Raw genomic sequence first — 48635 nt, 5'->3', positions numbered from 1 at the left:
AAAAAAAGTCTGATACTTGAGTATCAGACTGTCTAAATTCAACTGGCGGAACAAGAGGGATTTGAACCCTCGCGGCTATTACACCCTACACGCTTTCCAAGCGTGCCTCTTCAGCCTCTTGAGTATTGTTCCGTGTGAAGGACTTAATTTTTAAGTCCTTTAATATATGTATTTATAAGTGCTTCAACTTCGTAAGGGTAATCTAGTAATAATGCTTTTTCGGCAATTTCTTCTAGTGCCTTATAAGTTGTTTTAGAAATCAAGTATTTGTTTTCTAAAATTAAGTTTGCATGCATGCTTAAATGTTTGATACCTAAGCCAATAAGTAGTAAACTTTGAGCTTTATGGCCAGCCATTTCACCGCACACGCTAACTATTATACCATGCTTATTAGCCTTGTCAATCATAGATTTAATGGTGGACAATAAAATTGGATTATATGGTTGATAAAGATATGCTACACGTTCATTCATTCTATCTGCTGCAAACATGTATTGAATCAGATCATTGGTTCCAATACTGATGAAGTCAATATGTGGTAAAAACTTTTCTATACCAAGTGCAGCGGATGGTACTTCAACCATCATACCAATTTTTGGATAATTTACTTCATGTCCTTCAATCTTTAATGCTTGATAGGTTTCATCTAGTATCTTCTTCGCATCCATGAGTTCTTTTAAAGTAGAAATCATTGGAAACATGACTTTAATATTTTGATGTTTATTAGCACGTAAGATAGCACGAAGTTGAGTTTTAAATAATGATGGATAACTTAGGCTATATCTGATTGCTCTATTACCTAAAAATGGGTTTAATTCTTTACGCATATTGAGGTAACTTAAGTTTTTATCGCCACCAATATCAAGCGTTCTAATAGTGACTTCATTAGTTTCAAATGATGTTGCTACCTTTTCATAGAAGATAAATAGTTCATCTTCGGTTGGAAAATCATCAGATTCTAAATACTGGTTTTCTGTACGTAATAAACCAATACCTGAAGCATTAGCATCTAGTGCTTCTTGAATGTCTAGATCAACACCAATGTTTGCAGCTAAATGGACTTCATGATGGTCTATGGTTGCTGTTTTAAGGTCTTTTATTGTTTCATACGTTGATTGTAATTTAAGTGCTTCTTGCTGTTTAGTTTGGTATGTTTTGATGGTATCTTCACTAGGTTCTAATAAAATATCCCCTGTGTGTCCATCAATGATTGCAAGTGTGTCGTGATGTATTTTACTTACATCAACACCAGTAATTGCAGGAATACCTAAATTTCTAGCAAGAATTGCTGAGTGACTTGTTTTAGATCCTTTTTCAATGACAATACCTTTAATAAAAGTTGTGTCTAAATTGATTGTTTCTGAAGGGACTAAATCAGTTGCTACAAGTATCACATCTTCATTAAATACATAAAGACTATGCGTTTTTCCACTTAAAATATGTAATACTCTGTTTGAAATATCTTCTAAATCAGAGATACGTTCCTTAATGTATGGATTATCACTTAACTCAAACAAATCAATCATTTCACTCATGGTTTGCTTAAATGCGTAGGCAGCATCTAGATTAAAGTCATTTATTTTAACATGCGCATTTTTTATCATTTCAGGGTCTTTAATCATCATTTGCTGTGCTCTAAAGATTTGGGCATGTTCATCCCCAATTCTTTCTTCAGCTTGTTTGGTTAGATTTTCAAGTTCCTTATCTGCCTTATAAAGTGCATCCCCTAAGCGTTTGATTTCAAACGCTTTGTCGGTTGCATACTTATTCATTGCAAACATGTTATTTAGTTTGAATTGATGTACCTTAGCAATTGCTATACCACTGGATACACCATTACCTTTAAGTTTTGTCATTAGGGTTAAATAACCTCTCTTTTAAATGCCTCTACAATTGCAAAATCGTTATCTTTAACTATCGCTAGTGATGTTGTTACATAGTTTACAATATTACTTACTCTTTGAGGTGGAACTGCGATAAATAATTGAATACTTAATGAGTTATAGAACTTCATCATCGCATCAATTCTAGACTCATCCATGTTGTTAAATGCTTCGTCAAATAATACCATACAACCAGCATCAATACGTTTGTTCTTACTTAATAGTTGTTGGAAACTTGCTGCAATAACAATATAGAATGGTACTTGGGTCTCACCACCGGATTTTTCTTTACTTACCTTACTAAAGTATGATTTGTTACCATTTTCGTTTGTGACTTCAATATCATAACTCATGTAATAACGGTAATCTAAAAATTGTAATGCAAATTTATCATTTTCAGGATCAAATGAAGCAATCTTATTAAATAACTCCATTAATATAATTTCTTTACGTTTAGATAGGTTTTCTGTAAATAAGGTATGTTTAGCTACCGCATCAGAGTCCATAATGATATCATAGTAAGTTCTAAACTCTGGATTCTCTGATGGTTTTGTAACAAGTTCATAACTGTCCGTACCAAAGTGCTTTCCAGTTAAGGCTTGGTTAAGTTCTGCAATTTGAATTTGAGCGGCTTCAATCGATGCTCTTAGTTTACCTACAAATTCTTCTCTAAATCCGGTTTCAGAAGCTTTTCTTAAGTCAATTGCTTCTTGTTCATACTTCATTAAATTATTGTCTTTAATTAAGACAAACTCTTTTTCAAATTCAATGAGCTCTGATAGATCTGGTGCAGCACCAAAGTGATAGTTTGTAATATATGCACGCATTAAGTTTACAACATCAGCTTCTGCACGTGCATTTTGAGATTTAATTTGAATTGTAGATTGCGCTAAATCTCTAGAAATCAAGTCATAATTTGACTGATATCTCACTTTTAATGCATTAAACTGGTTATATGCTATCGGTAAAAGTGTTGGATATTTTTGATTCCACTCTTTTTGTTCCTTTAGATAATTGGATAATGCATCACGTGATTCTTCAATTTGTTCAAGAATACGTGTTTTTTCACTACGTAAATCAGCCATTTGATCAGCTAACTTTTCAAAATCCAGACGTAGTTGACGTTTCTTGTTACGCTCTTCATCAAGTTGTGACTCTAATTCAGCAATCTTAGGATTACTTGATAAATTCGCTACTTTTTGTTCTAGTTCAATGTATTCTTTTCTTGTTTGTTTAATATTATCAAAGTATCTAATTTGATTTGAAGATACAATATGAGTCAGTTTAGATTGTTGTAATAATCTCAAGGACATTTGATTTTTTTCAAGTAAATTAGATACACGTTTAAGTTCACTTGTCAGTTCACCTACTAACTTTGTATCCATCTCTACTTGAAGATGTGTAGATGAATTACCAATGTAAGGTACTTGATATTGACTTGGATTGATTTGTCTTGCTGTGTGGTTAGCATAAGTCATTGCAGACTTAGTAATTGATCTTTGATGATTTTTTAAATCACTTAAATTATCAACTGTGACAACATAACCCATGGTCATGTTGACATAGTTTCTAGCATAAGGATGATCTGTTGTTACTTTAGCAGCAAGTGAATTTGGTAAATGTGTTGTGTATTCACCAATTTTAGATGTATTGACTAACCCTACACCGTAAATAGATAATTCATTTTTAACACGGTCATAGACTTCAAGTGCATCATTAAAGTATAGTGGATCAATAATCAAGTCAAAACGTCTTGTATTTAGGTAACCTTCTAATGCATCACGCCATGCTTCATCTTTAACTTCAATTAAATCTGAAAAAGCACGCACACGTACATCTTTTTTATAATAGTTTGATAGTTCTGTATTAATAGCATCCATTAATGATTGAACATTTCTAGGATATGTTTTAACATTTCTCTTTAATGCATTTAACCTGTTTTCAGCAATTCTTAATTCATTTAAGATATTACCTCTTTCTTTTTCAAGTTCAGATTTTTCTACACTTAAAGCATTTAAATAACCACTAGCTGCAGATTGTGCACCTTCAATGTAGCTGCTTAATTCTAAGATGTTTGAGTTTTCTTCGTGACTAGAATAATATTTTAAGAATGCAGAGATATGTGTATTTGGATTTAAATTCACAAAGTCTCTATATAGATCAAGTTCTCTATTTAAGGTTGATTTTAAATCACTTACGATTTCTTTTTGTTCATTATACTGGTTACCTTTGGTATGTAACTGTTCTTTTAGGTTTGAAAGGGTACGCGTGATATCATCATTTTGACGTGATGTTTCAAGTTCTAAAATCGTTTCATCATTCGATGTTATTTGTCTATCTAAATCATCTTTTTGACGTTTAAGTACTTCATACTTAGCATTGACTTTATCAAGTAGATTTTCTGAATGGCTTAAAAAGGTCTCTCTTTTTTCAATGAATGCCATTTGATCAATTAACTCATTGGTCGTAATTTGATCTAGGTTTTGATTAAGAGACTCGCCCAAAGTAATAATTTTTTCTAATTTTTCTAATTTTTCTTTATCTAAACGAATTTGACCTTCAACACGTTTAAGTTGGGTCACGTTATTTTTTAGACTTTGAATATCAATTGGTTCATCATCTAATAAAAACTCAAAAACAAATGACTGTAAGTCGATTGGTCTAAAAGCAAGAGCTTTAGGTAATATTTTTGAGTACTTTTTAGCATCAATACCAAAGTATTTAGCAAGAGCATCACGGTATTGGCGTTGTGAGTCAAACGGCATAAAATCAATGGATAATGTTTTTAAATATGCCTTCATGGAGCGGTAATCTCTTGGCGTATTTTTATCCATAAAAATACCATCATGAATATTTAGGTTTTCTAGTAAATAAAATCTTTCTTTTAAGTTACCCATTTTAGGTAACTCTAGGACTGCACCAATAATACCAAATTCATCACTTTGTTCATCATAAAACTCTAGTGCAACATGCGTAATGACATCGCCTGAACGGATGAATTCTTTATTTTCAGCACCAATACGACCACGAACGTAACCTTCAAGGGTACGTTTGGCATCATCAGTTGCTGCAATATTAAATTTAGCACCAGATCTTCCACCGACTAATAGATATTGTAGGGCGTCAAGTAGTGTTGATTTACCAGCACCATTTTCACCAGAGATTAATGTATTACCATCTATTTTAATGGTTTGGTCTGTAAATAAATGCCAGTTAATAAGTTTAATCTTCGTCAATTTCTTCATTTACATTACCCCCTTTAACATAGTCATCTATGTGATCTAATAATTCTTTAATACTGTCTGTTCTAATAACATATAAAATTGTTGGATATATTTTAATTCTAGCATCGTCATTTAATTTACTATCCATATAATCAATGATGTTGTAACCTTTTAATAATTGAAGACTAGGTTTCAATGTCTCCTTAGTCATACGTTTATTATCTAGATAACCTACTTTAGTGAGTTCATCATGAACCTCACTTAAGTATATTTCAACGTTTTCATCCAGTGTGATTACATCCATCTTGGATTGATATAACATTCTAATAATAAGTAATAAAATACTTTCAGCTTTTCTAAGTCTTAAGTGATTGAAGTTTGATATATTTTTGATATATAAAACTTCTTCATGGCGCTCAATAATGAGTTCAAAATCTGATAAACAAAAATAGGCTTCAAATATTTCCTTATACGCTAATACAAAACGGTAATCATTTGCATCAGCAATCTTTTTTCTAGTGATGAAGTTCACTTGAAGTAATTTGTTTACAATTCTAGAAAAAACAGTTTTTTCTGCTTCTTTTAATACTACAAACTCTTCACTTAGTTTTTTTATTGCTTGGTTTTTGTTCATCATAAGCTTTTTCCTTTAACAAAGATTTCAAAATCAGTAAATTTAATATGTCCAATTCTCGTATCATAATTTAATAATCTAACATCGTAAACCATACCTGTTGATTTACTAAATAAGAAGATTAAGATCAGTTTAACAAAATCATCATTTGATTCTAATTCGATATGACTTGCTAATATCTTTGGTGCATCACCTAGTAGGTAAGTGACATAGTTGTTAATTTCTTTTTTAGAAAACAAGTTTGCCTTAAGTAAGCTTGCCATCTTACGTTCCTTAACCTCATCAGAGATATCTTGGTTATAGTCAATTTCCTCTGCAACGGCATCAACTCTTGGCCTTCTAACTGTTTGAAGCGAGTTTTCATCTAAGTTTCTAGCTCTAAAAAGGTTAAATATTTGACTGTAATCTACCTTTTTATCACTTAAAATGATTTTAAATAAACGATTCATTAAGCCTTCTAAATCTTCAGATGTATTAGTTAAAAACATAATTTTAGATGCAGCAGCATTGATATATAATTCGTTTTTATTATCAATACCTTCGATTAAATACTCAATGGCATCTATAGAATCTTTTATATAACGAATACGCTCTTCTACATAGTTATAAGCATCATTATATTGAAGTGCTTTTCTTTTAGTAAGTGCTTGTTCAGCCATGGTTTCCATATAACCTTCATTTTGGTAAATATAGGATATATTTTCTAAAATACTACGTTTATATCTTGGTAGTGAATCTGTGGTCTTTAAATGGTAGTATGCACTATCAAAGAAGTTTGTTTTATAGTCTATAAGAAGTTTTTCTAAAACTTTTTGTAAATCATCTTTTCTATCCTTTTTAACTAAATCAAAGTAGAAACGATAGATGTTTGCTTTTAATGTTTTTAGTTTTCTTAAGACATCTTCAATTTTTTGATATGCTTGTTCTACAATGGTTAAACCATCAATAATATCAAAAGATGACAAAAGAGAGTACACGGTGTAGATTTCACCGGTATACTCGTTTTCTTCACCCGTTTGAATTCTTTTTAGTAAATCAATGATTTTTATGGAGTAATCAAATAAATTTAATGACGTTTTATAATCCCCTAGTTCTTCCTCACCTAACCAACCATTTTGCTTCAATATATTAATGACAGAAACAGACTTTTGACGTGAAGTTGTGACTTCACTATCCCCCATCTGAAACTCTTCTTTAAGTTCATCAAAATAGTCAACTAGCTTATCAATCACATAGCCTCGTTCACCTTGAAACGCATTTTCAATTGAGTTGGTGGCATCATATATGATAAACAGACAGTCTACATATATATGTTTGTTTGGAGAAGATAAGACATTAAATAGTGTATCTGGGATGTTATCAAATAGATGCAAGACTAAATCCTCCTATTGCCTTTTCTAACTTATTGTATCATTTTTTAACGATTATTTCACTAATACTATACTTTATTACTTAGAATATTTATAGATAGTCTATATTTATAATATAGAACCATTAAGGTGTTAAAAGGGTGTTATTGCAATATGACTTATTTTTAAATGGTTTTTGTATCTATATATATAAAAAATAGCACGAATGTGCTATTTAGTTTAATGTTTTGATAACTACTTTTCTACCTTTGTAATTCACTTCTTTATTTGCATTAAGACGTCTTACAGAATCTTTTCTAAGACCAAATACTGTTTCATTTTTATTATGTCTAATGTCTCCAATATTTTTAGAGAAGATGCCATATTCTTTTTCCATGAATTTAAATAGTGTAGGAGGTGTTAAACCATCTGCTTTACCAATATTTAGGGTGAAGTCAACATATTGACCGCTACCACGTGCTGGTGAACCATCTCTTGATGATCTTGAATCTCTTCTACCTTTATCATTTCCTCTTTCACCTTGACTTCTTCTTGGTGCTTTTTCAGGAATGATTTCAATTGTTTCATAAGTTTTCTTAGAAGGTAGCATGCTGTCTAGTAAGTAATTTAATAATTGATCCTTAGAACCTTCATCCACTAATAATTCTTTAATAGCTTCTAAATGGTTTGGATATTCATTTGCTAGTTCAGTTTTAATTTTATGTTTGAATGTTTTAAGTTGTTCTTTGTAAACATCATCAGCAGTTGGTACTTCTAAGCGTTTAATATCAGCTTTAGTGTAGTGAGCTAACATATCTAACATACGACGTTTAAGTGGTGTAACAAATGTGAATGCTTTACCTTTTTTACCGGCACGACCTGTACGGCCAATACGGTGAACATAGATTTCATCTTGTTGAGGTAAATCATAGTTTACAATAACTTCAACATCATCAACGTCTAACCCTCTAGCTGCAACGTCTGTTGCTACTAAGATAGATAGTTGTTTACTTCTAAAACGGTTCATAACGTATGTACGTTGTGATTGTTTTAAGTCACCATGTAGTGCATCAGCAGTAAATCCTGCTTTTTGTAAACTTTCAGTAATTCTATCAGCACCTGCTTTTGTATTCACAAAAATAATTGCAGTTGATGGGTTTTCATAATCTAATAGACGTTCTAATAAACTTTGTTTTTCTTTTTCTTTAACTAAGAAGTAAGCTTGAGAAATACGATCAACTGTTAAACTTTTTGCTTCAATTTTAATAAGCTCAGGATTTTTTTGATAGTTTTTAGCTATCTTTTTAATAAATGCTGGCATTGTTGCAGAAAATAATACAGTTTGACGTGTTTCTGGTGTTGTTTGTAAAATGCGTTCGATATCATCTTGGAAACCCATTTTTAACATTTCATCAGCTTCATCTAATGTAAGTGTTGTAATGTGTGATAAATCCACTGTACCACGATCGATATGATCAATAATACGACCTGGTGTTGCAACAATGATATGTGGTTTTCTGTCTAATTCCTTGAATTGTTTTTCATAGGACTCACCACCAACGATGGTTGTAACTCTTAATTCTGGGTAAAACTTAACTAATTTAATAATTTCTTTGTATACTTGATTTGTTAATTCTCTAGTTGGAGTTAAAATTAAACCTTGAGTTTGTCTTAAGGATGTATCAGTTTTTTCGACCATCGGTATGCCAAAAGCAAATGTCTTTCCTGTTCCTGTTTGAGCTTGACCGATTAAGTCTAAACCTAAAATCATCTTTGGAATTGCTTGTTCCTGTATTGGTGTAGCTTCAGTAAAACCTAATTTTTCTAATGCTACTTTTGTTGTATCTAATATTGGTAAATCGTTAAATAAAATTGCCATTTAGTATCCCTTATTTCTTTTTCGTTTTTTGAACCTTATCAAGTATACCATGATGTCACTCATTTTTATGCATATTTACAAAAAAAGATGATTTTCACATCATCTTTCACAATCTTCTTCTATACAGTATTTAATACCTGAGTCTTTTTCATACATCTTAATTAGGGTTTGTTCAATATCAGAAATAGAACTAACGCCCACTAATCTAAACCCATGGGTAAAAGTAAGTGTTGGAGCAGTATCAATCTTTTGAAGTGTTGCATGTTCTAATTGATTTTTAACAATTCTTAAACTCTTATGTTCTTTTAAATTTGTTTGTAAATCTTTAATATCTACATAATATGGTGATAAACGGCTTTCTAACACAGTTGTCAAATCAACTTTACTACTAAAGAGTTCAAAAACAGTACATAAATAACTATGTTTTAACCCTTTTTTTCTTCCGTATTGGAATATTTCATGGTATTTAAAGTGCTCTTCTTTTTGCGGTAAAGATCTAAATAAGATATCCACATCTTTAGAATGTTTAAAGCGCTCAAAGGCATTATTTAAATTATTTATGACTTCTAAACTCTCTTGATTGAAGTCAAACCAAATTTCAACTCTCATGTCATCACCTAAAATTATTTTAACATGCCATAAAAAATAAAACCGCATAAACGATAATTTATGCGGACTTTGTGTTATTTTAAGTTTTTAGAGATGAAACTATGAATACTTTCCTTTGTATCTAGCGCTCTAATTTCTTGTTTTGATGCTTCTTCAAAATAGATAGTTGCAATCTTACTGATTAATACTAGATGCTCTTTTTGATAGCTATTTGGCATTGCAATTGCATATATTTCCTTCACTGGTAAACCATCGATTGCTTGATAGTCTATTTCGTTTTTTAAGCGAATATATAGCATCGTTGGAAACATCACAGATGTATCTAAAGTATGTGGCATACCGATACCTTCACCAAGACCTGTTGAAATTTCGCTTTCACGTTTTTCTAACGCTTTTTTAAAATCAGCACTTTCAGTAATACGTCCTAATGCTTTAAGTGTATTAGCAATAAAGTCAAATAGCTCATCTTTACTGGATACTTCTAAATCTAAATGGATATGATCAATTTCAAATAAGTTCATATATTATTTCCTTTACTCGTTTAGCCTAAGTGATTATATATGATTATAGATTTGAAGTCAAATGATTCATGCTAACAAATCGTTTTCTTTTTTTGCTTAGATATCTTTTGTATTAGATTTGATTACTTCATACCCTTGAGACTTAATTACTTGTTCAATTTTATCAATATCTAGTTTTGTGTCATCAAATTCTAATTTAACTTTACTTGAATTAAACATAACATTGACACTATCTTTATCTACACCATCTAATCCCTTAACTGCATTATTAATTTTTTGTAGACATGATGGACAAGTTAATGTTTCTAATTGAATTGTGGTTTTTTTCATATGTATTACTCCCTTTATTTTTATTTTATAGTCATATTATATACTCTAGTATTCTAATAAACCTTGATTTAAATCAATTATTCTTCGTTTTATACCTTAAAAGTCTCATGGCATTTAGGATGACTACTAAGATACTTGCTTCATGAACTAGCATACCAATACTCATATTGACCCACTCGCCCCAAAATAAACTTACTAATAATACGACAACAACACCAATCGCGATTAATATATTTTGGATCATATTATGTTTAGTAGCTTTTGCTAGGCCTAAAGCATGTGGTAGTTTATTGATATTATCATTCATTAATACAACATCAGATGTTTCAATCGCAACATCAGTTCCACCACCCATAGCGATACCAATATGTGCAAGCGCGATGGATGGACTATCATTTACGCCATCACCAACAAAAGCAATCATATGACCTTCACTCATGAGTTTTTTAATGTAGTTTGCTTTATCTTCTGGCAACATGTTTCCAACTGCTTTTGAAAGTCCTAACTCTTTAGCAACGATATCTACACTACCTTGATTATCTCCAGATAATACAATCAAGTTTTTAACACCCATTTTTTTGATTCGTTTTAAATCCTTTACAAGATTGGGTCTTACTTCATCACGAATCCCCATTAAACTTACTAACTTTTCATCAATAGCTGCAAGAACTATGGAGTGTCCTTCATGTTCTAATCTATTGATTTCATCCATGATATCTGACTTTATTTCTATACCATTATCTTTCATGAGTACTAAATTTCCAACAAGTACTCTTTTTTTATGGATACTTGCAACAATCCCACCACCTTTGATAACATCTGTGTGGTCTATGTGTAGTGTTTTAGCATCTTTTATGTGACCTGTAATAGCCTTTGCAAGCGGATGATCTGATTGTTTTTCTATACTGTAAATATAAGGTATGATTTCTATTTTATCCAACTCAAAATAAGCCTCATATCTTAATACAGGATGTCCTATTGTAAGTGTTCCTGTTTTATCAAAAACGATGGTATCAACCTTACTAAAGTTACCAATAACCTCACTTCCCTTTAGTAAAACACCATGTCTTGCACCGTTTCCAATACCAGCAACATTAGATACTGGAACACCAATGACAAGTGCACCCGGGCAACCTAGTACGAGTATTGTAATAGCTAATGCTACATCTTGTGTAATCACCCAAACAATAAGCGCAAGTACTAAAACAAACGGCGTATACCATGTAGCAAACCTATCAATAAACTTTTCAGCCTCAGACTTCGAATCTTGTGCTTCTTCAACAAGTTCTATGATTTTACCAAACGTAGTATCTTCTCCTACTTTTTGTGCAACGATTTGTATTGTTCCATTATCTAAAATCGTACCTGCAAATACTTTGGAGTCGACAACTTTTTTAACAGATACTGCTTCACCTGTAATACTTGCTTCATTAATATAGGCACTACCACTTAAAACAATACCATCCACAGGCACCTTAGCACCCGTTTTAACTAATAAAATATCAGTTACTTCTACATCATCAATACCAACTTCTAAAAACTCACCATCATCCATCTTTTTAAGTGCAGTTTCTGGTGCCATTTCAGTTAGTGCCTTAATCGCTGATCTTGTCTTATTAAGTGTTCTTTGTTCCAAATAGGCACCAAATAAAAATAAGAATGTAACAATTGCAGACTCTTCGTATGCCTTAATAATAAACGCACCTAAAACTGCAATTGTAACAAGTAAATCAATACTAATAACTTTTACTTTTAATGCTTGAAAGGCAGATATAGCAATCGGTAACACCCCAATTATGGATGCAGCCATAAGTGTTACATCAAATATCAGTTTTTGATCAAAAGCGTAACGTGAGATAAACCCTGATACAATCAATAAAATAGAAAGTATCATAATCTTTATCTTTTGTTTATATATAAATGAGACCATTAAATCACCGCACTTTCATCATATGCTTTATTTAACTCATCAAGCATTTGGTATACCGCTTCATAACTTTCACACACATCATGTGGTACTTTATAATGATTAGTGATTACTTTTAATGCTTCAAACTCAGTTTTTAAGTCTAAATTATTTTGATTGAGTTTATCATTAAGTAATTCAAATACGCGTCTTACCTCATGAAACTCAGGATGTAATTTACCATGTACACGATCAACGATTGGTACATACATTTTCAATTTATCCATATACTCACTTTTAGCTACTATAAAACTTGATTGTTTCATTGTTCATACCTCTTTTCTTTTTCTACACCCTTATTATAGTATGAACATAAAAATAAATACTTGACCTAAATCAAGTTTTCATCTTATAATTAAATACTCAAATCATCATGATCATCATCGTCTTCATCATGATCATCATCCATATCGTCGTTGTCATCTTCTAAATTGCTAGTTATATTATAATACATAACATACGTATTAGATTGACCTTCGAAGTCTGGAATAGTTACGACTTGCATATGTGTATAACCTTCTAAATTTGATGGTTTAGTTTCATGGCTAAACCCGTTTTTTGAAGCTAACATATTTTCAAACATGACCACATATGGGCTAATCTCTTCTACAGCTTCTACTTGTTCTTCTGTTACAACTTCAACAGTTTCTTTATTTGTTGTAGTTGTTTCTGGTGTTTCTTGTTCTATGACATCAACAGATGAACTTAGTTGAAATGCCATCACGCTTTCTTTATTATTAAACTCGAGTAAGTTTGAGTTTTCAGATTTACAACCAACTAATGTTAAGGCCGTAATAATTAATAATGGAATACTAAATGTTTTTTTCATATGTAAATCCTACCTTTCACCATATATACGAAAGACCTGGTGTGTTTTATTGGTAAAAAATAAAAATATAATAATTTTAATGCGTAATCGTCATATTTACCCACATTTTGGGTCCAAAATTGATTATGGTATAATGAATGAACATAATGAGAATAAGGTAGGTGTAGTTTATATGAGTTGTCCAAGTTGTGGATTTGAATATACATATGAAGATAACGACATGATGGTTTGTTCTGCTTGTCAGTATAGTTGGGATCCTGCTCAACTTGAAAGTGAAAACAAGTTTACTGTCAAAGATGCCAATAATAATATATTAGTAGATGGAGATGATGTTATCGTCATTAAAGATCTTAAAGTAAAAGGTTCTTCTGGTGTGATTAAGCAAGGTACAAAAGTTACAGGTATTAGATTAATTGAAGATGCAAAAGATGGCCATGATATCGACTGTAAAATTAAAGATTTCGGCCAAATGAAATTAAAATCAGAATTCGTTAAAAAAGCAAACTAAAAAGTTTGTTTTTTTTATGATAGCTATGGTTTATTTAAGATAAGTTAAAAGTATTTTTCATAACTTGAATATTTAATATATGCCAAGTCCTCAAAATTGAATAAAGTAAGCGTATTCAATATAATAAAAGTATATATAAAATATATAAGGAGTTCATATGAAAAACATAATCCAAGATTCAAGTAGAGTATTTATCGGTACTGATGTACCTGATGTATACCAAAACCCTTTTGGTGCGAACAAAGTTTATGGTGTTGTAAAACCTATAAATGAAGATGAAGTTATTAAAGCAGTTCAATTTGCAAATGCCCAAAATATGCCAATTATTGCACGTGGTGCAAATACTGGTGCTGCTGGTTCTCAAATACCGGTAGTTGGTGGCGAATTAATCATCGACTTAAGTTTAATGAATAAAGTCGTTGAAGTTGATTTAGAAACGATGACCTTAACCGTAGAACCTGGTATCACATTAGAAAATGTTCAAAAAATTGCAGATGAACACGGTTTAATGTATGCACCAGACCCTGCATCTAAAATGTCTTCTATTGGTGGTAACGTATCTACCAATGCTGGTGGTATGCGTGCAATTAAATATGGTGCTACAAGAGAAAACGTTCGAAGTTTACATGTTGTCTTAGCAGATGGTACTAAATTAGCACTTGGTGGTAAAACAATTAAAGATGCTTCAGGTTATGATTTACTAGATTTATTTATCGGTTCTGAAGGAACTTTAGGTATTACAACTCAAGTTTCGTTAAAACTTGTACCAAAACCTAAATTCAACAAATCTATGGTGTTAGCATTTAATGATCCATTTACAGCAACAGATACAGTAATTGAGATATTAAAAACTGGTATCTTGCCAGCTGCACTTGAGTTATTTGACCGTGAATCCATTAAATTTAGTGAATCTTTCTTAAATAAGAAATTCATCTCACAAACAGGTGAAGCCTACATCTTATTAACTGTTGATGGTAATGAACTAACTAACATCAATAATTCGTTAGACCTAATTCACCAAATTGGTGATAAAAAAGCTATCGAGCAAATTTTCTTAAATGAAAAAGAGGCTGTTGAAGCATGGCAAATGAGAGACTCTATTCTTTACGGTATTATGAATGCTACATATTTTGAAATGTTAGACGAAGTTGTACCTATTAATAAATTTGCTGACATGATTCGTTATACTAAAGAGTTAGAAATTAAACATGGTATCAGAGTGTTAAACTTCGGTCACTCTGGTGATGGTAATATCCATACAATCATGATGAAAGATGCACTTTCAGATGACGTTTGGCAAGCAAAACGTCATGCATTCTTAGATGATCTCTATAAAGAAGTGTATCGTTTAGGTGGCTTAATTTCTGCAGAGCACGGTGTTGGTTACTTCAAGAGAGAACATTTCCTAAAAATGACAAACCAAGATAACATCCATGTGATGAAATTAATTAAAAAAGCACTTGATCCTAAAAACTTATTAAACCCTGGAAAAGTATTTTAATACATTAATAATCATTGAAGCTCAATCTAAAAAGGATTGAGCTTTCTTTATATAGAATCTATAAAATATCACAAAATTAGCACTCTATTCTTGACAGTGCCAATAATATTCGATATACTATATGTGGACTTGGAAAGATACATCAAGTTCAAAAATAAAAATAAAGGGAGTGTAAAAACTATGTTGAGTTTATTGAACAAAAATAGAAGTTTCTTTTATGATTTCTTTGAAGACTTCAATGTGCTTAATCCGGTGACTACTTCTAACTTAATGAGAACAGATATTAAGGAAACACAAAATGGTTACTCATTATGTGTAGAACTTCCTGGATTTAAAAAAGAGGATGTAAAGGTAAGCTTAGAGGATGGTTACTTAACTATTGAAGCTCATACTTCTAAGAATTCAGAAACCAAAGATCAAGGTACTAAGTACATTAGAAAAGAAAGATATGAAGGTACTATGAAGCGTAGTTATTATGTAGGTAACCTACATCTTGATGAAATCAATGGTACTTTTGAAAACGGTATGTTACATATCGAACTTCCAAAAGAAACTAGAAAAGAACCTGAAAAACGTTATTTAGAACTTAAATAACATTTCTAGAATCCAAGTTATTGTGATTAAAGAATCCAATGCTTGGGTTCTTTTTTTATACACACCTAATACTATATTAAAAATACATATAACGAATAAACAACTACTTTTTACCACTAAAGACAAATTTCATGTATAATATATAAATAGTTTTGATATTCAAAACATTTTACTAAAATTAAGGAGACAATCATGATTATTAAACCGTCTATACGTAGTAACTTCTTTACAAACTCAAATCCATTAGGTGTTCAAAAAATGGTCAATAACTATATTGAAGATGTTAAAAAATTACCTAAATATAAAGGTCCTAAAAATGTATTAATTGTTGGGGGATCGTCAGGTTACGGACTAGCATCTCGTATTAGTTTAGCATTTGCAGCAAACGCAAACACTATCAACGTATCATTTGAAAGCATACCACGTGGTAGTAAAACTGGTTCTGCTGGTTACTGGAATAACTTATTCTTCCAGGATGCAGTAAAAGATCTAGATCAAAAACATTTTGACTTTAACGCAGATGCATTTATTCCTGAAACCAAAAGGGCTATTCTAGAAAAAATCCAAAAAGAATTTGGCCAAATTGATTTACTTATTTATTCACTAGCATCTGGTGCACGTAAAAATGTTGAAACTGGCGAACTTATACGTTCTTCCATTAAACCTTTAGGTAAACCAGCTGTAGGGCGCACCATTGATATTAAATCGATGCATGTAGAACCATTAACTGTTGAACCAGCTACAGAACAAGAAACAAAAGATACTGTGTTTGTTATGGGTGGGGGAGACTGGAGTGACTGGGTAACTTACTTAGATAACGCAGGTGTTTTAGCTCAAGATTTTAAAACCATTTCTTACACATATATTGGTGGAAAAAATACAGATGCAATTTACCGCTCTGGTACAATCGGCCAAGCTAAACTAGATTTAGAAGCTACTGCTGATAGATTAAACAACTCATTAAAAGCTAAATATAATGGTGAAGCACTGATTTCTTCAAGTAAAGCTATTGTATCTAAGGCAAGTGTATTTATTCCTCAAATGCCAATTTACGTATCCTATCTATTTGATGAAATGACTAAAAATGGTACACATGAAACTACACTAGAACATAAACACAGATTATTTAAAGATATGATCTATGGCAACAACAGAATTCTAGATGAAAACGGACGCATCCGTTTAGACCATCTAGAAATGGATTCTAAACTTCAAGAACGTATTAATAAACTGATGCATAAAGACATTGATCAATCATTCTTAGATTTAGAAGGTACTAAATTATTCTTAGATGAGTTTTACCAAATCAACGGATTTAATGTACCAGGTGTAAACACCGATCAAGAAATTGATTTAGATGCGCTTCAAACAACCTACAAAACTGATAAGTATGTTGATTTACTAGCAGATTAATTCATATAGTTTAAAAACTCTAACAGCACCTAAATTTTGGGTCTAGTTAGAGTTTTTTTATTCTTTAATTGTGGCACAAACCCATTAGACTAAAATTTTGATATAATAAGTTAGGTGATTATGATGAACAAAGATACAAAGAAAAAAATACTTATAACTTCTATAATACTTGTAGCCATTGTTGGTATATTTATACTACTTTATTTTTTACTTGGACTAAACAAATATTTTACAGATGCTGATTTTATTAAAGAAAAGATAGAAAGTTACGGTAATTTAGGTAAAGTTATCTATATACTCATCAACTTACTTCAAACAACCATCATACCCGTAACCAATATTCCTACCATATTTGCAGGCACTTACGTTTATGGCCCATTTGAGGGAGCAACACTTGCTATAATTGGTGTATTAATTGGTAGTGTGATTAGTTTTTATGTAGGTCGTATATTTGGTACTAAACTGCTTCGCTGGATATTAGGTGATAAAGAGTTAGATAAGTACCTAGATATGATGAAAGGCCGTGAAAAGGTAGTTTTTTTCTTAACAATGCTACTTCCAGGGTTTCCTGATGACATCATTTGTATGGTCGCTGGTATTACACCCATGCGATTTAGATTCTTTTCAATCACTCTACTTATAACTAGAACAATCCCTATATATTTAACTGCATACGGTGCAAGCCTCATTCGACTAGATACCGTTTGGGGTTGGGTTATTTGGATAGCAATCTATGTCATTATATTCTATATTGGACAAAAGATTTTACGTCACTGGGACGAGATATTAGCGCGATTTAAAGGTAAAAATAAAGGAGAATAATTTTATTCTCCTATTTTTTTTACTCTAATTCAAAACTACCTGTAAAAAGTTCATAATAAGTTCCTTTTAAATCAATTAGTTCATTATGACTACCACGTTCTATGATGTTACCACCTTCAAGTAAAATGATAGCTTTTGAGTTTTTAATGGTGGATAGTCTATGCGCAATGACAAATACAGTTCTACCTGTCATTAATCTATCCATACCATCTTGGATTAATTTTTCAGTATAAGTGTCAATAGATGAAGTTGCTTCATCTAAGATTAATACTGGCGGATTTGAGATTGCAGCACGTGCAATCGATAATAACTGACGTTGTCCTTGGCTTAAGTTTGCACCATCATCTGTGATAATTGTATCGTAGCCATTAGGAAGTTTTAAGATAAATTCGTGAGCATTAGCAAGTTTAGCTGCCACAACTACATCTTTATCAGTTGCATCTAACTTACCGTATCTAATGTTTTCTCGTACTGTTGTTTGGAAAAGGTGCGTATCTTGTAAAACTATTCCTAATGATCTTCTAAGTGATGACTTTTTAATGTCCTTAATATCAATACCATCAAATGTAATTGTTCCATTGTTAATTTCATAGAAACGGTTAATTAGATTTGTAATGGTTGTTTTACCAGCACCAGTTGAACCAACAAAGGCTATTTTTTGTCCCGGTTTTGCAAATACAGATATATCTTTTAAAACTAATTTATCACTGCTATATCCAAAATCTACGTGATCTAATCTCACATCACCTTTTAATCTAGTTAATTTACCTTTATTATTCCATGCCCAAATATCAGTTGGTTCATCAGATTCTACTAGTTCTTTATGCTCATATTTAGCATAGGTTAAAGTTACATAGCCATCATCAACTTCTTTTTCAAGATCCATCACTTCAAATACACGGCTTGCGCCTGCAAGTGCCATTTGAACAAAGTTTAATTGTTGGCTCATTTGATTGACCGGCCCCATGAATTGTCTAGTGAATATTAAGTATAAGACTAATCCTGAAACAGATAGATAACCGTTTAGTACAAGCATACCTCCAAAGATTGCAGTTAATGCAAACCCTAAGAAACCTAGATTAATGGATATCGGAATAAGCATACCACTTCGTGTCATTGAAATTCTAGCTGAGTCTTTTACTTTTTCATTTAACATGCCAAAACCTTCAATTGCTTCTTGTTCGTGTCTAAATACTTTAACAACTTTTTGTCCTTCTATCATTTCTTCAATATAACCGTTTAATAGACCTGTATTTTTTTGTTGTGCATTAAAGTACTTTCTAGTTCTTTTACTAATGATTCTAGTAATACCAATTAAAATTATAGCAAATACTAAAGTAAATAATCCAATTACCCAAGAAATAGCAAGCATGGCTATAAAGTACCCGGCCATTAACATGAAAGACACAGTTAACTGCGGTAAACTTTGAGATACCATTTGACGTGTTGCATCCACGTCATTGGTGAATCTACTCATGATATCACCATGTTTATTTGAGTCAAAATACTTAAGTGGTAAATCCATCATGTGATCAAATAAACTCGTTCTTAAATGCACTAAGCTATTTTGACTGACATGCACCATCAGTCTTAAGTGTGCAAAGGTAAATGAAATATTAATTACATAGAATAAAACCATCATACCTAATAACTTAATGATGCCACTAAAATCCGTACTACCTACTTCATACATGCGAAGTGCTTCATCCATAACATTTTGTAACGTATTTAACCCACTTACGTTTGCGATTGTAGAGACCACCATAAAGATTAGCACTAAAATTAAAGGTAATTTATTTCTTACGAAAACAAGTTTCATCAATCTTACAAAGGTTGTAGATTTTTTTAGTTTTTTGGTTTCATGTTTTGTCATTATTCAGCTACCTCCTTTGATTTGCTTTGTGCATCATATATCGTCTTATACATTGTGTTATGTTGATATAATTCTTCATGCGTACCAATTGAATTGATACCTTGTTCATCCATTAATATGATTTGATTGGCATCTTCAATTGAACTTAATCTTTGACTGATGACTACTTTTGTCATATGTGGCATATCTTTTCTAAATGCTTCTCTTATTAAGGCATCTGTTTTAGTATCTACCGCAGATGTGGAATCATCTAGTATTAATATTTTAGGATTACCAATTAGTGCTCTAGCAATCGTTAAGCGTTGGCGTTGTCCACCACTTAAGTTGACACCACCTTGTTCTATATGTGTGTCTAATCCTTTTTCCATTGCCATTACAAAATCATAAGCTTGGGCTTGTTTTAATACTTGAATGATTTCTTCATCAGTGGCATCTTTTTTACCCCACTGGATGTTTTCGCTAACACTACCACTAAATAATACATTTTTTTGAAGTACTAAAATAACTTCTTTTCTTAATGCCTCTAAACCATAGTGTTTAACGTTTTTACCACCCACTATGACTTCTCCACTTGTTGTATCATAAAGTCTAGCAAGTAGTTGAACAAGGGTAGATTTACCTGTACCAGTCGATCCAAATATACCAACATAAGAACCACTTTCTACATTTAAATTCACATCTTTTAAGACGTATTTTTCTGATATTTGTCCATACTTAAAACTAACCTGATTAAAACTAAATGAACCATCTAGTACGTCATGTACTGGATTTTCGGTTTCTTTTAAGTAAGGTTCTTCATCTAATACTTCATTAATACGACCAATTGATGCTCTTGACATCGCAAACATTAAAAATATTTGACTAAGCATTAATAAACTAAATAATACTTGGTTGACATATGTAATTGTATTAGCAAATTGACCTTCCGTTAAATCACCAATACTCATCATTTGAGAACCAAACCATCCAATCAGTACGAAACTTAATCCAATTGAAAATTGCATTAAGGGTCTATTGAATGTAATAATTTTTTCAGCCTTAACAGATATATCTCTCACATCCTTTGTAGCTCTGTCAAATCGGTTAGTTTCATAGTCTTCTCTTACAAAAGACTTTACAGTACGTATACCGATTAAATCTTCTTGAATTGTAAGGTTTAAATGGTCAATTTTAGTAAACATTCTAACAAAGTGTTTATGTGCTCTACTTAAGATCAAGTAAAACCCAATCACTAAAATAGGTACTACAATGACAAATATTGCCGCTAAAGTACCTGCAAATATTGCAATACTACCAATAGAAAAGATAAGTAATGCAGGAGCTCTTAATGCAACTCTTAATGTCATATTTAAAGATTGTTGAATCATATTGACATCCATTGTCATTCTAGTAATTAAACTAGATGTTTTAAAGTTGTCTATGTTTTCAAATGAATAAGTTTGAATCTTTTCAAACTGTGCTTGACGAAGATTATGACCAAACTCAGTAGATACCTTAGCTGCTGTTTTAGTAACTAAAACACCAAATGCTAAAGCAATCACTGCTGAAATGATCATAAGTACTCCATAATAAATAATAACTTCTTTATTTGGACTAGCTACACCCAAACTATCCACCGCGTTTACCCCATCATCAATTAACTTACTCATAAATATAGGAATAAGTATTTCAAATATAACTTCGACAATAATTAAAATAGGAATTAGAAACAACTCTTTTTTAACGGTATTAAAATATTTAAATAACTTTCTCAATTTGCTTCCTCCTCATCTATAAATCCATTCATCTTTTCAACAACACCTTGAAATACAACAAGTTCTTGACCTGTTAATAACTCATAGATACTATTTTCCATATCCTGTGTTGTTTTAATTGCATTTAATGCAGCCGCTTCACCTTTAGGTGTTAATACAATACGTTTTTTTCTTTTATCAATTTCTGAATCTATTCTTTGAATATATTCATAATTTTGTAAAGTATCTATCATACCCGTGACTGTACCACCACGAATTTGAAAAAAGGCTTCTATATCCTTTTGATATACAACCTCACCCTTATTTCTATGTAAATACATTAAAACTCTAGCTTGGCCAGTATGTATACCATTTTCTAAATACTTTTTATCTAGCATTCTTTTTAATTTACTTGTTAATATAAACAATTCTTTAATGAGTTGTTTTTCCATTGATATCACTCCTTATTAGTTAGGTACCTAACTATTATAGACGATAAAAAATGATTTGTAAACTTGGTTTAGCAAATCATTTTATGTAAGCGTTTCATAGTGTATTTTTTAACACAAACTGCCCAGTTAAGTCATTTTCGTAACCCAAATGTGTAAATAGTTCACACATTTTATACTTTCATCAAATCATTAATCCTTAGGTAGATGTATGATATTTACTATATCATCTAAGGCTAATCTAATGCCATTATCCAATATCATATATCTATAATTACGATCTAACTTTTTAACATGCCCATAGATATTTTTAATATAGCCATCAAAATAATAGTAAATTTGAATTTCTAATCTATTTTCAATAGCTTCTTTAAGTAGTTCATCTAATCTATTTAACTTATCTTCTAAAAGTATTGGTCTATCTTTTTTACCTTTTTCATACTTATAGGCTTCAATTGTTTCATGAAATCCATTTAATGCATCAAATGGTGCCCATTTGATAATGCCCCTATCTTTATACATGATGGCCACCTATTTGCTTGTTTCTTTGTTTGGCAGTTGCATGTTCTTGTTCAGAGGATAATCTAATGACTGAATTTTTACCAAATTTATGTTTAATTTTATCCATTGTCATATGAAGTTGATATTCTTTTTCTAACTTATCTGCATCTTCAAACAGTGAGTATTGATATACTTTATTATCAGTTAATTTAGAAAGATGTACGCCTACTGTACGAATTGGAAAACCCTCATAATACATATCAAACAAGTCTAGGCATGTTTGATATATAGTAGATTCAGATGAAGTGGGTTGTTCAAGTGTAACTTGTCTAGAAAAACCTCCACCAACACTTTTTGTGTATCCAATAGACAAACTAATCGTTTGGGCACGCTTTTTAGCAATTCTAAGTCTGCGTGTTACGTCATCCACCATTTCTAATATAATAGTCATGATTTCTGTTTCGTTATAATCTCTAAACAGTACTTGACCCGAACCAAAGGATTTAGGTTTTGTTCTAAGCTTATATTTATCTTTAATTTCACTTAGATCGATGCCATGGGTGTGATACCATAACTCTTCTCCTAAGACACCAAATCTGCGTTTTAACTTCTCTTTAGGATAGTTTGCGATATCTCCTATTGTAAATAATCCAAGCTTATTTAAATGTGATTCCATTCTATGCCCAATACCCCACATTTTAGATAGTGGTGTGACTGGCCATAGGTGATTTTTGATGTCATCATAGTTCCATTTAGCAATGTTATTACGGTTCTTTTTAGCTTCAATATCCATACTTAGTTTAGACATTAACATATTAGGTCCTATACCACACGTTGCAGTTAAACCTAATTTAGATGTGATTCTAGTTAGGATTTCTTGAGCTAGTTCTACATCTGTCTTTTTATAGTATGCTAAATAACTTGTTAAATCTAGAAAAGCCTCATCAATCGAATACACGTAAAGATCATTTTCACTGATGAAGTCTAAATAGACGCCAATGACTGAAGCTGAATATTCCAGATATGTTTGCATTTGAGGTTTTGCATAAATAATATTTAAATCCTCAGGTAGTTCAAATATTCTGCAGCGTGATGGTACACCTAAGGATTTTAAGTAAGGTGAAACCGCAAGTACAATAGAACCACCGCCTCTAGATTTATCAGCAACTACTAGCGGTGTTTTAAATGGATCAAGCCCTCTTAAAACACATTCAACTGATGCATAAAAACTTTTAAGGTCTATACATAAAATCGTTTTATTTAGTTGGTATATTTTAAGGTCTTCCATTTTGTTGTGCCTCCCTAGTTTCTTGATTATATACAACCAAATTGATGAAAGCAAGTTGAAAATACACATCATTTTAGATACAAAAAATCACCATGGCAGTTAACTGCTTGGTGATGATATTTTGTAGTAATTAATATATTTTACATAATGTTAATACTATGATTCATGTACATTTAAAGCGTTAATTAGGCCGCGAAAGCGGTCTTATTAGAATAGTGAATATAGATGATAATCAACACATAAGTACCTTATAAGGCTATTATATATCATTCTTTGTAGTTATTAATCATTGCCTCAACTTCTTCAAGACTAGGAATGTTTTCCATCGCTCCTAATTTTGTAGTAGATAGTGCTGCATAGGCGTTTGCAAATTTTAGAATGTCATAACTGTTATATTGATTTAAGATAAGATTGTTTTTACTGAGTTGATATAGGAAGGCACCCATAAATGCATCACCTGCACCTGTGGTATCAATACTACTTACTGTAAATCCAGGATGTTTAATGACTGCATCGATATCTTTAAAATATAGTCTAGAACCTTCTTTACCTTTAGTCACAATGACTACTTTCACTTGACCAACAAATAGGGATTTAATCGCTACTTGTTCATCATCAAAGCCTGTCATAAAATTTAATTCATCACTAGATACTTTAACGATATCTGTTAAGTGTAAGAATTCATAAATGACATCCAGCATTTTTTTATGATCTTGCCATAGAGCAAGTCTGATATTTGGATCAAAACTTACTAATCCGTTATGCTTTCTAGTAAGTTCAATTGCTTTGATATGTGCTTCTTTAATTGGGTTTTCCGTTAGCGATACAGAACAAAAATGTAGGATGTTTCTGTCAAATTCTTTTTTAGGCACCATAGATGCTTCATATAATTCATCAGCTCCAGGATTTCTATAGAATACAAAATCTCTATCACCTACATCTGTTAAACTCACAAATGCCAGTGATGTTGGTCTTTTAGAAGTTTGGTGAATATATTTAGTTTCTACATTAAATGATTTTAGTTTATCAATCAAATAACTACCGAAACTGTCATGACCAACTTGTCCTAAAAATATAGACTCACCACCAAGTTTAGCAACCACTGCTGCTACATTTGCTGGTGCTCCACCTGCATGTTTTATAAAGTTTTGGACTCCTTTTAGATTCACCCCTTTTTCTTTAGGTATGAAATCTATTAAAAGTTCACCTATTGTTATAACTTTCATAAGTATAACCTCCCTGTATACTTCTATTTTATCACTAAACCTGTAAATATTTAATGCTTCTAATAAAAATACAATCCGATCGGATTGTGCTTAGTGTTTTTAAAAGATATTTAAAATAGTTGGTGTAATAAAACATCTTCAATTAATTGGTGGTGTTTCCGGCCCTAAAAATATAATAGTTAGCGCGAACCTTAATACAAAAACATACACCAAATATAAATTTAAGACGTTTTTTGTGAGTCTAAAAGTAATTTTATAATCATTGCCAAATGAGTTGTGATAATTATTGAAAATGACACAATAAATAACAAGATTGGTAATAATAAAAAATCGCCTGCATTTACTGGTGGATTTTCATTTATAGCAACTACTATATATACACTAAATATCACTGTTGATAATAAATTAGAGATAACCAATACCTTACTGTATTTAGGTTTTTTATAAGTGTATACGATATCGAGTAGTAATGTAGATACTATAAGGATAACGATTGATGTATATGACATAAACTTAATTTTAAAAACTAAGTAGATTAAAAGTGTTAGTAAAGTTAACATCAGTACAAAACAAACTCTTTTAGACATTTTTTCCTCTCGAAAATATTAATTAATAGTCAAGACTTAAATAAACAATAATGGTGTATCCGATCAGGTTTGAACTGACACTCTTTCCCTTCGGAGGGGAATGCTTTATCCAGTTAAGCTACGGATACAAGTGAAAAATGATCTACTTAATATAGACCATTTTTTGATGCCAAATACCTGCATCTTTATATTTTCTTCCAACGACTTTAAAATCTAATTTTTTATAGAAGTCTATTCTAACATCTTGACTACTTACAGCAAGTACATCATGTTTTTCTTGTAAGTATTTTATGATTTCAGTGGAAAAACCTATTTTTCTATATTCTTTTAGGGTAGCGACTCTACCAATATAAAGTTCTTCTTTTTCTTCTATAAGCCTAGCATATGAAACAATTTTTCCATCTTTTTTAATAAATAAATGTTCACATACAAGATCATGGTCGTCAATATCAACTTCAATAATTTCTTGTTCAACCATAAAAACAGTTTGTCTTAGTTTAAATATTTCAACAAGTTCTTCTTTAGTTAACTCTTTAAACGATTTATGAAATACCATACTACACCTTTAACATTTTGAATACAAACATAGAAATTGCACTACCACCAAAACCTACAAATAGGTATCTAACAAAATCTAGGTATAAATTATCAACTGCAATCATATCAAATAAGAAACTTAACCCTAAATAGAAAGCGCCAACAATTAAAGCCCCTACAAGTGCTCTATATAATACCTTAATACCTTTTGGTAAGTCATTATATTGGATATAGAGTTTATCTACTGCATAACCTACAAAGAATCCAGTTAATCCACCCACTGCAACAAATAGATTCTTAAGTTCTTCATATGTTTGTCCAAAACTTGAAATAATAAATACAATAAGAACTAAAGGAATTGTAATGAGTAATCCAAACAAGTGTTCTTTATCACCCATCATATCAACTAATACAGAAACTCCTAGTGCTATAACAATACCTAATGCCAAACCTGCAAGGACGTCAGTTAGGTAGTGTTGCCCCAAGTACATACGGGTAAATGGTACTATGATTATTGCAGCTAGTAATACCCATTTTAACCATTTAGATTTATTTGAATAATTCTTGTACAATACAGTTGTAATGACACCTGTATTTTGAGCATGTCCTGAAGGGAAACTATATCCATGTGTGAGGGTACCTACTCCAAGTGAAGGGTCTTCTACATACGGTCTATTTCTTGCAATAATACCCTTTAATAGTTCATTTACAATAGCACTACTTATAAAAACAAATACCAGTTTAAATGCTATCCTTTTATTAAAAAACCAATAAATCACCAAAGCAATTGCAATAAATACGAGCTGATCACCTAACTCTGTTAAGAGTTCCATGAGTGTATCTAAAAAAGAATTTCTAATACCTTGTATAAAACGTATAATATCTAATTCATTCATTTACTTTTTCTACCCCTTTTTTACTTTTTCTTAACTTTTTATTTTCTTTAATCATTTTCTTTAGTTTTGATCGTTCCTGAAGTTTTCGATGTTTCACAAACATCTCTTCAAATTTGGATAGTTCTAAAACTTTAAACCCAGTCTTTTTTATAAAGGATGTAAAGCCAAAGGAACGCTTGATCATGCGTTCATCTATCATTTTTGAGATCATTGTTTTAGCCACATAGTATCCAAGTTCTTCTTTTTCAGTTTTAAATTCCGGATTAAACTTCACAACATCTAACATATCTGCTAAACGATTGGATTCAAATGCAGATGTGGATGTAAAGTTAACAATTGTAATATCATGATTATCATAAATATGTGGATTAAACCAGTCATCTAATGCAATTGCAAAAATAAAGTTGCACCCTGCATCAATTAAAGGTTGTACAGGATAGTTATCAATAACACCACCGTCTACATATTTATGTTCGCCAATAGTTGTTGGACCAAATACCAGTGGAATTGAAGAGGATGCCATCACTGAAATGAAGGGATCTTCTACTTCATTTAAATTAAATACTTTCTTTTCCATGGTATCTGTTTTAATTTGATGTATAAATGATTCCTTATCATAAATACGTGCTGCAGTTGCAAAACCTTGATACTTAGATCTTTTAATGCGTTTAAGATCTACACTTTCAATTAACTTTTCTGCAACCGGTCTAAAATCATAAAGTCTTTTATCTTTTAAGATAGATTGTTTTGAACCAAAGACATTTTCCGAGTCCATGATATCCCAAATCTTGACCATTTCTTTATGGCTTTTTTTGCTCATTAATAAAAGTGTGTTGATTGCACCTATTGAAACACCTGATATTACATCAATGTGTTTTAAGAGATTTAATTCTTCTAATGCCTTGATGACACCTAGTTGGTAACTTCCCTTTGCACCACCGCCACCAAGCATTAATCCCACTTTTATTTTTTGGTTCATCTTATTTTACCTTTAAGTGATTGTTGTTGTTCACGTTTAATATCACGTTCTTTAATCGTTTCACGTTTATCAAACAACTTTTTACCTTTAGCAAGAGCTATGACAACTTTAATTAAACCTTCATGAAGTTCTACAGTTAGAGGAATAATTGTCATACCATCTCTAGTTTGTGATCCCATTAGCTTATCAATTTCACTTCGATTTAATAACAGTTTTCTAGTTCTTGTTTCTTCATGATTAAAAATAGAGGATGCATCAAATTTTGCAATGTGCATGTTTAAGATAAAAACTTCTCCATTTCTAAATGTGATATAGGCTTCATTGATTGAACATTTACCTGCCCTGATACTTTTAACTTCACTACCTTGAAGTTTAATACCAGCCACAAATTTTTGTTCAATAAAATATTCAAAATGTGCTTTTTTATTTTGAGTAATAATTTTCATATGAGATTCCTTTGTGTACTATCTTTTTTTCTTAGGTCCAAATCCTTTTTTACCCCTTATTGGTGCTTTAGATTTAGCGCTTCTAGATTTTCCCATATCTGCCGGATTGGGTTTACGTTTAACCTTAGATGTACTTGTTTTATGTGTTTTATAGTCTTCTGCTTTGTTTTGTGGATCAATTGTAAAGTCGATATTGTTTTCTACTTCATCTACTTTAATGAGCTTTACTCTAATTTTATCACCTAATCGGTATCTCTTACCACGTTCTGTATAAAATAAGAGTGCTTCATCATCATAGATTAAATATTGATTTACGTTTCTAACGTTCACTAATCCTTCAATACCATTTTCTAATTTCACAAAGAATCCACTTGGCATCATAGATACAATTTGTCCATCAAAAGACTGATTAATAAACTGTGTCATATATTGACGACTCTTTAATTTATTGACTTCGCGTTCCATGTTTACAGCTTGACGTTCTTGATTAGACGTATGCTCTGAATATGAAGGCATTAAATCTCTATAGTGTTTCTTTAATTTTTTAAGGGTTTCAGCATCCGGATTATTTAGGATTAAGTCTCTAATCATACGATGTAGTAAAAGGTCTGGATATCTTCTAATTGGCGATGTAAAGTGTGAGTAATACGCACTACCTAGACCAAAGTGGCCAATTGGTTTTTCTGAATATATTGCTTTTTGCATACTTCTTAATAAAATCATATTAATAATATATTCGTAAGGCGTGTCTACAACTTTTTTTGTTAATCTTTGAAGTTTTTGAGCGCTTGATTTAGCACTTTGATCAACTCTAAAACCGAGTTTAGCACTGGATTCAAAAGCAATATCTAATTTTTCTGAGGTAGGCTTTTCATGAATTCGATAAATACCTGGTAAATCATTAAAGAAGAAATGTCTTGAGACTGTTTCATTTGCAAGTATCATGAAGGATTCAATTAATGCTTCTGCCTCATCTGTGGTGCGCTCTTCAACACCTAAAACATCACCATTGACATCTAATACAAATTTAAGTTCTGTAGAATTAAAATCAATCGCACCACGTTCTTGACGTATTTGTTTTAACTTTTGAGCAATCTCATTCATCGTAATTAACATCTTATCTACTTCCTTAAAACCCGTAGATTGATCTTCTTTAAATAGTTGATTCACATCATGATAGGTTAGGCGATGTTTACTTTGGATAATGGATGCATAAATATCATAACTAACCACTTCTATTTCAGGGTTTAATTCCATTTCACAAGTAATCGTATATTTATTTTCATTTGGATTTAAACTACATAAATCATTGCTTAAACCATGAGGTATCATAGGAATCACTCTATCTGCTAAGTATACTGATGTTGCACGATTATAAGCCGCTTCATTTAAATAGCTACATTCTCTTACAAAATATGAGACGTCTGCGATATGAACACCTAGCTTAAAATTACCATTTTCTAAATATTCTAAACTAATCGCATCATCTAAGTCTTTTGCATCTGCACCATCTATTGTTACAACTAATTTATCTGTGATATCTCTTCTTGTTTTACGTTCATAATCATGATCGATTTGGATATGATGTAGTTCATTTAATACTTCTTTACTAAATTTAAGTGGCCATTCATATTCATAAACAATCTTAACAATTTCCATGTCTGGATCGTTTTTATGACCTATAACTTCTCTAAATTTAGTAAATATTCGAGTTCTTGTAACTTCAGTTACATCAAGTAGCACAACATGTCCGTCTACTAGATAATCTGGTACATCTTTCACAATAATTAATTTATTTTGAGCTTCATTCGCATCAAATCTCATCTTCTTATCACTACGTATTTTAACGTCTGCGATTAACTTAGTTAAATTTGAGTGAATAATCTCTTTAATATATGGGTTGTATCCTACAATATCTGCAAGTACAATATCACTTTCCATCGCCCCATTTAAATCAAATAAATCAATAGCAATATCTTTTAAACCTTCTGACATCATTAAAAAAGCGATAGTTCTTTTGATCGTAATTTTTCCTAATGCATAGCGCTTTTTTAATTGGATGTATACTTTATCTATAATATCAAAATACTCTTTATGTGATTCTAATAACTCATCGGTTTTCTCTTTATATACTTCTTTTACAAGTTCATAAGATACTTGTATATTTTTTTGGTCATAAAACCATTTAATAAATTTTTTATTCATGGTGTCAGACACCTCTTTTCTCATTTTTGTTAATTGACTTTAGTATCTGCATCACTTAAACTTTCATAAAACTTGATTTCAGCTAGAGCCATTTGCTTTTCGTTAAGCATTTCATCCTTTTTTTCTTTACGACCAATGATGAGTTGGGAAATAGCTTCCCAAACAATAACCCATACAAAGATAGTAATCACACTATCTATAACGCTTTGCCAAGTTGAATTTATACCTAGTTCATTAAAATTAATTAAGTTAAATCCAATGATTAATAATAAACCTAGTATAAAATAAACAAATATAAATATAAAATCTCTTTTTAGTTTAGATTCCATTGCCTTATAACTAAACCAGTAATATCTTTTTAAGGCTTCTTTAACATATTCTTGGTTAATCATTGATAAGTCTGTAACAATAAAATTAATCACTAATGGATAAATATTAGGAATCGGATCGGCGATTGTATCTAAGTACGTAAATATTTCATTTTTTAATAACATCTTATTAGAATATGGTGAAAAGAGCTGACTGCGATCATTGATGACTACATCAACAATGGCATCACCTTTTTCATCAATATAATCCTTATTAATAAAGTCTTTCACATTTCTTTTTTTACGTCTTTGTTGCTCCATCTTTTGGAGTTCTTTAGGTGTGAACTCTTGTTTCATATAGATTACTTCCCTTTTAAGTGTTTGATAAACAAGTCCGCTGCAGCATTATTAGTTGCTAATGGAACATCATAAACATCGCAAAGTCTTAATAATGCAGATACATCAGGTTCATGTGGTTGTGCAGTTAATGGGTCTCTAAAGAAAAATACTAAATCAAGTTTACCATTAGCAATCATTGAACCAATTTCTTGGTCACCACCTAGTGGACCTGATTTTTTTAAATTTACTTTGAGTTTTGTGTTTTCCATAATACGTTTACCAGTTGTACCTGTTGCGTATAGTGTATGGTTTGATAAATAGTCTTCATGATCTTTAGCAAATTGAATCATTAACTCTTTCTTTTTATCATGTGCAATGAGCGCTATTCTCATATGATTACCCCCATAATGTATATGTTTAATTCTATGTCTATCACTAAATATTATAACATGATAACAGACACTCATCGAAAGAATATGGATTTTATATATAAAATATATATTCTTTCTCTTCTAAATAAAAAGTGCTGCAAATTAATTGCAGCACTTTACGCTTATATTTTAATAATTATTTTTTTAGGTTGTAGAATGAATCTTTACCTAAGTAAACAGCATCTTCACCTAGTTGATCTTCAATACGCATTAATTGGTTGTATTTAGCAACACGGTCTGTACGTGAAGCTGAACCAGTTTTAATTTGTCCTGTGTTTGCAGCAACAGCGATATCAGCAATTGTTGTATCTTCTGTTTCACCTGAACGGTGTGAGATAACTGCTGTATAACCAGCACGTTTAGCCATTTCGATTGCGTCAAATGTTTCAGTTAATGTACCAATTTGGTTTACTTTAACTAAAATTGAGTTTGCTGTATTTGTTTTGATACCTCTTGCAAGATATTCAGTGTTTGTAACAAATAGGTCATCCCCAACTAATTGGATTTTTGAACCTAATTTGTCAGTTAATAACTTCCAGCCATCCCAGTCATTTTCATCCATACCATCTTCAATTGAGATAATTGGGTATTTTTGAACTAATCCAGCATAGTATTCTACTAATTCAGCAGAAGTAAATTCTTCTTTTGTAGATTTTTTGAATACATATTTACCTTTAGCTTTGTCAAAGAATTCTGAAGCAGCTACGTCAAAACCGATAAATACTTCTTCACCAGCTTTATAACCAGCATTTTTAATAGCTTCTAAAATGTTATCGATTGTATCTTCATTAGATGCTAAGTTTGGAGCAAATCCACCTTCATCACCTACTGCAGTTGAAAGACCTTTTTTCTTTAAAATAGCTTTTAAAGCATGGAAGATTTCAGCTCCCCAACGGATTGCTTCTTTAAATGAAGGTGCGCCTACTGGGAAAACCATAAATTCTTGGAAATCGATTGGAGCATCTGAGTGTGCACCACCATTGATGATGTTCATCATTGGAACTGGTAATTGTTTAGCGTTAAATCCGCCTAAGTATTGGTATAATTCAAGGTTTAATAAATCAGCAGCAGCTTTAGCAGCAGCAATTGAAACACCTAAAATAGCGTTTGCACCTAATTTACCTTTGTTTTTTGTACCATCTAAAGCGATTAATTTTCTATCAAGAGCTACTTGATCTAAAACTGAATCTCCTAAGATTGCTGGTCCGATAATGTCATTAACATTTTCAACAGCCTTTAAAACACCTTTACCTAAGTAACGTGATTTATCACCGTCACGTAATTCAACAGCTTCGTGTTCACCTGTTGAAGCACCTGATGGTACTAATGTTCTACCAAATGCACCTGAGTCTGTAACGATTTCAACTTCAACAGTTGGGTTACCACGGCTATCAAGTACTTCTCTAGCATATACGCTTGTAATAAATGGCATATTTTAATTCTCCTTTATAAAATTTTTTATAGAATTTTTCCATCTATATTATACAATAATTAAACCTTTAGTGAAAGTAATGTTGCAATGAAAACGCATACTTACTCTAATTATAGAATATTTAACTAAATCTTTTTATAAACAATTGATAAACGTTTGTATAAAACAAAGGTTAAGAAACTTACCATACCTGACAAAATAATGTTAAACGGTATAACTGCATATAAAATATACAACAACATATAATTTTGTTCATTCACACCCGGTATAACTGTTAACATGCCTAAGACGGCATCAAAACCGTAAAGATTCATATAAAAAGGTAATATGAATAACCAGTTAGATAAAACAGCTGCAATAACCCAAACAAAAACAATTGAAATTGAAGCTGTTCTCGCAGTTCTTTTCGTCTTATTTTTATGATACATTATTGAGGATACTAATACAGTAGCAAGTCCAATAAGTAAGTCGGCTAGTTCTCCTGTACCTAGTGTAGTGGATCCCGGTAACTTCACTATGAACCTTATAATAGCAATAATACTCCCACTAATTGGACCAAACATGAATCCACCAATATAAATTGGAAGTGCTGAGAACTGTATATCCAAAAATTGTGGAATAAATGGCAGTATCCAGCCAAGCGGGAACTTTATGAAATAATAAAGTATCACACTGATTGCAGATAAAATGGATATTGTAACCATTTTTTTCACTCTCTTAGTATGACTTTCTAGTTTACCTTCAACTTTAAAAGCAAAGATAAATAAGATGATTAATGCAATCGCAAAGATAGTAATTAAACTTATCTCTATAATTTGCATATTATTTTGTAGAAACTCTATAATTTGTTGCATGTGGCAACCTCCTTAGTAAATAAAAAGTTACCCAACAAAATAAAGTTCGGGTAACCAAAAATACCTAAAAAAGGAATAATTTTCTTCTCTCATCCAGACTATACTGTCGGTACCTGAATTACACAGGATCCTGCAAATGTAAATTTGCTCGCAGACTTTAACTGCCGGTGAGGAATTGCGCCTCGCCCCGAAGATGATTTAATTGGATTCGTAGAAATTATAACATCATATACAAATATATACCAAAGAAACGATAATTTTAAACTTATTAGAATTTAAATGTGGTTTTAAATATATTAATTATGGGATTTTCACAATCTATATTTAGCATACTTTAGCAGCTTAGATATGCTCATTTTTTACATATTTTTAATATTTTAAAAATGTATGCCCTTTCATATATATAAAATAATTAAACGTTTTACAAAGTATAGTATAATACTATTGAAATAGAAACGAGGTATATATATGAAAGAAAAATTTGCAGCTTTAATTATCATGGATGGTCTTGGTATAGCTCCAGCATCTGATTCAAACTCTGTAACTCTTGCAGATACAACATATTTAGACAACTTACTTAAAGAATATCCAAATAGTACACTAGTAACATCTGGTGAGGCTGTTGGGTTACCAGAAGGACAAATGGGTAATAGTGAAGTGGGTCACTTAAACTTAGGTGCTGGACGTATTGTTTGGCAATCACTTTCTAGAATTAATGTTGCTATTAAAGATGGTTCCTTTTTTAAGAACCAAGCATTTTTAGATGCAGTTGCACATGCTAAGAAACATAATTCTAAATTACACATCATGGGTCTAGTTTCTGATGGTGGAGTACATGCTCAAATGGGACACTATTTAGCATTATATGATTTTGCTAAACAACAAAACATCTTAGATAAAACTTACCTGCATGTATTTACTGATGGCCGTGATACGCCACAAGAATCTGGATATGGTTTTGTTAAAACATTAGTAGATTATGGTTTTAATGTAGCAACAGTTTCAGGTAGATATTATGCAATGGATAGAGATAACAACTGGGACCGTATTCAATTAGCATTTGATGCTATGACATTAGGTGATGGCCCACACTTTAACAGTGCACTGGATGGTATTGAATCTAGTTACAAGAGTGGCATCCAAGATGAATTCATTAAACCATTTATCGTAAACGAAAAAGGTCTTATTGAAAATGATGATGCCGTCATCTTTGCAAACTTTAGACCTGACAGAGCAATTCGTATTGCAACTGCATTATCTAATCCAAGTGCTGCTAAAACAATTTACACAGATGGTAAACCAATGTTAAATGTTTCTAAAGCACCCAAAAACATCTTCTTAGTATCAATGATGCATTATAAAGAAACTGTTAAAGGACCTTTGGCATTCGAACTTCAAACATTTGATGATCTATATGGTGAAGTTATTGAGAAAAATGGTTTCAAACAAATCCGTGCAGCTGAAACAGAAAAATATCCACACGTTACCTTCTTCTTTGATGGAGGTAAAGAAGTACCTTTATCAAACTCAACTAGAATTCTAGCGGAATCACCAAAGGTTCCAACATATGATCTAAAACCTGAAATGTCAGCATATGAATTAACTGATAAAGTTATTGCAGAATTAAAAACAGGCGAGTATCAAACAATGATCCTTAACTTCGCAAACCCAGACATGGTTGGACATACAGGTAATATCGAAGCTACCAAAAAGGCAGTTGAAGTGACTGTTGAGTGTGTTGGTAAAGTTACAGACTTTATCATCAATGAACTTGGTGGTGTAGCAATCATCTTAGCTGACCATGGTAATGCAGAACAAATGCGTGATCAAGAAGGTAGACCACATACAGCACATACAACAAACTTAGTACCAGTTGTAGTAACTAAAAAAGGTATCAAATTAAATAGTGGTGCACTATGTGACGTTGCACCTACATTACTAGATTTATTAGGTATTGAAAAACCTAAAGCAATGACTGGTAAATCATTAATCGAAAAAATATAATCAGTATTTTAAAATATAGATAAAGAAATCCGCCTGGGACAAACCTAAGCGGATTTTTTTATTCAAATACATCTATTTATAAGTTACAACAGTCTATTTCCATCTTCGTCAAAAATTAACACATGAACTTCTTTAGTTAACACAGTATTCGCATCAATGCCTATAAAATTACCCATTTCAAAAATATCATTACTTTCAACACCTAACTCGTAATAATTCATAGCTTTAGCATGGGCATGACCAAATACATAATAATTGTCTTTCGTGTCAAAATGTTTTAAAAAATAGGGTGTAGATGCAAAGTTATATAAATACCATCCTTGTTTATTACTATAGGCATAACCTGCATGGGTAAATATATATTTACCTAACTGAAATTTGTGAATCATGGATTCTAAAAGTGCGATTAAATCCGGAAATCTTTCATTAATAGAATCTCTCATCTTAGGTATTGTGGTTGCATTTTTACTAGCTAATTGGGCTAAGGTATTACCAAAACCGTTTTTTTGAATATTAAATATGCCATCTGAAGTTCCTTTTAAAAAATCCAGTAAGAAATCATCATGATTACCTCTAATCATGATGATTCTATTTAACTTATTAAAATACATCAAATAACCTAATACTTCCAAATTTTCAACACCACGATCAAAATGATCCCCCAAAGATAAAAGTATATGATTTTCATTTTCCATGTCAAAACCGACTTTATGTAAAGCTTCTACTAAGGGTCTTAAGTTTCCATGAATATCAGAAAAGACAAAATACTTTTTCAAACACACACACCTCATAAATTCATTCTAACATTTTAAAGTTTAGATTAGACGATAAAAACTTACTTATCGTTTATAATAGATATATCATAACATAAGGATTAAGGTAATTATTTATGGATAATTTAAAAACAACAAGTTTATATCAAAAACATGTTGATTTGGGTGCAAACTTAATAGATTTTGGTGGATTTCAAATGCCACTATATTATACTTCCATTGCACTAGAACATCATCAGGTTAGAAAAGATGTTGGTATGTTTGATGTATCTCATATGGGTCAAATCCTGATTGAAGGTAAAGATGCTTTAGCTTATGCAAATTATGTGTTATCTTCAACCACCGAGCTAAGATATCAAAACCAATATGCACTCCTTCTTAAAAGTGATGGTGGTATCATCGATGACTTAATGGTTTATCCATTTAGTTCTGATCAAATTTTACTCGTAGTCAATGCTTCAAATATTGAAAAAGATTTTAATCATCTTTCTTCAATAAAACATTCATTTGATATACACTTAAGAAATATCAGTGATAAGTTTAACTGTATTGCAGTTCAAGGTCCAAACAGTTTTAATATTTTAAGTAAATTATTTAGAGATTTACCAAAACATTCATCAGACTTTATGTTTACACATAATGAACATGGTCCATTACTAATTTCAAGATCAGGTTATACAGGTGAAGACGGCTTTGAAATTTATACTTATGATACCTATGCTTCTTTGATTTGGGATGACTTATATAAGTTAGGTGTAAAACCCATTGGTTTAGGTGCTAGAGATACACTTCGATTTGAAGCGGGTATGCCTTTATATGGTAATGAAATGAATGAAACCATAAATCCTATAGAAGCCGGGTTAGGGTTTGCTGTTGATTTTAAAAAGGAAGACTTTATTGGTAAAAATGCATTATTGGCGTATAAAGAAAATCCACTAAGAAAAAATGTTGGATTTGAGTTACTAGAAAAGAATATTGCTAGATCTGGATACGAAATCTATAAAGATGATCAACTTATTGGACAAGTAACCACAGGTTATTTATCCCCTTCTACGAATTTAGCATTAGGATTTGCATTAATCGACATAAATTGCGCTAAATTAGGTACAATCATAGATGTAAAAATTAGAAATAAATTTGTTAAAGCTGTTGTTAGAAACAAAAAATTTATAAATAAAAATAATAAAGTATAGAAAAGGGAGAACATCAACATGAACAAAAACGACGTATTATATTTAGACACACATGAATGGGTATTTATCGAAGGTAATAAAGCTAAAGTAGGTATTTCTTCTTATGCCGCAATGCATTTAGGTGATATCGTATTCTTTGATTTACCATCAGTGGGTCAATCTTTTAAAAAAGGTGATGTATTTGCAGCTGTAGAATCTGTAAAGATCGCATCTGATTTATATATGCCATTATCTGGTAAAGTAGTTGCAGTAAATACTTCCTTAGACCAAGAACCTCAACTGATCAATGAAGATCCATTTGGAAACTTTATTGTAGAAATTGAAATTTCAAATCCTGAAGAAGCAAATTCATTATTAAATGTAACAGACTACGAAGCTACACTCTAGGTAGTATCTATGCATAAATACCTACCACATACTAAACATGATATAGAGCATATGTTGGAAACCATCGGTGTTAAGCATATCGATGATTTAACTTCTCATATACCTAAATCATTAAAATTCAATAAACCTTATGGTATTCCAAATCAATTATCTGATTTGGAACTTACTAAAGAACTCATTGAACTTTCAAGTAAAAATAAACCTCTAACGATATTTAGAGGTTTTGGTGCATATGATGTCTATACACCCTCGATAGTAAAATCACTGACATCAAGACAAGAGTTTTTGACATCCTACACACCTTATCAGCCAGAGGTTAGTCAAGGAACACTTCAATATATATTTGAATTCCAATCCATGATTTGTGAAATAACTGGTATGGATATTACTAACGCAAGTATGTATGATGGACCTACTGCAACTGCTGAGGCTATGTTTATGGCACTTGCAGAAACTAAAAGAAAAAAAGTCCTTCTATCAGAAACACTACATCCTAGAACTATAGAAATCATTAAAACTTATGGTACTTATAGAGATGTTGATTTTGTGATGGTACCCGAATTACATGGTGTTACCCATTTAAGCGAATTAAAGCATCTTGTTACAGATGCTGCAGCATTTATTGTTCAAAATCCAAACAAATATGGTCATATTGAAAATTTGGATGGTGTTGCTAATTTATTACATGAAAATAATGCATTATTTATCTTAAATCAAAACCCACAAAGTTTAGCACTACTTAAAACACCAGAAGCTTATGGCGTTGATATTGCAACAGGAAATCTTCAAAGTTTAGGTATGCCTTTATCCTTTGGTGGAGCTTATGCAGGATATTTAGCAACCACTAAGAAACTCATTAGAAAAATGCCAGGTAGAATTTGCGGGGTAACAACTGATGTTGACGGTAAACGTGCTTTTGTATTAACACTTCAAGCACGCGAACAACATATAAGACGCGCAAAAGCAAACTCTAATATTTGTTCAAATCAGTCTTTAATGGCTTTAAGTGTAGCAATTTACTTATCTAGCCTAGGTAAACAAGGCTTTATTGATATTGCTCAGTTATCTTTAAATGGTGCTTCCTATTTAAAACACGAACTACTTAAACTACCTCTATTTAAAGATCCCTTTAAACGACCTCATTTAAATGAATTTACCTTAAAGTACGAAGGTAATACAAAATCCTTAGATGATTATTTAGTTGAAAACGGATTTCTAGGACCTGTTGATTTAGGTAATGGTTTGTTAACCTTTGCTGTTACTGAAAAACGAAGTAAACAAGAAATTGATAGTTTTGTTAAGGTGATAGGTGACTTCAAATGAAAGCAAAATACTATGACAAATTAATATTTGAAATCTCTAAACCTGGTCGTATTGGTCATAATTTACCAAAAGATAGTTTTCCTCATGTTAAATTACCAAAAGAGTTATTAAGAAATGAAGCTGCGAATTTACCAGAAGTTACAGAGCTTGATGTTGTTAGACACTATACAAATGTATCCCTTAAAAACTTCGGAGTTGAAACCGGTTTTTATCCTTTAGGATCGTGTACCATGAAGTATAATCCTAAAATTAACGATGAACTTGCCACACTACCTGGATTTTCTCAAATCCATCCGCTCCAACCAAATCAAGTGTCACAAGGTTTCTTACAAGTTTACTTTGAACTTGGTAGTTACTTATCTAAAATTACTGGTATGGATGCATATTCATTAAATACTTACGCTGGTGCACAAGGTGAACTCGCAGGGTTAATGATCATTAAAAAGTATCACCTTGATAGAGGTGACTTAAAACGTAATAAAATTATTGTTCCAGATTCAGCACATGGTACAAACCCTGCTTCTGCTACGGTTGCTGGATTTGATGTAGTTGAAGTCAAATCTAATTTAGATGGTACAATTAATGTTGAATCCTTAAAAGAAGCTTTGGACGATTCCGTGGCAGGCTTAATGTTAACTAATCCTAATACCGTAGGGATGTTTGAAAAAGATATCTTAGAAGTTGCTGATTTAATTCATGATTGTGGTGGATTACTCTATTACGATGGTGCAAACCTTAATGCTTTATTAGGTATTGCTCGTCCTGGTGATATGGGTTTTGATATTACTCACCTAAACTTACATAAAACCTTTTCAACACCACACGGTGGTGGTGGACCAGGTTCTGGTCCGGTTGGCGTTAAAACGTTCTTAAAAGACTATTTACCTGGCCCTGTTGTTTATAAAGAAGGTAGTACATATTATTTTGAAACACCAAGAGAAACAATTGGTGCCTTATCTGCCTTTTATGGTAATGCCTCAGTTTACTTAAGAGCTTACGTTTATATTAGAACGCTTGGTGAAGAATATTTAGGTAAAATCGGTCCGCTTGCTACACTCAATGCAAACTATATTAAAGAAAGTTTAAAACACCTATTTAAACTACCTATAAAGGCACACGCGATGCATGAGTTTGTTTTTGATGGCCTAATCGATCAGTCAACTGATATTAAAACCTTAGATGTTGCAAAGCGTCTACTCGATTATGGTATCCATGCTCCAACGATATATTTCCCACTAACCTTTAGTCAATCACTAATGATTGAACCTACCGAAGTGGAAAGTTTAGAAACACTAGATCACTTTATCGATACTATGAAAATCATTGCAAGTGATGCAATTTCAAAACCTGAATTCATCAAAAACGCGCCGCACCACACGGTTGTAAGACGCCTAGATGAAGCAAAAGCCGCAAGAAATCCAATTGTTAAATATAAAGATTTATCTTAATACATAAAAAAAGGAAACTAAGTTAGGGGATTTAAAACTTGGTTTCCTTTTTTATTTAGCTACCTGTTGGAAGATAGCAAGATTTTTCATACCATAACTCTCCTCGCACCTAATATACAATCTTAGTTCATGTTTTATTGGTATAATTTATTTTATCATTTATTTTTCTATAAAAAAACAGCGATACCTAATTCATGGTTTAAGATGAAGTAGGTAACTCTGTTTTCTATTTTATTTTATATCTAATATACTTCTAATTTCGTTAAATACAATCTTACGATGTTCTAAGTTGTGTACCACATTATATTTATCTGTATCTAGAATATATACTTTACTGTGTCTGTAATGATGTTCTAACCAAGCATCATAACCCTTCCATAGAAGTTCATAATAACTTTTAAGACCTTCATCTAATTCAAATGCACGTCCTCTATTTTGGATCCTATCAATTACAGATTCAAAAGACCCTTTTAGATATATCATAAGATCCGGTGCTTTTTTAGGTAAACCTTGGATTTCTTCCATCATATTATCTAGTAATTCCTTATAGATAGAAAACTCTAAGTCATTCATTCTTTCTAGATCATGATTAATCTTTGCAAAATACCAATCTTCATATATGGATCTATCTACAATTGAAAACCCTTGTGCAGCGTGATTCGCTGCATCTTTAAGTGCTTTAAATCTAGAATTTAAAAACCATAATTGTAATAAAAAAGGATAACGTTTCTTTTGGGTTTCTTCTTCTGTTGCTGTGTAATAAAGGGGTAGTATTGGATTATCATCTACACTCTCATAATACATCTTTCCATCAAATTCTTGGGCTAGTGCTTCCCCAACTGAGGTTTTACCTAAACCGATCATGCCGCCAATAACTATTAACATATGCTTCACTTCCTTCACATTCTATTTTAAGTAGTTTAAAGGATAAGTCAACCATGAAAACCATGTAAATGCTATCAAATTCATGTGTTTTTAGTCCTATATAAATAAAGCGTATAACTCGTCTAAATAAGATAAGTTATACGCATATTTTTATAAACTAACGTTTACCCATTTCATAAATTTGACCAATTGCTTTAGGTGCTCTAGAATTTCTTGAAGTAATTGCTAGAACAATCAATGTAATTACGAAAGGTATCATTTGATAAATTTCTGTATCTAGGTCTAAATCTCTTAAGAATCCAATCGCTGAGTACGCACTCGCAATGGTTCTAAAGAATCCGAATACAATCGCTGAAAGTAAGATTCTGCCTGGATGCCAGTTACCAAATATAAGAACGGCAATTGCTAAGAACCCCATACCTGCAACAGTTGCATCAAATGACGCAGAGGTTGTAACAACAAAGATAACACCACCAATACCCGCTAGGATCCCTGATGCAAATACAGATAGATATCTAATTTTATAGATATTAATACCTTGAGCGTCTGCAGCTTGTGGGTTTTCACCAACAGCTCTAATTCTTAACCCTGATTTCGTTTTGTATAGTAAAATCCATACAAATGCCAATATACCAACCGCAATAAATAAACTAATATAAGTTTTTTGGAAAAACCATTCACCAATAATAGGTATATCACCTAAGAATGGTACTTTATCAATTCTAAATGCTGCAGAAAAGCGAATTTGTTGAGCACCTTGAAGGCTACGAGCTGTATAAATTGCAAAAGCAGGTGCAAATAAGTTAATTGCTGTTGCTGAAATTGTTTGGTCTGCATTAAATTTAATTGAGGCAATCGCATGCGTCATCGCAAATAAACCACCAGTAATACCACCTACGACAATACCAATTAAATAAATCAGTTGCATAGGTAATGGATTTGTAGCGTTTTGAAGGTCACGTATAACCCATACACCAACAAATGCTCCAAGTAACATTAAACCTTCTAGCGCAATGTTTGTAACACCACTTTTTTCTGACATGAGTCCGCCTAGTGCAACAATTAAAAGTGGCACTAAACTCACTAAAGTAAGTTGTACGATTAATGTCATTGTTCAATACCTCCTTCAATTTCTGAGGTTGCTGCTTTCTTCATTAATCTCTTAGTTTTTAAGTTTGCAAAGAATAATTGAATCGCAACAGAAATAGATGTTGTATAAACAATTACTGCAATAATAATATCAATAATTTGTTGTGGGAATCCATTAACTTGCATATAGAATCCACCTTGTCTGATATAACTTAAAAAGGTACCTGCAAAGACTGAACCTATTGGTTCAGTTAACCCCAGAAGGGCAACAGAGATACCATCAAAACCTTGTGGTAATAAGTCATAAGTAGTACCTAAGTTTGTACCTATTACTAGGAACTGAATTGCACCACCTAAACCTACAATGGCACCAGATATAAGCATAGATAATACGATATTTCTCTTTGCATTCATACCTGCATAACGACTTGCTTCACGGTTAAATCCTGAAGCCTTAAGTTCATAACCTAGTGTAGTTTTCTTAAAGACATAATACATTAGAACTGCCACTGCAATCGCTATAAATATACCAATATTTGCCTTAGAGTTACCAAATAAAGCGCCTAATCTAGGAAGTTCAGCACTAGCTTGAATGTTTAAAGATTTCGCTGTAGCACCGTTATATACATTGGCTTTAATCAAAAACACTGCAAGGAATGTACCAATATAGTTCAGCATAATACTCGATACAACTTCATTTGTATTTGTAAATGCCTTTAAAATACCTGGAATAGCACCCCAAACTGCACCTGCAACTGTACCTAGTAATAATGCAACCATCCAATGAAATGGTGCTGGAATATTCCATAATACACCTACATGAATAGCAACATAGCCCGCTACGATCATTTGCCCAGATGCCCCAATATTAAATAAGCCTGTTTTAAATGCTACAACCAATGCGACCCCGGTTAAGATAATCGGTGCTGCATGTAATAAAATATCACCTGCAACTTTAATACCACTGCCAAGTCCACCAGTTAATAAAGTAATTAAACCTGGGAAAGCTCCTCCTGGATTAAAGATTAGCATAATAATGAACCCGAAAGAAAGACCTACACCAATCGAAATTAAACTCGGTTTTAATACATTAAATAAGTTTATTAAAATGCGTATTAGTTTATCTTTGAAAGTTACATTTGTTTTATTTTCTTGCTTGTCCATAACTATACGCTCCTTTTAGATCCTGACATATATAGTCCAAGTTCATTGGCTGTGATTTCACTTGTTTTAAATGAACCTGTGATTTCGCCTTCATACATGACTAAGATACGGTCGGATAAGTTAAATATTTCTTCTAATTCATAACTAATTAATAAAACACCACGACCACTATCACGTTCTTTAATTAAGTTTTTATGAATATTTTCAATTGCCCCAACATCAAGACCTCTAGTTGGTTGGAATGCCAATAATAAATCATGTTCACGTTCAATTTCTCTAGCAAGAATAGCTTTTTGTTGATTACCACCGCTCATGCTTCTAGCAATCGTATCAACACTATTGGATGAACGTACATCATAGTTTTCAACTAACTTTTTAGCATGTTCCTCAATAATATCATGATTTAGTATACCGTAAGTCGAGTATGGTTTTTTATAATATTCTTGTAAGACTAAGTTGTCAGATAATTTAAAGTCTAATACTAAACCAAATTTATGTCTATCTTCCGGAATATGAGATAAGCCAGCCTCATATCGTTTACGAATAGGAAGTCTTGAAATATCTTTATCTTTAAGTCTAATCAAACCAGATGAAATTGGTGATAGTCCAGTAAGTGCATTTGCTAGTTCTGTTTGACCATTACCATCAATACCTGCTATACCTACAATTTCACCACTTCTAACTTCAAAGTTAATAGATTTTAGTATATCCTTGCCTTTACCATTAAGTGTAAGTTCTTTTACTTCTAAAATATTTCCTTTTGGATTGAATTTACCCTTATCATATTCTTGGATTAACGGTCTACCCACCATAAGTTCTGCCATCTCTTCAGTAGTAACATCCTTAACATCAAGTGTAGCAATTTTTTTACCACGTCTTAAAATCGTACAACGATCAGAGGACATTTTAATTTCGTTTAATTTATGAGAAATTAAAATAACAGCCTTACCTTCTTTTGCAAAGTTTTTAATAATCTCAATCAATTCATTAATTTCTTGAGGTGTTAAAACAGCAGTTGGCTCATCAAAAATTAAAATATCGCTGTCTCTGTACAGCATTTTAATAATCTCTACTTTTTGTTGCTGTCCAACGGTTAACTCACTAATCTTTTTATCTAAATCAATGTGTAGATTATATTTTTCAATGATCTCCATGATTTTTTTACGCGCATTTTTGTACACGATAAATGAGTTTTTAGTTTCTTCAGATCCTAAAATAATATTATCTAATGCAGAAAATATTTCAACTAATTTAAAGTGTTGATGCACCATACCAATACGGTATTTAGCTGCATCATTTGGATGCTTAATAAGCGCTAATTCATCATTAATAAATATTTGTCCTTCATCTTGTGTGTATAGACCAAAAAGAATAGACATTAAAGTACTTTTTCCTGCACCGTTTTCCCCTAAAAGTGCATGAACTTCGCCTTTTTTAACTTCAAAGTCCACTGAATCGTTGGCAACTAATTTACCAAACCTTTTGGTGATACCTCTCATTATTACCATTATAACGCCTCCAACAATTTTATTTTAAATAAGGGGAACAAATGAATGTCCCCCTTATTTAACGTTAATCTTTTCTAATTTATTATTAAGCTTCTGGAGCAATTTTTGCTGATAAACCAGCAGGCACTTCATAGCCTAAGGCAACAATGAATGCTTCTAATTCTGCAGCAGAAGTTGGGACAGTAATTGTACCAGCTTTTAATGTGTTAAATACAGTTGTATAGTTTGCTTGAGTAAATGTAGCAAATCTTGAGTTAGCCATTGGTAGACCAACTGCATCTGCAATTACATCTAGATTCCAAGTTTCACCACCTGGGAATTCATCATTATAGAATGCTTCTAATGCTTGAATTGCAGCTTGTCCAACACCCTTCATAGCTGATGTTAATACTCTTGGTGAGTTACTTGATTGGTCAGAGTCAACCCCCACAACCCATTTAGGATTTGCTGTTGTTGTATCTTCTTGTGCAGCAGCCATTACTGATGAACCAGCACCACCAGCTGCAGCATGAATTACTTCAACACCTTGTGAGTACCAAGCTGACGCAGTAGTTTTAGTTGTATCACTTGGACCAAATGAACCTAAATATGTGTAATATGTTGGATCATATGCATAATCTGTATCGTTTGCATCCTTAGCAGCTTGATAAGCACCTGCTACCCAACCAATACCGAATCTTTGAACCGCTGGAACAGCGATACCACCCATAAATCCTAATTGATCAAATCCTTCTTTATAAGTTGCATAAGCTGCTAAGAAACCAGCCTGTTCTTCTTTAAAGAAAACTGATAATGTATTGTCTTTGACTACTGTATTATAGTCACCATTGTGTGGTGTTCCATCTAAAATTACGAATTTTACATCTGGGTAAGTAGTTTGTGCTTCAAAGATAGGCACTTCAAAATAGAAACCTGGAGTAATGACGATTTTAGCGCCACCAGCAACTGCTAAGTCGATTGCAGCTAAATAGTCTGCAGTTGATTCACCAGCTGGTTGGTAGTATTTATGAGTTTTGTCATTATCTTTGGCAAAAGCTTTAATACCTTCCCATGTACCTTGATTAAACGATTCATCATCAATATCACCAGTATCAGTGATCATTGCGATTTCATAAGAACTTGGTCCACATGCTGCTAACGCAAAGCCAGCAACAAGTACCATCATTAAGAGTAACAGTTTTTTCATCCTTGATTCTCCTTTGTTTTTATGTTTCTTGGTAGGGCTTTCATAACCCGTTAATATAAGTATACTTTACTTTTCGTCAATTTTCAACAACTAATAAAAATAATGTAAAAAAAAACTAAAATGAACAGCCCCTTGTCAAGTAGACACGGTAAATAGTATAAAATTAGATAGCCATATGCCTATATTCTAAAGGTGTATGGCTTTTTAATTTGCGTTGAATTCTTGCTTCATTATAGAATCTAATGTAATCATCAATTGCTTTTGTGAGTTTTTCAGATGTATCAAAAGTTTCTAAATAATACATTTCAGATTTGATGATGCCCCATAAATTTTCAATTGGTCCGTTATCAATACACTTACCTACTCTAGACATACTTTGCACAATATTGTGTTTATCTAATAGACTTTTAAATGCTCTACTCGTGTATTGATATCCCCGATCACTATGAAACATTGGGTGCGTATTAGGATTGTTTTTTACAGTTTTTTTTAAAGTTGTAAAAACCAGATGATTATCATTTCTATGATGTATATGATAAGCGACTATACTATTATCATATAAGTCTAATATCGCACATAAATACAGTTTTTGACCTGCATAGCCATATTTAAATTCTGTGACATCACTTAACCATTTCTCATTTGGATTAGATGCAGTGAATACTCTATTTAGTTTATTTTCACCAATTTGTTCGGGTTTTGTTTTAACGAAACCTGGACGTTTACGACGGATAATAGATTTTAGGTTATAGGCACGCATTAAACGATAAATATAGTTATCAGAATGATTTGTCCCAGTATACAAGTTGATGTTATCTCTAATACGTCTATAGCCATATCGCTTTTTAAAATGGGTATAGTAGGTTTGTATGGTTTCTAGTGTTTCTTCATTCTTTATTTCATATGCAGGTTTGATTCTGTTTGACCATTTATAGTATGATGATCTGGCGATGCCTAGTAGTTCACAGAGCCATTTGATATCATAAACATCTTTAAAGTAATCTATTGTTTCGTATGTTTCTTGGTTCCTAACCTTGTTAAGTGGGCTCTTGCCTCCAATTCTTGTTTTTTTTTGAAAACTTCTTTGGCTGCCTCGCTTAAATGTAATTCCTTTTTGAGTCTTTCGTTCTCACGTCTTAATTGTTCAATCTCAGATAGTTCCTGAGGTTCTTTTTTTCGACCACGTTTATCATGAAGTCCATTAACACCAAAGGATTGATACTTTTTGTACCAAGTATAGACTTGTTGATAGTTGACATTGAACTTTAGGGCGGTCCCTTGATAATCAAGCTCGTGCTTAATTAAATATTCAACAATTTCAATTCTTTCATCTAAGCATGTTTTTTTGGCCATAATATTGACACCACCTGATCCACTATGAGTAGTTTTAATATTATTATACCCTAATACCCATCTTGCAATTAATGCATAATTACTTATCTTATATTTGACTGCCAGATCACTATAACCACCTTCACCATTTCTATAGGCTTCTATCACTTTATGTTTGAAGGATTCTGAATAACTTT

The 48635-nt window shown here is 31.9% G+C and carries 44 protein-coding genes, 2 tRNA genes and 1 riboswitch; of the genes, 10 read left to right on the top strand and 36 right to left on the bottom strand.

From position 1 onward, the window contains the following. Window positions 1-43 precede the first annotated feature (43 nt). From IY230_RS00245 to IY230_RS00190, 12 genes are all read right to left on the bottom strand, one after another. A tRNA-Ser gene (locus IY230_RS00245) sits at window positions 44-132 on the bottom strand. Between the two features lie 11 nt (window positions 133-143). Then, a complete protein-coding gene (gene ptsP, locus IY230_RS00240; RefSeq protein ID WP_196369348.1) occupies window positions 144-1856 on the bottom strand; it encodes a phosphoenolpyruvate--protein phosphotransferase in 1713 nt (570 codons plus the stop codon). Window positions 1857-1861: 5 nt separating this feature from the next. Further along, window positions 1862-5128, bottom strand: a complete 3267-nt coding sequence (locus IY230_RS00235) for an ATP-binding protein (RefSeq protein WP_196369347.1) — start codon at window positions 5126-5128, stop codon at window positions 1862-1864. Continuing rightward, window positions 5106-5744, bottom strand: coding sequence for a DUF4194 domain-containing protein (locus tag IY230_RS00230; protein WP_230852551.1), 639 nt, complete (start codon window positions 5742-5744; stop codon window positions 5106-5108). Before IY230_RS00230 ends, IY230_RS00235 begins: the two co-directional genes overlap by 23 nt. Continuing rightward, window positions 5741-7114, bottom strand: coding sequence for a Wadjet anti-phage system protein JetA family protein (locus IY230_RS00225; RefSeq protein ID WP_196369346.1), 1374 nt, complete (start codon window positions 7112-7114; stop codon window positions 5741-5743). Before IY230_RS00225 ends, IY230_RS00230 begins: the two co-directional genes overlap by 4 nt. Window positions 7115-7325: 211 nt before the next feature. Beyond that, window positions 7326-8969: a DEAD/DEAH box helicase gene (locus IY230_RS00220; protein ID WP_196369345.1), complete on the bottom strand. Its 1644-nt coding sequence runs from the start codon at window positions 8967-8969 to the stop codon at window positions 7326-7328. A gap of 99 nt (window positions 8970-9068) precedes the next feature. After that, window positions 9069-9578 (bottom strand): hypothetical protein, encoded by a 510-nt coding sequence (locus IY230_RS00215; RefSeq protein WP_196369344.1) that lies wholly within the window; start codon window positions 9576-9578, stop codon window positions 9069-9071. 74 nt (window positions 9579-9652) lie between these two features. After that, entirely contained in the window at window positions 9653-10099 is a 447-nt protein-coding gene (locus IY230_RS00210; protein ID WP_196369343.1) for a PTS sugar transporter subunit IIA, read from the bottom strand. A 96-nt stretch (window positions 10100-10195) separates the two neighbouring features. Then, on the bottom strand, window positions 10196-10429 hold the full coding sequence (locus IY230_RS00205) for a heavy-metal-associated domain-containing protein (RefSeq protein ID WP_196369342.1): 234 nt from the start codon (window positions 10427-10429) through the stop codon (window positions 10196-10198). Window positions 10430-10502: 73 nt separating this feature from the next. Next, window positions 10503-12359, bottom strand: a complete 1857-nt coding sequence (locus IY230_RS00200; RefSeq protein WP_196369341.1) for a heavy metal translocating P-type ATPase — start codon at window positions 12357-12359, stop codon at window positions 10503-10505. After that, window positions 12359-12661, bottom strand: coding sequence for an iron-sulfur cluster repair di-iron protein, ric (locus IY230_RS00195; protein ID WP_196369340.1), 303 nt, complete (start codon window positions 12659-12661; stop codon window positions 12359-12361). The genes IY230_RS00200 and IY230_RS00195 overlap by 1 nt, the downstream gene beginning before the upstream one ends. An 89-nt stretch (window positions 12662-12750) precedes the next feature. Next, window positions 12751-13224 carry a hypothetical protein gene (locus IY230_RS00190; protein WP_196369339.1) on the bottom strand — a complete coding sequence of 158 codons (474 nt, stop codon included), beginning with the start codon at window positions 13222-13224 and terminating at the stop codon, window positions 12751-12753. Window positions 13225-13396: 172 nt separating this feature from the next. On the opposite strand from IY230_RS00190, the gene IY230_RS00185 reads away from it, so the two are divergent. The 5 genes from IY230_RS00185 (at window position 13397) to IY230_RS00165 (ending at window position 18062) form a co-directional block, all read left to right on the top strand. Beyond that, window positions 13397-13732, top strand: coding sequence for a zinc ribbon domain-containing protein YjdM (locus IY230_RS00185; RefSeq protein ID WP_196369338.1), 336 nt, complete (start codon window positions 13397-13399; stop codon window positions 13730-13732). 157 nt (window positions 13733-13889) lie between these two features. Continuing rightward, window positions 13890-15233 carry an FAD-binding oxidoreductase gene (locus IY230_RS00180; RefSeq protein WP_196369337.1) on the top strand — a complete coding sequence of 448 codons (1344 nt, stop codon included), beginning with the start codon at window positions 13890-13892 and terminating at the stop codon, window positions 15231-15233. A gap of 180 nt (window positions 15234-15413) precedes the next feature. Beyond that, window positions 15414-15827 (top strand): Hsp20/alpha crystallin family protein, encoded by a 414-nt coding sequence (locus IY230_RS00175; RefSeq protein WP_196369336.1) that lies wholly within the window; start codon window positions 15414-15416, stop codon window positions 15825-15827. A 192-nt stretch (window positions 15828-16019) separates the two neighbouring features. Further along, window positions 16020-17240: a trans-2-enoyl-CoA reductase family protein gene (locus IY230_RS00170; protein WP_196369335.1), complete on the top strand. Its 1221-nt coding sequence runs from the start codon at window positions 16020-16022 to the stop codon at window positions 17238-17240. Window positions 17241-17363: 123 nt separating this feature from the next. Further along, on the top strand, window positions 17364-18062 hold the full coding sequence (locus tag IY230_RS00165) for a TVP38/TMEM64 family protein (protein WP_196369334.1): 699 nt from the start codon (window positions 17364-17366) through the stop codon (window positions 18060-18062). A gap of 19 nt (window positions 18063-18081) precedes the next feature. Here IY230_RS00165 and IY230_RS00160 read toward each other — a convergent pair whose 3' ends face one another. The 16 genes from IY230_RS00160 to IY230_RS00085 all read right to left on the bottom strand — a co-directional run bounded on the left by IY230_RS00160 (window position 18082) and on the right by IY230_RS00085 (window position 34146). After that, window positions 18082-19935, bottom strand: coding sequence for an ABC transporter ATP-binding protein (locus IY230_RS00160; RefSeq protein ID WP_196369333.1), 1854 nt, complete (start codon window positions 19933-19935; stop codon window positions 18082-18084). Beyond that, the gene (locus tag IY230_RS00155; RefSeq protein WP_196369332.1) at window positions 19935-21689 is read right to left on the bottom strand and encodes an ABC transporter ATP-binding protein; all 1755 of its coding nucleotides are present in this window, start codon (window positions 21687-21689) and stop codon (window positions 19935-19937) included. Before IY230_RS00155 ends, IY230_RS00160 begins: the two co-directional genes overlap by 1 nt. Beyond that, window positions 21686-22120, bottom strand: a complete 435-nt coding sequence (locus IY230_RS00150) for a MarR family winged helix-turn-helix transcriptional regulator (protein ID WP_196369331.1) — start codon at window positions 22118-22120, stop codon at window positions 21686-21688. Before IY230_RS00150 ends, IY230_RS00155 begins: the two co-directional genes overlap by 4 nt. Window positions 22121-22309: 189 nt before the next feature. Beyond that, window positions 22310-22639 (bottom strand): YolD-like family protein, encoded by a 330-nt coding sequence (locus IY230_RS00145; protein WP_196369330.1) that lies wholly within the window; start codon window positions 22637-22639, stop codon window positions 22310-22312. Continuing rightward, window positions 22632-23906 (bottom strand): Y-family DNA polymerase, encoded by a 1275-nt coding sequence (locus IY230_RS00140; protein WP_230852550.1) that lies wholly within the window; start codon window positions 23904-23906, stop codon window positions 22632-22634. Before IY230_RS00140 ends, IY230_RS00145 begins: the two co-directional genes overlap by 8 nt. Before the next feature lie 266 nt (window positions 23907-24172). Further along, the gene (locus IY230_RS00135) at window positions 24173-25132 is read right to left on the bottom strand and encodes a carbohydrate kinase family protein (protein WP_196369328.1); all 960 of its coding nucleotides are present in this window, start codon (window positions 25130-25132) and stop codon (window positions 24173-24175) included. Window positions 25133-25770: 638 nt separating this feature from the next. After that, window positions 25771-25847 (bottom strand) — tRNA-Arg (locus IY230_RS00130). A gap of 14 nt (window positions 25848-25861) precedes the next feature. Then, entirely contained in the window at window positions 25862-26275 is a 414-nt protein-coding gene (locus IY230_RS00125) for a GNAT family N-acetyltransferase (protein WP_196369327.1), read from the bottom strand. 1 nt (window position 26276) lies between these two features. Continuing rightward, on the bottom strand, window positions 26277-27152 hold the full coding sequence (locus tag IY230_RS00120; protein WP_196369326.1) for a phosphatase PAP2 family protein: 876 nt from the start codon (window positions 27150-27152) through the stop codon (window positions 26277-26279). Further along, on the bottom strand, window positions 27145-28131 hold the full coding sequence (locus IY230_RS00115; protein WP_196369325.1) for a patatin-like phospholipase family protein: 987 nt from the start codon (window positions 28129-28131) through the stop codon (window positions 27145-27147). The genes IY230_RS00120 and IY230_RS00115 overlap by 8 nt, the downstream gene beginning before the upstream one ends. Then, window positions 28128-28577: an SsrA-binding protein SmpB gene (gene smpB / locus IY230_RS00110; protein ID WP_196369324.1), complete on the bottom strand. Its 450-nt coding sequence runs from the start codon at window positions 28575-28577 to the stop codon at window positions 28128-28130. The genes IY230_RS00115 and smpB overlap by 4 nt, the downstream gene beginning before the upstream one ends. A gap of 18 nt (window positions 28578-28595) precedes the next feature. Next, window positions 28596-30806, bottom strand: coding sequence for a ribonuclease R (gene rnr, locus IY230_RS00105; RefSeq protein WP_269059422.1), 2211 nt, complete (start codon window positions 30804-30806; stop codon window positions 28596-28598). A 5-nt stretch (window positions 30807-30811) separates the two neighbouring features. Further along, window positions 30812-31447 carry a hypothetical protein gene (locus IY230_RS00100; protein ID WP_196369322.1) on the bottom strand — a complete coding sequence of 212 codons (636 nt, stop codon included), beginning with the start codon at window positions 31445-31447 and terminating at the stop codon, window positions 30812-30814. A 5-nt stretch (window positions 31448-31452) separates the two neighbouring features. After that, window positions 31453-31821, bottom strand: coding sequence for a methylglyoxal synthase (locus IY230_RS00095; RefSeq protein ID WP_196369321.1), 369 nt, complete (start codon window positions 31819-31821; stop codon window positions 31453-31455). A gap of 175 nt (window positions 31822-31996) precedes the next feature. Further along, the gene (gene eno, locus IY230_RS00090) at window positions 31997-33292 is read right to left on the bottom strand and encodes a phosphopyruvate hydratase (protein ID WP_069581209.1); all 1296 of its coding nucleotides are present in this window, start codon (window positions 33290-33292) and stop codon (window positions 31997-31999) included. A gap of 125 nt (window positions 33293-33417) precedes the next feature. Continuing rightward, on the bottom strand, window positions 33418-34146 hold the full coding sequence (locus IY230_RS00085; RefSeq protein WP_196369320.1) for an ECF transporter S component: 729 nt from the start codon (window positions 34144-34146) through the stop codon (window positions 33418-33420). 77 nt (window positions 34147-34223) lie between these two features. After that, window positions 34224-34345, bottom strand: a riboswitch (FMN riboswitch). 269 nt (window positions 34346-34614) lie between these two features. On the opposite strand from IY230_RS00085, the gene gpmI reads away from it, so the two are divergent. After that, window positions 34615-36150, top strand: a complete 1536-nt coding sequence (gpmI, locus tag IY230_RS00080; protein WP_196369319.1) for a 2,3-bisphosphoglycerate-independent phosphoglycerate mutase — start codon at window positions 34615-34617, stop codon at window positions 36148-36150. Between the two features lie 83 nt (window positions 36151-36233). On the opposite strand, the gene IY230_RS00075 is transcribed toward gpmI, so the two are convergent. Continuing rightward, window positions 36234-36926 (bottom strand): metallophosphoesterase, encoded by a 693-nt coding sequence (locus tag IY230_RS00075; protein ID WP_196369318.1) that lies wholly within the window; start codon window positions 36924-36926, stop codon window positions 36234-36236. 113 nt (window positions 36927-37039) lie between these two features. Here IY230_RS00075 and gcvT point away from each other — a divergent pair, with 113 nt between their 5' ends. The 4 genes from gcvT to gcvPB are packed head-to-tail and all read left to right on the top strand — an operon-like array spanning window position 37040 to window position 41274. Continuing rightward, entirely contained in the window at window positions 37040-38116 is a 1077-nt protein-coding gene (gcvT, locus tag IY230_RS00070) for a glycine cleavage system aminomethyltransferase GcvT (RefSeq protein ID WP_196369317.1), read from the top strand. A gap of 18 nt (window positions 38117-38134) precedes the next feature. Beyond that, window positions 38135-38503 carry a glycine cleavage system protein GcvH gene (gcvH, locus tag IY230_RS00065; RefSeq protein WP_196369316.1) on the top strand — a complete coding sequence of 123 codons (369 nt, stop codon included), beginning with the start codon at window positions 38135-38137 and terminating at the stop codon, window positions 38501-38503. 9 nt (window positions 38504-38512) lie between these two features. Next, window positions 38513-39826 (top strand): aminomethyl-transferring glycine dehydrogenase subunit GcvPA, encoded by a 1314-nt coding sequence (gene gcvPA, locus IY230_RS00060; protein WP_196369315.1) that lies wholly within the window; start codon window positions 38513-38515, stop codon window positions 39824-39826. Then, the gene (gene gcvPB, locus IY230_RS00055; RefSeq protein WP_196369314.1) at window positions 39823-41274 is read left to right on the top strand and encodes an aminomethyl-transferring glycine dehydrogenase subunit GcvPB; all 1452 of its coding nucleotides are present in this window, start codon (window positions 39823-39825) and stop codon (window positions 41272-41274) included. The genes gcvPA and gcvPB overlap by 4 nt, the downstream gene beginning before the upstream one ends. A gap of 231 nt (window positions 41275-41505) precedes the next feature. Here the strand turns inward: gcvPB and IY230_RS00050 are convergent, their stop codons facing one another. The 7 genes from IY230_RS00050 to IY230_RS00020 form a co-directional block, all read right to left on the bottom strand. Beyond that, window positions 41506-42159, bottom strand: a complete 654-nt coding sequence (locus tag IY230_RS00050; RefSeq protein WP_196369313.1) for a deoxynucleoside kinase — start codon at window positions 42157-42159, stop codon at window positions 41506-41508. Between the two features lie 157 nt (window positions 42160-42316). Further along, entirely contained in the window at window positions 42317-43270 is a 954-nt protein-coding gene (locus IY230_RS00045; RefSeq protein ID WP_196369312.1) for an ABC transporter permease, read from the bottom strand. Further along, window positions 43267-44412: an ABC transporter permease gene (locus tag IY230_RS00040; protein ID WP_196369311.1), complete on the bottom strand. Its 1146-nt coding sequence runs from the start codon at window positions 44410-44412 to the stop codon at window positions 43267-43269. Before IY230_RS00040 ends, IY230_RS00045 begins: the two co-directional genes overlap by 4 nt. Before the next feature lie 2 nt (window positions 44413-44414). After that, entirely contained in the window at window positions 44415-45920 is a 1506-nt protein-coding gene (locus tag IY230_RS00035) for an ABC transporter ATP-binding protein (protein ID WP_196369310.1), read from the bottom strand. Window positions 45921-46005: 85 nt separating this feature from the next. After that, a complete protein-coding gene (locus tag IY230_RS00030; RefSeq protein WP_196369309.1) occupies window positions 46006-47106 on the bottom strand; it encodes a BMP family lipoprotein in 1101 nt (366 codons plus the stop codon). Window positions 47107-47269: 163 nt separating this feature from the next. Then, the gene (locus tag IY230_RS00025; protein WP_308705575.1) at window positions 47270-48112 is read right to left on the bottom strand and encodes an IS3 family transposase; all 843 of its coding nucleotides are present in this window, start codon (window positions 48110-48112) and stop codon (window positions 47270-47272) included. Then, window positions 48109-48635 (bottom strand): helix-turn-helix domain-containing protein (locus tag IY230_RS00020; protein ID WP_196369308.1); only part of this gene is annotated, 527 nt, incomplete at its 5' end. The genes IY230_RS00020 and IY230_RS00025, both read right to left, overlap by 4 nt.

It is taken from the genome of Acholeplasma laidlawii, from assembly GCF_015709225.1.
Taxonomy (GTDB): Bacteria; Bacillota_I; Bacilli_A; order Acholeplasmatales; family Acholeplasmataceae; genus Acholeplasma; species Acholeplasma laidlawii_A.
The sequence above is the reverse complement of the archived record's forward strand: the minus strand, read 5'-3'. Positions and strand labels throughout refer to the sequence as shown.

Coding starts and splice junctions, on each gene's coding strand:
- IY230_RS00085 (WP_196369320.1), bottom strand. CDS start 34,146: ATGCAACAAATTATAGAGTTTCTACAAAATAATATGCAAATTATAGAG.
- IY230_RS00040 (WP_196369311.1), bottom strand. CDS start 44,412: ATGGACAAGCAAGAAAATAAAACAAATGTAACTTTCAAAGATAAACTA.
- IY230_RS00095 (WP_196369321.1), bottom strand. CDS start 31,821: ATGAGAATAGCGCTCATTGCACATGATAAAAAGAAAGAGTTAATGATT.
- IY230_RS00045 (WP_196369312.1), bottom strand. CDS start 43,270: ATGACATTAATCGTACAACTTACTTTAGTGAGTTTAGTGCCACTTTTA.
- IY230_RS00190 (WP_196369339.1), bottom strand. CDS start 13,224: ATGAAAAAAACATTTAGTATTCCATTATTAATTATTACGGCCTTAACA.
- IY230_RS00215 (WP_196369344.1), bottom strand. CDS start 9,578: ATGAGAGTTGAAATTTGGTTTGACTTCAATCAAGAGAGTTTAGAAGTC.
- IY230_RS00220 (WP_196369345.1), bottom strand. CDS start 8,969: ATGGCAATTTTATTTAACGATTTACCAATATTAGATACAACAAAAGTA.
- gcvH (WP_196369316.1), top strand. CDS start 38,135: ATGAACAAAAACGACGTATTATATTTAGACACACATGAATGGGTATTT.
- IY230_RS00165 (WP_196369334.1), top strand. CDS start 17,364: ATGAACAAAGATACAAAGAAAAAAATACTTATAACTTCTATAATACTT.
- IY230_RS00210 (WP_196369343.1), bottom strand. CDS start 10,099: ATGAACTTATTTGAAATTGATCATATCCATTTAGATTTAGAAGTATCC.
- IY230_RS00195 (WP_196369340.1), bottom strand. CDS start 12,661: ATGAAACAATCAAGTTTTATAGTAGCTAAAAGTGAGTATATGGATAAA.
- eno (WP_069581209.1), bottom strand. CDS start 33,292: ATGCCATTTATTACAAGCGTATATGCTAGAGAAGTACTTGATAGCCGT.
- gcvPB (WP_196369314.1), top strand. CDS start 39,823: ATGAAAGCAAAATACTATGACAAATTAATATTTGAAATCTCTAAACCT.
- IY230_RS00100 (WP_196369322.1), bottom strand. CDS start 31,447: ATGAAACAAGAGTTCACACCTAAAGAACTCCAAAAGATGGAGCAACAA.
- IY230_RS00185 (WP_196369338.1), top strand. CDS start 13,397: ATGAGTTGTCCAAGTTGTGGATTTGAATATACATATGAAGATAACGAC.
- IY230_RS00120 (WP_196369326.1), bottom strand. CDS start 27,152: ATGAATGAATTAGATATTATACGTTTTATACAAGGTATTAGAAATTCT.
- gcvT (WP_196369317.1), top strand. CDS start 37,040: ATGGATAATTTAAAAACAACAAGTTTATATCAAAAACATGTTGATTTG.
- IY230_RS00160 (WP_196369333.1), bottom strand. CDS start 19,935: ATGACAAAACATGAAACCAAAAAACTAAAAAAATCTACAACCTTTGTA.
- IY230_RS00140 (WP_230852550.1), bottom strand. CDS start 23,906: ATGGAAGACCTTAAAATATACCAACTAAATAAAACGATTTTATGTATA.
- IY230_RS00145 (WP_196369330.1), bottom strand. CDS start 22,639: ATGTATAAAGATAGGGGCATTATCAAATGGGCACCATTTGATGCATTA.
- rnr (WP_269059422.1), bottom strand. CDS start 30,806: ATGAGAAAAGAGGTGTCTGACACCATGAATAAAAAATTTATTAAATGG.
- smpB (WP_196369324.1), bottom strand. CDS start 28,577: ATGAAAATTATTACTCAAAATAAAAAAGCACATTTTGAATATTTTATT.
- IY230_RS00135 (WP_196369328.1), bottom strand. CDS start 25,132: ATGAAAGTTATAACAATAGGTGAACTTTTAATAGATTTCATACCTAAA.
- IY230_RS00200 (WP_196369341.1), bottom strand. CDS start 12,359: ATGGTCTCATTTATATATAAACAAAAGATAAAGATTATGATACTTTCT.
- ptsP (WP_196369348.1), bottom strand. CDS start 1,856: ATGACAAAACTTAAAGGTAATGGTGTATCCAGTGGTATAGCAATTGCT.
- IY230_RS00180 (WP_196369337.1), top strand. CDS start 13,890: ATGAAAAACATAATCCAAGATTCAAGTAGAGTATTTATCGGTACTGAT.
- gcvPA (WP_196369315.1), top strand. CDS start 38,513: ATGCATAAATACCTACCACATACTAAACATGATATAGAGCATATGTTG.
- IY230_RS00030 (WP_196369309.1), bottom strand. CDS start 47,106: ATGAAAAAACTGTTACTCTTAATGATGGTACTTGTTGCTGGCTTTGCG.
- IY230_RS00205 (WP_196369342.1), bottom strand. CDS start 10,429: ATGAAAAAAACCACAATTCAATTAGAAACATTAACTTGTCCATCATGT.
- IY230_RS00125 (WP_196369327.1), bottom strand. CDS start 26,275: ATGGTATTTCATAAATCGTTTAAAGAGTTAACTAAAGAAGAACTTGTT.
- IY230_RS00230 (WP_230852551.1), bottom strand. CDS start 5,744: ATGATGAACAAAAACCAAGCAATAAAAAAACTAAGTGAAGAGTTTGTA.
- IY230_RS00235 (WP_196369347.1), bottom strand. CDS start 5,128: ATGAAGAAATTGACGAAGATTAAACTTATTAACTGGCATTTATTTACA.
- IY230_RS00115 (WP_196369325.1), bottom strand. CDS start 28,131: ATGAACCAAAAAATAAAAGTGGGATTAATGCTTGGTGGCGGTGGTGCA.
- IY230_RS00050 (WP_196369313.1), bottom strand. CDS start 42,159: ATGTTAATAGTTATTGGCGGCATGATCGGTTTAGGTAAAACCTCAGTT.
- IY230_RS00175 (WP_196369336.1), top strand. CDS start 15,414: ATGTTGAGTTTATTGAACAAAAATAGAAGTTTCTTTTATGATTTCTTT.
- gpmI (WP_196369319.1), top strand. CDS start 34,615: ATGAAAGAAAAATTTGCAGCTTTAATTATCATGGATGGTCTTGGTATA.
- IY230_RS00170 (WP_196369335.1), top strand. CDS start 16,020: ATGATTATTAAACCGTCTATACGTAGTAACTTCTTTACAAACTCAAAT.
- IY230_RS00150 (WP_196369331.1), bottom strand. CDS start 22,120: ATGGAAAAACAACTCATTAAAGAATTGTTTATATTAACAAGTAAATTA.
- IY230_RS00035 (WP_196369310.1), bottom strand. CDS start 45,920: ATGGTAATAATGAGAGGTATCACCAAAAGGTTTGGTAAATTAGTTGCC.